Genomic DNA, 57,671 nt, shown 5'->3' on the forward strand with positions numbered 1-57,671 from the left:
CGGTGAGGGCTTGCCTGTACAGCGGAATCGCCCGCCCCAGATCCCCCGCCGACCTGTAGGCGTAGGCGAGGTTGTTGACCGAGGCCAGCGTATCGGGGTGGTCGTTGCCGAGCACCCGCCGTCGATCGGTGAGAGCTTGCTCGAACAGCGGAATCGCCCGCCCCAGATCCCCCGCCGACCTGTAGGCGCCGGCGAGGTTGTTGACCGAGGTCAGCGTGTCGGGGTGGTCGTTGCCGAGCACCCGCCGTCGATCGGTGAGGGCTTGCTTGAGGTAGGCGATGGCGTGAGGGAGGTTTCCCTGGTCGAGCAGGAACAGGCTGGTCGCGTTGAGCAGGTAGGCCTGGGCGACGCGGTCGCTGTCGGTGGCGTGTGCTCTGGTCTGGGAGACGAGCGCGTCGACGTGAGGCAACGAGGTGCGCCACGTCGGCCAGGTGGTGGGGTCGCGCCAGTCGTCGGGCAGCGCGGTGGTCAGGGCGGCGGTGGCGGTGGTCCGGGCGGTGGTGATGTCGTCGGGTTGGCGGCGCGGGTCATCGGGGTCGGGTGTGCGGGCGACGGCCTGGACGAGTCGGTGCACGGTGACGGCCCGGGTGGCGGGGTCGATGCTGAGCATGTTGTACGCGGCCAGCCGGCCGACCGCCCGCGTCACCGCCGGTTCCCCCGCACCGTCGCCGAGATGGTGCCACAGGCTGCGGGGGATGGCTTCCGGCGCGTACCAGGCCAGGGCCCGCAGCAGCCGTCCGGGCAGGGGATCGTCGGCGAAGGCGTCGAGGGTGACGTGCCAGACCCGGGCGATCGTCCGTTCGGCGGCCCTACCTTCCTCGCCGTCGCGGTACATGTCGGCGGGATGCTCGGCGAGCAGCCGCAGATAGTCACCGACGCTGGTCCGGGTCTGGGCCAGGTAGGCACCGGCCTGTTCCACCGCCAGCGGAAGATGGCCCAACTCGACGCACAGGGCGGCAGCGCCTACGGGGTCGATGACACCGCCGCCCTGGGACACGATCCCGGTGAGCAGGGCGACCGCCTGGTCGGGTTTGAGGACGTCCAGGTGCAGCGGGGTCACGATGTCGGGCCAGCCGGTGGCGCGGCGGCTGGTCATCAGGATCCGCCCCCGGGCCAACCGTCCCACCAGATCGGCGATGTGGGCGGGATCAGTGACGTTGTCCAGAATGAGCAGCCACCCGTCGTGGCAGGCCAGCCAGCGTACGGCCCATTCCCGCAGGGCCGGTGACGGCAAAGCCGCGAGGGCCGGTTGCAGCGCGACGGTCAGGGCGACCAGGCCGGCGTCGAGAGCAGCGGGACTGTCCGCGGTGATCCACCAGATCGGGCGATGGTCGTCGCGGTGGGTGGCCGCCCAGCGTGCGACCAGGGTGCTTTTACCGATACCGCCGAGACCGTGGACCGCCTGCACGACCACCACACCCGGATCCTGAGCCGCCGAGTCCAGCCAGCCCAGCGCATCCTCACGACCCACGAACAGCCGCAGCCGCACCGGCAGGTTCACCAGCCCGGCCGGGGCCGGCACGGCCTCCGGCGCGACCAACGCCGCCGCCGGCACCACCGTGACGTGCTGCGTATTGGTCGCATGAGGGCCCGTAGAGGCGATACCGGGAATGCTGCCCGCCGTGATCGAGCCCGACCCGCTCGGCGCAGCGGGATCACCCACCGGCGTCGGCGGCTCGGGATCAGCGGGCAAAGGGGCAACCCGGCCGCGTCGAAACCACCTCACCGGTGCTGGGTGTTCGTCGCGTTGTCGCCCGTCGAGGCGATCCCCGTGAGATCACCCTGCACGGTGATCGACCCCGGCCCCGCCGCCGGCGGTGTCACCGCAGCTGGCGGCATCGGTGTCGCAGCGGGGCCTCCCGAAGGGGCCAGAACGAGGGCGGCCACCGCGACTACGAAGCTCGCGGCCCCGGCCAGCCAACTGGCCACCTCCACCCCCTGCAAACCGAACACCACCGCCGCCAGTACCAACCCGGCAGCGACCACCCAACCTGCCCCGATGACCACCCAGCGTCGCGAACCCATGACCACATCATCAGCCACCATCGCCACCCGAGCCACATCGGACAGTCCAGGGTCTGAGGCAGACGTCGCACACCAGGCGCTGTCGGTCTAGCGGACCGTGCCGCACTGCCAGGCGTACGAGTGCCACGACGGCGCGGTGCCGTACGTCATACGCCGGACACTATCCGGGTCCGACAATTTCATGCCTCGATATGAACACTTATGGAGGCATCAACAGATGATCTTGCAAGATGGCTATTCCACGGAATCACCACCCGGCGCGGCTAGGGTGAGCGGCGACCCGCCGACGACCGGTCGGCGGGCCCCTGGTTCCCAATGACGGTCGCCGGCGGCGGCCGGATACATCACGCTGACCAGCGGGACCAACCGCCGTTTGAATCTGGTGACACGTTTCTTACCGGCAACCCCGCGTACAGCGTCCAGCGGCGGCCCTGGCCGTTGACGACGAACAGCAGCCCTCACTCGTCCGGCGCGAGTGCCTGCCAGCGCGCACAGTCGTCGGCGGGATCGTTCGGACAGGTCAGTGGCTCTCTATCGACGCCACCGTGACGGCGTCGACCACCGAGCAGCACCGCTCCGCCCGCTGGTCGGGCTCTTTTGCCAAGTCGGTCGTCCGGCAGGCGAACGCCGCAGACGGCGCGCCGTCAAGGTAGCGGCCGGGGTGTCTGGGCAGCCCCAGCGCGGTGGCCAGTGCCTACTTCACGAGAGGTGAGGGGACCGGCGCCGAGACGCCGGTCCCTGTTGGCGCACTAGGGACTCAGCTCCAAACAAAGCCGATCATGGCGAGGATGAGCAGCAGAGCACCACCGAACGCCGTTGCAGCAGTGATGACGGCCTTCGGGAAGTGGGCGCCAGCTAGTCGGGCAAGCACACCAGCTCCGGAAGCTACGATCACGGCAGCCAGGACCGAGATCGCCAGCCAAACAACGCGCAGAGCCTGGTCATCCATCACAACCCGCCGTTCTGGCGGGAGGATGCCACATGGAAGCTGGCCATGTTCGAGACACGCCGCAGGGCGGCAGCGTTGGCATGAGAGGGGTTCCTCCTCAGTCCCTGAGTGATCCGGATGAGACTTCTACCTGGAGAGAAGTAGATGTCGGTGGTTGCAGCCACCCGGTTGACATCAGTTGTCCTTCTCGGCCAGTGCTGCCCATTGTGATCCATACATCTCGGATGCGGAAGAGGGCTGAGGCTGACGACCATGAAAGCTCGACCAACAGGGCCTCGCAGCTAGAGCGCCTGCATGTCAGCAAGCGCCTGCAAGCAGGAGATATCTTCGACAAAGATCGTTCGATATCTGGTCACGATCAACCCACGCTCATGCAGCTCCCTTAGGATCCGGCCCGTTGTACCCGGGGATGCACCTATAGCCGATGCAAGATCATTCTGAGACAGGCCAACATCGATCGCTATGCCGTGCTCGGTGAGCCGACCGAATCGCTGTGCTAGATCGACAAGGAACAGGGCGAGCCGTTGCATGCTCGGCAGCATGGCGAGGAGTTGTTGTTCGTGGCTTCGCCTGAGCCTCCGGCCTGTGACGGACAGGAGGGCCATCACAGCGCTCGGTGTAGATGACAGGTACCGGCGAAACCTCTCCCCTGGAACTGCGACCGCAGTACAGTACACGAGCGCAGTGACCGTTGCAGCTTGCGGGCGACCATCGAGAATCGCGGAGTCCCCCACGAGATCTCCGGCGCTATAAAGCGCTAAGAGGCGAGTCTCGCCGCCGCCCCCTGTTCGAACTGCTACCACCCCGCTGACCAAGAGGTGAACATGCGTGTCATGGCTTCCTTGGCGATGAAGGTTTTCGCCTGGCCGATACCTCCTGAGTGTTCCGATGGAAACCAGTCGCGTGAGGTCTGAAGGCTTCAGGTCGTCGGCAAACGTCTCTGGAGGGATGCGGGATACGTCACCGCTGAGCCGAGGAACCATGTTGGCGTCGCCGGCAACCTCGGCGAGGTGACCGAGGCCCGCGGGTACGGCCTCAGAACCAGGTAGTACCTGATTGCTAGAGGTTGCCTTGCGCCGTCGAGTCGGCCTGGCACGAGGCAGCGCGGCTGGCTCCGCATTCCCCTCTTCGGTGCGGCACTCGATCCACAACTGCCGGTACTCGTCGAGATCACCAGCAAGAACTGTCACCACTGCTTCCAATGACGGCCAGGTTGGGACCTTCAGACAGCGGAGAACGCGATGGACCGTGTCGTGGCTGATATCCCTGACATCCATCCCTGCTTCGCGGATCTGGCGGGCCATGATGCGGGTAGTTGGCGCCCCTCTCTCGACATGGAGACTCGCCAGCGCCACACGTAAACGCGCCAGCGCGGAAGCGGGCTCTGAGCTGCTTGCTCCAGGGACACGCCTAGTCACGATCGTCCCTTCCCTCGTTCACCGCGAGCCGCGAGCCACCCTCAACCTTGTCAGATTTTGTCAGAATACAACGATCGACCTACAAGCGAATCGCCATCAAGGCCACGGTTTACAGACCGACCTCGACCTGTTGATCCGGATGAGCGTCGGAAACTGGCCTTCCGTTGCAGCGGAAGGCCGTTTCCGTTCCTGAAGCGCTACACGAGCTGGGTGCCAGCGTTCACCGTGGCCGGACATACCCCACGCTGGCTTGGGGCGGCGCTCCAGTGGTGCCGGCGGTCGTCGCGCAGCCGGACGGGCCATCAACACTCCTGCCCGAGGAAGTCCAGCGGCTCCGGAGTGGTGACCCCGTACCGACGCTGACCGCGGGGCCTTGGCGTCCTCCCAGATCCGGTCGACGTAGTCGTACAGCGCCTGCCGGGCCTGGACCTGCGCCGCCCGGCCAGCGGCGTCGAGCGCGGCCAGGCCCGCCGCGTCGCGTTCGGCGAAGGCGTCGATCAGCTCGATCGCCATGCCCTGGTGGTCCAGATCGTCGTCCACATCGACCACGCCGGTAACCCTATGGCATCGGATAATCACGCGGATGTGCGGCGATTGTGAGAGCCGCAACGCTCGGTAGCCGTGAGTGTCGAGCTGGGCGGCTCGGCGTCAGCGCCGTGAGCCGAACTCTTTTCACCCCTGCGCAGCGTAAGCGTTGCCCAGACCTGGCTGGTGCCGATTGGGTCGATCGCGCGCAGGTTCACCGGCACGTCGAGCACGACCACGTGCGCGCGCTCGTTCTTGCCCCGGCCGGGCGAGATCAGGCCGCGTACCGCGTGATCGCTCCGGCGCGGCCGGGCCCCAGACCGGACCCGGGCGCTGGCCCGGGAGGAGATCACCGCGCTGCTGGCCCGGGAGGACCTGCCGCTGCGGGAGCGGACGCTGTGGCGGCTGCCGACGACGTGGGCCCGATCGACCACCACTCGGTGACCGTCGCCATAGGCGTCCGCCCGTTTGGCCCACTCGTCGAGTGGCCAGCCCTTCGCCCGTGCCGAGAACCGCCGGGCGTTCGACGCCGTCTGCAGTACGGTGCCGGCGGCCAGCAGTTCGTCGCGCAGCCGCCACGGCCCCTGCATCACCATCCCGGCCGGCGCCCGGCTGTCGTCGAGCACGACGACGCCGTCGTCCTGCGACTGGCCGCCGCTGCTGATCTGCACCGTCCGGATGCCGGCCGCCTGGAGCTTCGGCAGCAGATACTCCTCCATCGCGGCGCGGGTCTCGTCGAACTCGTTCTTCTCTAGCCAACGCCATGTTGTGGTAGAGCTATGTTGTCGGACCGAGCGGTGGCGTGGGGTCGTGCCAGGGGGACCCGCTGACGGCCCGGACTATCGACTACTCGACCCGGGATGGAACGGCTACCGTCGTGTCGTGGAAATTCGGACCGAGCAACAGCTCAACCCGGTGGCGGACGAGGTCTCAGCGATCACAGCGGTGGTTCGTCCCATCTTGGTCGGCATTCTCTACTCCCTGAAGAGCGATGTTGTTGCCGAAGCTGGTGGCCGCAAGGGAGTGAAGCTGAAGATGCTTCCCCGACTCAGACGTCCTGGGGACGGGGACACGGGTATCTGCTTTGAGTACGCTGCGCACGATGCGGTCCGGCGAGGGGAGGCCAGTGTCGCCGAGCGCGTGTACGACGCGTTGGCGTTCTGCAAGGTTCCGGGCGAGGACGTTGGATCGATCCTCTTCGGCGCCGAGAAAGCGGGCTCGCAACAGCTCATCGACACGGCGGCGGACCTCCTGACCGATGACTCCTCGCTACTGTCAGGCTCTCGCGGGCGGCCGGTGAAGCTGAAGAAGCATCTCACTGCTGCAGCGGCGGCCTTCCGCCGGAAGGGCATCGTTTCGGCTCTTCCGCAGAGCATCAGTGGCCTGTGGCGAGCCGACCTCTTCCTCGGTTCCCCAAGCACCGACTACTGGGTCGGAACCACCGTGAAGATCAATCCAGCGACACTGCAGGGCGATCGGGGTCTCCGCATTGGAGTTATACCGGCAAGCCAGGGCAAGTCCGACAAGATCAGAAAGGACGAGAAACGCAACCTGATCTTGTGTCCCCTGCCCTACGACGGCAGCTTTGTTGAGACCTTCTACCTGGCTTGGGAGGTCGTGACCGCCTTTCTGGCGGCGGATGCCCAGGTTCCCAAGGAAGTGGCACTGCCGCGCCCGGCCGCTCGGACGGTGGCGCGGTATCTGGCGGATCGGCGAGAGTTTCCTGTCCTCGACGTCGTCGAGGCCCTGGACACCCTGGCTCAGCCCGAACTCCTCCAGACGGAAACCACCGCTGCCGGAGTGATCCTCTCCGGAGGAACATCATCGGTTGTCGAAACTACCTCAGTGCTGGCACCCGCGCCGACACTCTTCTGATCCCACGGGCGACGGACAACCTTGAGGCCCTCCCGGCGAGCATCAGCTCCTGATCGTCGCCGGCGGCGTCGACGAACGCGAGCGCGTCCTTGATCTGCAAGGCGGGCCTGTCCCGCTCACCATCCTGGTCCTCGCCCGGTGGGATCTGCCCGCTGCTGGCAAGCGCCGCGCCCCAAGATGCGGTGACTCCACGTCGGTCATTCTTTCTCGTCGGCGAACCGGGGGGCCCACCGTCGCAGGCGCTGGCGCAGGCGACGAGAACCGGGGCGACTCGCGTCAAGAAGGTCCGAGCGGTTAACCGCGGCTAATACAGGGACGCGCCCTGGGAGTGGGTGACTTCTCCGCAGGTCAGGGTCGGGCCTAGCATGTCGGACATCCGAAGTACCGCGGCTCGCAGTTCGGCGGCCCGGGAAGCACACGGAATGGAGCCAACATGACACAGGTCCATGTCGTCGCCAACCAGAAAGGCGGCGTCGGCAAGACGACCCTCGCCGTCAACCTCGGGGCGGTGACCTACGACGTCCTGGTCAACCCCGAGCCGATCCTCCAGTCGACCGCCGAAGCGATCGGCGACCCCGAGAGCCCGGTGATGGTCGCATCCACCGACCCTCAGGCCTCGTCGGTGTGGTGGTCACGAAGGGTCGAGCAGCATGGCGGGCTGCCCTTCGACTTCGCTCAGATCGACGACCCGCGGGACCTTCGCAAGCTGCGCAACCTGCACTACGAGCACATCTTCGTGGACACGCCAGGATCCCTTGAGGACGAGCGGATTCTTCAGGCCGCACTTGATGAGTGCGACGACGTGCTGGTGCCGATGGTGCCGGAGCCCCTCTGCTACGACCCAACGACCCGCACGATCGAAGCGGTCATCGCGCCCCGCAGCATCCCGTACCGGGTTGTGGTCAACAGCTGGGATCCCCGAGACGGGCTGCCCGATCTCCAGCAGACCGCGCAGTTCATTCAGCGCAAGGGATGGCCGATGTGCAACACGGTCATCCGGCGGTACAAGCTTCACTCGCGGGCGTCCGCCGAGGGCATGGTGGTGACGCAGTATCCCCGCAACCGCGTGGCTATGGAGGCCCGCGAGGACTTCTTTCGGCTGGCCTTGGAGATGGGGTACGGCGGGAGTGCGACTGTGCCGTCGCAGGCTGGATCGCCGAACCTGCAGGAGGTTTGACGATGGCAGGCAAGCGGATCAACCTCTCGGATCTCGCCACCGAGCCAGCGCTACCCGAGGCACGCCTGCCGGCCTTCGCCGAGGCAGCTCCTCGGACGGCACGGGTGCAACAGATCGCGCCCAACCCCCTCAACACCCGCGACCTTGAATCCGACCGCGCGAAGATTGAAAGCATCGCTGAGTCGATGCGGACGCACGGACAGCTCCAGCCGTGCGCGGTCGTGTCCAGGGAAGCCTTCCTGCACATCTACCCGGAGCACGAGGCCGCAATCGGGCGCGCTCTCTGGGTTCAGGTAACCGGAGGCAGACGTCGCGCCGCAGCCCTCGCGGCAGGTCTGCCGACACTGGACATCGTCGTCAAGAAGGAGCCGGCCGAAAGCCGTAAGGCATGGGTCAGCGCGACTGCTGCGGAGAACCTGGACCGGGAGAACCTCGACCCCATCGAGGAGGCCAGGGCCATCCAGCTCCTGGTGGAGGAATGCGGATCGGGCAAGGCGGCAGCGGAACAGATGTCCCGCACCCCAGCCTGGGTGACTCAGCGACTCAACCTGCTCAAGCTGGCACCGGAGGTGCAGGCGCTGGTACGCACTGGCGAGGTTCCGCTCCGCGAGGTCCGCGACCTTCACCAGGTCGCGCTTGAGAAGCAACTAGAAGAGTTGCGACTTCGCCGTGAGCCCCAGCCCCACCCCCCAGAGTTAACCGCGGTTAACTCGGATCCCGCAGGCCCGGTCGCGCCGACCAACGAGAAGACTGCACGTCCGCGTAGATCTGGGGTGACGTCGGCTATCAAGCGCCTGGGCGGCACCCCCGACAGGATCGCCGCATCTCTCCGGGAGGAGCTACCCGAAGAGGATCTCCAGGTACTGGCCCACCTGCTGCTCAACGGCACGGCCGCGCCCCCCAACCAGGGTGCGGGCTCTCGCGCGTAGAACCTTCCGCATCTGCTCGTAGTCCAGTGAGGGGCTCCCGTCGAGATCTCGACGGGAGCCCCTCACTTTCAGCTCGAACGCAGCTGATCCAGCTCGCCTTGGAGCTGATTGGCACGGTCAGTGGCGGCACGAGCGGCAGTTTCTTGCCGGACCGCCTCGACACGAGCTTCCTGTGCGGCATGCTCGGCGGTGCGCCGGCTGGTGTGCAGCTCGTCGATTTGGCGCCGCGCGTCGGTCAAGGCAGCTCGTTCGGTACGCAGATCGTCTGCGGCCTGGCGGCGCGCGGCCTCGGAATCCGCGAGAGCGGTACGGACGGCCTTCAACTCAGTGGCAAGACGGTCGATGTCGGCGCGGCCAGCATCACGTTCAGCAGTGACTGCGAGGACGGCGGCCTCGGCTCGATCTGCGCGCTGTTCGGCTGCTGCGCGCGCCTTGTTGGCATCGCGGGTCTCGGCCTGCGCGTCGGTCAGTTGGCGACGCAATGCCTTGAGTTGATCGGCGAGGTCGGCGGCGCGCGCCTCGGCGGCTTCGCGGCGTTGGGTCTCAGTGATGACGGCCTGGGCGCGTTCGGCGGCGGCGGCCTCGGCCCGGCCATGCGCACGTTCGGCGTCGACGACCCGCCGCCACGCCTCGGTGGTCTGCCGCTCGGCTTCCGCCTCGGCGTCGCGAGCCCGGCGTTCCGCAGCGCGGCGGGCCTCGGTGGCGGCGGCGGTTTCGGCCCGGGCGGTGCCAGCGTCGCGGACAGCCCGGTCGCGGTCGGCCTCGGCGGTCTGGGCGCGCTCGACGGCGGCCACGGCGGCGGCTTCGGCCTGCTCGATGCGGGCGAGCGCGGAACCGTCGATGGCGCGCATCGTCTCCACGACAGTAGACAGCTCGCTGGAGAGTGCCTCGACGGCCGGCAGGACCCGGTCGGTGGCCGCACGGTAGGCGGCCAGCGGCACGTCGAGTCCGGCGGCCAGCTCGGCCTGACGTTCTGCGGCGGCCATCTGCTTGCAGGTCCGCCCGCCGGGCTCCCACCGGCGGTCCGGGCAGTACTCCGGCGGCCGGCCTCGCCCGCTGTAGGCCAGCTCGGCGCCGCACACGCTGTACCGGCAGCGCAGCACCGACGCCACCCCCGGTTCCGTGATCGTCTCCGTCATGCACCCATCTTACACCATTATTATTTACGTAGAACTCAAAATACTTATCGTTTTTTCGTAGGGCGAAATTACTCGATCTTGATTGACTAAGATCACGTAAGATGACCCCTGAGATCGCCGTAGAGGCGATCTCAGGGGGAGGGCCGGTATGGAGGTACACCGATTGGGCTGGGCTAGGAACACCTAAAGGCCGGGCGCGAGGCCGGCGCCGGGTTGGGCAACGGCAGGCCACTCGCACTCGGCGGCTGGCACGTCGAGCGCGGCGCGGTCGGCGCGGCGCAACCGGCCAGATGTGCGGGCACGCACGGCCGCGAGGGCGGCCTCGACAGCGGGGCTGCGACCGCCGGGCCGGGTGGCGACCCGATCACGGTCGTCCTCGTCGGCGTGCGCCAGGGTGTGGCGCTCGTGCTGCTCGGCTGCCTGTGCGGCCACCAGTGCCCGACGATGCTCGGCGTGGCGGCGTGCCGGATACGGCGGCGCGGCCGGGCCGGTCAGCGCGTCTTCGAGTACGGCGCGCAGGTACGCGACCGGGCTGTCCGGCGTGGTCAACACCGGCCGGGATCGGCTGCGTCGTACCCAGGCGTCCAGCGCCTCGGCGGTCCAGTCGGGACCGAGGGTGGCGCCCAGCGTCGCCGCGACCCGGGGCAGGGGAGTGTGACGTAGCCATACCCACCGGTCCTGAACGGCCCGTGCGAGGGCGTACGCCCATCCCGACCACTCAGGACGTGCCCGGCGTGGCCGTGACGCGTCTCCGTGCCTCTGAGCCGGCCTAGGACGCTGTACAGACAATGGCCGGGCACACCCGCGATCAACTGCCGCTCTTGTCGATGAGCGCGAAGCGCCGTCCTTCCTCCGGCTTTGCCGGTCGTCCACCGACGGTATGGACGTGATCGGCGGTGAGATCGGCAGACCCCGAAACAAGCTGGAGTAAACGCTCATAGCTTGAGACACCGTGTGGGGGGTGCGGAAATTCGTGGCCTGGTCACGGGCGTGATCGCGGGCGGCGGCGACCGCGCGGCGCATCTGCTGGCGGCGGACCTGTTCGCGGTAGTCGACCCAGCCACCGGCGCGGGCGTCGAGGGCGTCGACGCGCTCCTGGGCGGCGGCCAGCAGGGTACGGGCGTGGTCGAGCAGGTCGGCCAGGACGTCCAGGGCGGCCGGGATCTGCGCGGCCTGGGCGGCCGGGTCGCCGTGGTGCAGCGGGGTGATGTCGAAGACGGCGCGGGCCTGGGACCGGCCGGTGGCGCACCGCTCGGCGTAGGTCAGCCGGCGGCCCTGCTCGACCCGTACGCACCAGCCCAGGGCCTCGGCGCGCCGCCAGGCGTCGGTGACCGGCCGGGTGTTGTCGCAGCCGGCCAGCTCGGCGGTGCCGGCCCGGCCGGGCATCGCCCGGCGACCGGAACGCCGGTCGGCGTTGACGGCCAGGACGCCGCACACCATGCCCAGCGCCGAGCGGCGACCACGGCGGCTGCTGCGGGTAGCGGCGTCCCGGGCCAGGAGATCGGCGAGCAGCCATACGGGGCGGCCCCAGCTGTCTCCAGCGTGGAACGCGGTCAGGGTTTCGGTGAGCCGCTCGATCCAGGCGGCCATCGTGCTGACGCGCTCGCGGGCTTCGTCCATCTCGGTGAGCTGCGCGAACCGCGTGGCCACGGCAGCGGCTTCGAGGGTCAGCAGGTGCTCGTGTTCGGCGCGGGCCTCGGCCAGCCACGAGTAGCCGCACAACCAGCATGTCGGCGTCGGCTCGGGTTCGCCGCACGCCGCGCACTCGGTCAGCTCGTCGATGTCCAGGCGCTCGCGCAGTTCGGTCACCAGTCGGCGCCGCTCCACCGCGTTCTGCCGGTCGGTCCGTCCGCGCCAGCACGGGATGCACAGCGGATCCGAGCCGGCACCGTCGCGGGGCAGCCCTTGCCGGTCGACGCCAGCTACGGCACAGGCCACGCACGGCGTCTGCACACCGGTGGGGTACACCGGCCGACGGCGACCACCGGCTGGCGCGGCCAGCCGGGCCTGACCGGTGGCGGTGGTCTCGACCAGCAGCCGCTGGTCGACCAGGTGCGCCCGGCACCGCCGCGTTCCCGGCGCGACGAGCGCAACTGTGCCGGTGGCGTAACAGTCGGGGCAGTACCCGAGCGCCACCACCCGGTCGGCAGACAGCGGCGTCCGCTGCACTGTCATGGTCATCGCGGCACCGTCGTCAGCGCCGCAGGTGTGGGGGATGAGGCTGGGCGCACGCAGGTGCCGCCACGACACGCCGAAAACGTGCCCGGAGACAAGAGCGCACCCAGCCCGGAGGTGGGTGCTATCGTGTCCTCCGAGCTTGTGTGAGCCTCAGACCCTGATCGCGGCCAAACGAATGGGGGTTTGGGGCTCTCTTGCTGTCTGCAGTTAGGGGTTGAGCGGAGGCGCTCCCTCAGGATCGAGTCAGACGGATGACCCGAGGATCTTACGGGCACTCTGTTTACCGCGGGGGTACCAACACGCGCGGTCCGTAACGATCCAGTGTGGACCGCCAGCCCAATTAGGTACATATAGGGATGAGCTGGACTGCCTTGCGTTACAACGGGTTTCAGGCTTTGAAGCGATGACGGGCGGCCAGGCAGACCGGGCCGCCCGTGCACGGTGTGGAGGACGGTCACGCGGGCAGGTGGATGGTGTCGCAGTGCACGGCGTTGCCGTCACCGTCGTGGGCGTACAGCTCGCCGTAGCGGTCGTCCGGGCCGGTGACGGCGGCGAGCAACCTTGCGGCCTGGTGGCAGGCGGCATCGACGTTGGCAGCGGTGAAGTAGACGACCGTCTGTGGGGTGTCGGGCTCGGGGTCGGTGACGACGTCCAAGCGATACTCGTCGGTAGTGCCGGCGACGACGGTGGCGAATGGGCGGCTGGTGGTGGTCATCGTGATCACCACGTACCGATCGCCAGGGCGGCGGTGAGGGCTGCTCCGGCGTACCCGGTGAGCAGCAGCGGCACGGCCCGGGAGATGGCAATGTACTTGGCGCGGACGGAGCGGCTCAGCCACCACAGTTCCCGCGCTTTGGCCAGGGGAGTCAACTGCGGACCCTGGTCGGCGTCGCCGGCGGCCACTCGGGCGAGGACGCCCTGGGCGTCGTCGGCGTCGGCGTAGGCGATGAAGCCGAAGTCGCCGCCGAGGCGGGGCCGGGAGGCGAGCAGGAGCAGCACCACGGCGGTCAGCACCACCACGGCGGTGACCGCTCCGGCGGCTAGGGCGGCGCGGGGCAGGTGGCCGCTGGCTCCGGCGCCGCCGAGTACGGCCAGGCCGGCGCCGAGCAGCACCCCGGCCATCTGGAGGTAGCCGGACGCCTTCGGGTCGATCCGGCCGAGTTCGGCGCGCACGGTGGCGATCTCGACGTCCAGTTCGGCCGTCACGGCGCCCCGACCGCACGCCGAGGCGTGCGCTCCGGCGCGGGCGAGGATCTCCAGCTCGGAGAAGTCGCGGTCGGTCGCGCCGCAGCCGGTGCAGCGGAAGGTGCTGTCGGCGAGGCTGGGAGAGATCTCGACCAGCACCGCGTAGGCACCGGCGGTGGGGATGGTGAAGTGGCGGCGCGGTCCCTGCGGGCCGCGCGGGTCGTAGCTGGTGGCGTACGCCGCGCCGAGGTAGGCGGGGTCACCCGGGTCAGGCACCATGGTGGTGCTCCTCTCGCTCTTGCGGGTTGGGGGAGTGGCGGGCGGCCCCGAGCTTGGGAAGGCAGGGGGGCCGCCCGCGTGGCGTCAGCGGCGGGTGCCGCTGCGCGGGAACTGGAGCACCGTGCCGCCTGTGGTGGCGGTGGTGCGGTCGACCTGGTCGGTGGGTGCCTGACCGCCGTGGAGAGTGGCGATCAGGTCGGGCAGTTCGTCGGGGGTCACGAGGACGTCGCGTGCTTTGGAGCCTTCGGACGGGCCGACCACCCGCAGGTCGTGCAGGGTGTCCATGAGTCGGCCGGCTTTGGCGAAGCCGATGCGCAGCTTGCGTTGCAGCATCGACGTGGACCCGAACTGGCTGGCCACGACAAGCTCGGCGGCCTCGGCCAGTAGCGTCCGCTCGTCGTCGCTGAGGGCGGCGACCACGCTGGTGTCCACCGGCGCACTGGTCGGCGTGGCCACGTCGACCGGCGCACTGGTCGGTGCGCTGCTCGGCATGGCGGGGGCGGTGGTGTCGGCTTGGCGGCGCCAGTGGTCGACGACGGCGGTGACCTCGGCGTCGGTGACCCAGGCGCCCTGGATCCGGGTCGGGGTGGCCGCACCCATCGGCAGGAACAGGCCGTCGCCCTTGCCGAGCAGTTTCTCGGCGCCGGGCTGGTCGATGATGACGCGGGAGTCGGTCAGGGAGCTGGTGGCGAACGCGAGCCGGGACGGCACGTTGGCCTTGATCAGCCCGGTCACCACGTCCACTGAGGGGCGTTGGGTGGCCAGGACGAGGTGGATGCCGGCGGCGCGGGCGAGCTGGGTGATCCGCACGACCGAGTCCTCGACGTCGCGGGGGGCGACCATCATCAGGTCGGCCAGCTCGTCGACCACCACGACCAGATACGGGTACGGGCGCAGCTCCCGCTCGCTGCCCGCCGGGGCGGTGATCTGCCCGGCGCGGACCTTACGGTTGAACTCGTCGACGTGCCGTACGCCGTGGGCGGCCATGTCGTCGTAGCGCATGTCCATCTCCCGCACGACCCATTCGAGGGCGTCGGCGGCCTTGCGGGCGTTGGTGATGATCGGCGTGACCAGGTGCGGGATGCCGGCGTAGGCGGTCAGCTCGACCCGCTTCGGGTCGATCAGCAGTAGCCGCACCTCGTCGGGCGTCGCACGAGTCAGCAGCGACACCAGCAGCGTGTTCAGGCAGCCGGACTTCCCAGAGCCCGTGGACCCGCCGATCAGGACGTGGGGCATAGTGGCCAGGTTCGCCGTGACCGCCTTGCCGTCGATGTCCTTGCCCAGGCCGACGAGCAGCCGGTGCCCGTCGCGGGCGGCCCGGGAGCGGATGACGTCGCCGAGGGTGACCACCTCGCGGTCGGCGTTGGGCACCTCGACCCCGACGGCGCTCTTGCCCGGCACCGGGGACAGCAGCCGCACCTCCGGCTGGCCGACGGTGTAGGCGAAATTCTTGGCCAGGCCGGTGACCTTCTCGACCTTCACGCCGGGCCCGAGGGTGATCTCGTAGCGGGTGACGGCCGGTCCGCGGTGCGCGTCGGTCACGCTCGCGTTGACCTTGAACTCGTCGAGCACGCCCTGCAACGCGACCCGGCCCGGGTCGGTCGCCCCTGGGCGCCGACGGGGCGGGTCACCGGCGGCGAGCAGACTCAGCGGCGGCAGCTGGTAGCCACCAACCGTCGCCGGCGTCGTCGACACCGACATGGACGCGGGCGCCGGGTCCGCCGTACGCGGCCGGGTCGACGGTGCCGACACCGGCCGGGCCGATTCCACGGAATCCACGGGGCTCGGGTGGGCCGGAGCTGGCACGGCCAGCGATGACGCCTCGGTCGGATCCTGGTGTCCGTCGACGTCGTTGAAGTCGTCCAGGTCGGTCAGGTCGAGGTCGCCCAGATCATCGACGTCGACGGGTGCCTTTCGGCGGCGGGCGGTGGCGAGGCTGGTCACCAGGGCGACGGGGGTGATGCGGGTGACGGCGGTGAGCCCGGCGGCGATGAGCCCGACCAGCAGCGGCACCGCGCCCCACACGCTCAGCGGTCCGTCGAGGGCGCCGGTGATCTGGCCGAGCAGCCCGCCCAGGCCGGGGGCGGCGAGGTCGAGCAGCCCGCCGACCCCGGCGGTGACCAGCACGATGCCGGCGGCCTGGGCGAGGATCCGCACGGTGTGCCGGCCGGCGGGGTGACGCATCGCTTCCACCGCGAGCCACAGCAGCGGCAGCGGGGCGAGCACGCTGAGCATGCCGAGCAGGCCGCCGGTGACGGCGGCCGGCACGTCGAGGATCCGGCCGGGCAGGCCGGCGGGGTTGGTCCACTCGGCGGCGGCGACGAGCAGGCCGGTCAGCAGCAGCACCAGGCCGGTGGTGTCGTGGCCGGGCTGGTCGACGCCCGGGGTGCGGTGCGGGCTGGGCAGGCGGCGGGCGAGCCGTCCGGCGCCGCGTGCGGTGCCGGTCCAGGCGACCCGGGTGGCCTCACCGGCGCGGCGGGCCAGCTCGGCGCCACGGTCGACCTCGGCCTCGGTCTTGCGCCGAGGACTGCGGCGGCGGGAGGTGTTGGCCATGGGCGGGGTCTCCTTGTCCGGGCAGGTGGTGCACGGCAGGTCAGGGGTGGAGGGCTTGGCGGCCACCGCGAGGGCCGGACCGCAAGGGGCCGGTCGTCACGGCGGCGGTCAGGCCGAGACGGTCCAGGGCCCGCCACGCTGGGCGGGAGCGACGATGCGGCCGGAGTCCTTGAGCCGGTTCAGCAGCGCGTAGAGCTGGGCCTGGTTGACCGGGCAGTCCGGCCGGTCCAGCAGGGCCTGCGCCGACGCGGGACCGCGACGCAGGCAGGCCAGGACCCACTCGGCGCTGGTCTGCGGCGTGCTCTGCTCCACCACCGCGGTGGTGGTCTTACGACCGATGCCGAACGCGGCGCGCAGCCTGTCCCCGGCGCTTCCGCCGGCCGCTGCCGGCGAGTTGCCGGTGGTGGTCGTCCTGGGGGCCTTGATCGGGGTGTTCGGGTCGATCGGCGGGACGTTCCAGCGGACCGGGACACGAGGGCTTGCGGCAGCGGCGGCCGTCTCGTCGAGGTGAGGTACGCGGCAGATCATGCCGACACGGTTGCTGTGCCGCAGGTAGCCCATGCCGGCGGTGCTCTTGCCGTCGATCTCCCGCTCGATGGCGAACGGGTCACCGACGAAGTCGTCCGGCAGGATCGTGGTACCGCTGCCCCGGTTGGACAGTCGCAGGATCAGGGCGTTGCCGGCGACCAGGGCGTCCCGCAGCCGCACCGATCCACCCAGGGAGCGCATCTGCGGTAGCTGGGTGGCGAGCACGAGACCGGCGCCGGTCTTGCGCATCGTCTCGGCGGCCTGCTCGACCAGCGGCACCAGCGGAGTGTTCGGGATCAGCACGAGCTGGCACTCGTCGACGACGACCATCAGCTTGCCCAGGCCCAGGGCCTGCACCCGAGGGTCGTTCTCGTCGTAGGTGTCGACGCCGGCGTCGGCGAGCAGCGCGGAGCGGCGCATCACCTCGGCGTGGAAACGGCGCAGCAGCAGGGTGGTCGCCTCGACACCGGCGTGGTACTCCACCGCGTCCTTCCACGCCGGCAGCGACTGGCCGTTCTGCGGGTCACCGACGACGACCTGGAAGCCGCCTTCGAGCAGGTTGGCGTTCAGCGCCCCCAGGGCACGGGTCTTGCCCGAGCCGGTGGACCCGACGACCAGGCCGCCGAGCACCCCGAAGTTCGGCCGGGAGAACACCCAGTGGCCGGGGGAGCCGTCGGTGAACCGGGCGATCTCGCAGCGCCCGTCCGCGTAGGTGGGGCCGTGCCACGGCACCCCGGCGGCGATGTAGGAACGCTCGACGATGACGACCCGCAACCAGGCGGTCTTGCCGGTGGAGCGCCACCCCACGGCGCCCTCATCGAGGTCCAGCGCGACCTCCACGTCCGTACCCGACTTGAGCAGCGGTCCGGGCTTGGTCTTGGGGGCCAGGCGGATCAGCGCCTCGGTGACACCGGGTCGGGGTTCGGTGGCCTTGATCAGGGTGGTGCCGGCGCACACGCCCTCGTCGACCACCTCGGTACGCCAGCGCCGCGACCACTGGTCGGTCAGCGGGTCGACCACCGTCGTCGGCACACCGACCGCGACCGGGACCGGCACGGGCTCGTCCTGCGGGGGCCGGCTCCGCAGGTGGTACCACCACGGCCAGCCGAGCAGCACACCGGCCAGGGTCGGCAGGGCAATCGTCGCGGTGGGGTGGGCGGCCATGGCGGCCGGGCCACCGGCGGCGACCGTGGCCACCGCGACGGTGCCGAGGACCACGACGATCGCGGCCCGCCACATCCGTACGGCGCGGCTGCGGGCCCGCCAGCCGGCGGCCGTGGCGGCGATCGCCAGCGTCAGCAGCGCCACGGTCTGCCACGACAGACCCAGCGGCCCGGCCAGCCACGCCACGGCCAGCTCGGCGGCGATCCAGTAGAACGGCAGCAGCCGTCGCCAGCTGCGGCGTACCAGCCAGCCGACTCCGTAGGCGACGGCGGCGAGCAGGGCGGTCAGGACGCGGCCGAACGCGGCCATGCGGTCCGCGCGAACCTCGGAGACGGTTCGGGTCGACATCGCTGGTCTCCTTCGAAGCTGGCAGGGGTTCGGGAGGGGAAGGGCCCCGGGGCGGTGGTCGCCCCGGGGCCGGGGGGTGGGTTGGTCAGCCGCCGACCAGGACTTCCTTGCTGGCGACGTTGCCGCCCGTCTCGGTGACCGTGTCGGCGACCTGGCCGTCCTTGGCGTTGAAGTCGGCCAAGGCGGCCTGCAGCTCCTCCTGCGCGGTGTTCAGCGCCGCCTGCGCCGAGGCGAACTGCTCGGCGGCGTCGCGCAGGTGCCCGACGGTGGAGGCCGCCATCTCCAGGGACTCGTACCGGTCGGCGGCCTCGGTCAGCACACCCGCGATACCGCCGAGCGTCTCGGCGTTCTCCCCGGCCGACTCGGCGGCCTGGGTGAAGGCGGCGCGGATCTCATCCGGACCAGTGGCTTCGAGGTTCACGTGCAACTCCTTGCTGTCGTTGGTGCTGGTGGTCGAACCGTCCGGCGCCATCGGGACGCCGGTCGGGTGGTGCTGGTCATCCCCGGCAGCGGTGCCGGAGTCCTGGTGACCGGTGCCCGGCGCCGGGTCGGTCGGGGTGGTGGGGCAGGTGTGCGCCCCGGCGGCGGCCTCAGCGGCCCCGAACGAGACGAAGCCCTCCTTACGGGCGCCGCAGTGGGGGCACCGCCAGCCGTAGCGGGCCAGCGACGGCAGCACGGCGGCCGGGGTCGTCACCGGTGCCGCGTCGGCGGGCTTCGGGTCCCCCGCCGGTCCGGCCGGCCGGGTCGGCGGGGTGTCCTGTGCCCCGCCAGGGATCACCCGCAGCGCCGGCCGGCCCGATTCCTCCGCGACGTCGATGTCGGCGGGGGCGGGGGCGGGGGATTCGGCGGAATCACCCTCGGCGGCCTCCGTGGCCTCGGCGGTCTTGGTGGCCTCGGTGGGCTCGGGTTGACCGGTGTACTGGTCGGGGTGCTCGGTGCGGGTGTGCGCCCGGCCGGCACCGAGAGCGTTGGCCTCGATCCGGTACGGACGGCTGTGCCAGCCGCACACGTCGCAGTCGGCATACCAGCGGCCCTGGTCGTCGACGTCGACGACGACGCCGTCGACGGCCTGGGCGCCGCGCTTGCGGGCAGCGGCGCGGCGGCGTCGGGCCCGCGCACGCTCGGTGGCGTCCTCGATCAGGCCGGCGAGGTAGCCGTCCGCCGCCCCCAGCGTGGTGCCCCCCGACCGGCGGCGACCGCCGGCCGGCCCGTCGGTGCTGGTGCCGCTGTCGCTGGTCTTCTGCTGGGCGGCCTGGTGGCGGGCGCGGGCCTGGCGGCGCGGGGACTGCTTGCCCCGCACCGCGTAGGCGGCGTCCTCCAGCAGCAGCACGGCGAACTTGGCCACCGCCAGCCACACGAGGATGTCAAAGAAGATCACTGGACCACGTCCCGGATCGTCTCGCCGAGACCACCGAGGACCATCGGCAGCAGCAGCGCGCAGGCCAACGCGATGTGCGGCAGGTGCTTCTTGAAGCCACCGCCACCACCGGCGGCGCCCTTGCCGCCGACGGCGCCCTTGCCCCCGATGGCGCTCTTACCGGTGCCCTTGCCGCGCAGGAACACCACCACGACGATCCCGAGCGCGAGCCCCAGCGCGCTGGGGATGGCCACGGCGACCTCCTTGGTGTCCTGACCGATCCAGTCGCCAATCGGCCCGGCGATCTTGCCGATGCCGCTAGCGAGCCACTTGTTGACCTGGCTGACGACGGCGCCGGCCATCAACCCGCCGACCATCAGGCCCACGAGGACCCGCAGGCGGGGGGTGAAGGCGAACACCACCGCGAGGACGATGTAGACAACGCCCAGAAGCACGAGGACTGAGCTGGTCATGACAGGTGCCTCCTCTCAGAGGGTTGCGACGAAGACCGCAGCCACCGCGGCGGCGGCCAGCGATCGGAGGGGATGAGCCAGAACCCACGAGGCCAGGTGCAGCAGCCCGCGCGGGATGAGCACAAGCACCGCCCAGCACGCCATGGCGATCGCCTGGGCGTCCTCGCCCTCACGGGCACGGGCGGCCTGGTCGACCAGGTCACGCAGCGGCTCCGGGGAGCCGGTCCACACCGCCGTGACGCTCTCCCAATCCCCCGAAATGTCACGCAGAGTAATTCTGGTGCCGGAGTTGGGGTTAGAAATGGGCTGGTCGATCTGTGCGGGTTCGTCCCGATCGGTTTCCGGTAGGGGAGGGGCTGGCTGGCCTTCTGGCCTGGGCGGAACGAGGGAAACGACGTCCGCCTCACGCCGGAATGGAACTCGCGGCACTGGTGACGGTCGGTAACTGTCCTCGGCGGGTTGAGCACTCACGGGATCACCTCCTTCAGGTGCGGTAGTGCAGGGTTCGCGGTCGGGTTCATCGGGTTCTTCCTCCTGCCGAGGGGTGGGGCCACGGCACTCGACCCGACGTCATCGGCGGATCGAGCACCGTGGTCTCATCTCCCGGCGCCGAAACGGCGTCAGGCGACGCGGCCGGCGGTGAGTTCGAGGACCTGGCCGACGATTTCCGCCGGCACGGCGTTGAGGACCTTGCGGATGGTGCGGTCGGAAATTCCGGTGATCGACGCCAGTTCGGTCTGGGTGGCGTTCGGGTTTTCCGCTCGGGCGATGAGGATCGCGGCGACCTTTTCCGGCTTCACCGTTTCCACCTCAGGCAGGTCTGCCGGCAACTCGGCCGGAACAGCGGCCAGGGTTTTCCGGGCGGCTGGGCGCAGGATTTCCGGCTGCCGCCCCCCGCTGATTTCCGCCTTCTCCTGCGCGCGGGCCAGTGCCCGGCGGGTGCGTTCCAACTCGTTGACGAGACCGTTGCGGGCGTCCTTGACCGCCTGGGCCTCCTGCTCGGCGTGGACCCGGGCGGCGGCCTGACGCTCGGCGAAGCGCTGCGCCTCGTCGAGCTGTGCCCGCACCACCCGGACCTCGTCGTCCAGTCGTGCGGCCTGCTCCTGGGCGGTACGGGCGTCGACGCGAGCCTCGGCCAGGGCGTCCTGGTGGTCACGTTCGGCCTGCTCAGCGGCGTCGGTGAGCGCCCGCACCTGCTCGGCGGCGGCCTGCTCGGCGATGACCCGGGCAGTGCCGGCACGGTCAGCGGCGTCGCGGGCCTCCGCGAGCCGACCCTCGGCCAGCCGCGCCGCCTCGATCGCGGCGGTCGCCCGCTGCTCGGCCAGCCGGGCGGCCTCGCGGGCCTCGGCGACGGCCCGGACGTGCTCGGCGATTTCCGCCTCCGTGGCCGCCTCGATTTCCGCCCGCGTTTCCGCCTGCGCCTGCGCCCGCGTTTCCGCCTCGACCGCGCGGGTTTCCGCCTCGGCGCGGGCGGCGGCTTCCGCCTCGGCACGAGCCTTTTCCGCCCGCGCTGCCGCCTCGGCTTCCGCCCGCGCCTGACGCGCGGCGGCGGTTTCCGCCCGCGCCGCCCGGAGTTCTTCCGCCCGCTGGGCCTCCTGCGCCGCCGCCGCGATTTCCGCTGCGGTGCGGCCGGTGAGCATCTTGACCCTGACGACCACGATCGGCGCGATACACGCGACCGCCACCACCAGCCCCCACGGCACCTCCTCACCGGCCTTGGTGTCGATGTAGACCGGCAGGAGATGCACCGCGATCTGGCAGAAGATCATCAGCAGCATGCCGACGACCATGTCCTTCCACCTGCGACGGTGGAACGCCGTGATCACGTAGACGTCCAACATCACCGGGAACATCCAGGCGATGTACGGGCTGAAGTGCGCGGCCACCGCCAGGTCGAACTCGCCCTTGGCCGTGAGGATCACCGCCGCCGCCATTGCGATCCACGGCCCCCACGCCACGTTGGCGAGCTTCTTGTCACTCACTGATGGCCTCCGTCAGCCAGCCGCGAGCCGCGCCGGAGTCGGCACCCGCTCGTCAGCGATCCGGGCCCGGCCGGTGCCGAGCAGCTCCCGGGCGATCTCGTCCTCGGCGCACGACTTGTGGCACGCGGCGCCCTGGCCGTCGCGCATCTTGGTGGGGGTGTCGCAGCACCGGCAGGGCAGCGCTCGGCCGGCGTCGTAGTGACCCGGGCCGGTCCAGTCCAGCTGCACGCGCACCACCAGTCGGCCTGCCATCACGACACCTCCCCCCGGACCTGCCGCGCGGCCCGAACCTGGGCCAGCAGGTGCCTGCCAAGCGGGTTCAGGTCGGCCTCAGCGATGTCCTCGGCGAGGGGGTGCCGGCGGTCGTCGAACCACCGCGCCAGCCGGCTACCGCCGGCCACCACGGCGACCAGGCCGACCGCGACGGCCGGGGAGTAGACCAGGGCCTGCGGCACCTGGTCGGCGTGCTCGGCCAACGCCCGGCCGGCGAACACCGCACCCACGGCCCCGGTACTCACCACCCCGGCAGCAGCGGCGGCCACCCGCGCCCGGTTCAGCACCGGGCCCGAGGGCGGCGAGATCGGCCGGCGCACGGCCTGCCGGTACTCCCGCTCCGCGTCGATCAGGTGCCGCAGCTCGGCGGCGAGCCGGCCGGGCAGGGCCGCCACCGTCGCGGCCCGACGCTCCAGCTCAACGTCCGGCACGTCCCGCAGGCCGGCCCGGTAGCGGTCCAGCACAGCGGCCGTGTCCAGCACGGTGGGGGTCGTCATGCCGTCACCCCCAGCGCGGTGGTGAGGTCGACCATCTCCCGCAGCCGCAGCAGCGGGCGCTGCTCCACCTCCGGCAGCTCGGTCAGCGGGCAGTGCTCCACCAGACCGTCACCGCCGCGCAGCTTCGCCTCGTAAGCGGCGGCGTCCGCTGCCGCCATCGCCCGCGCCGGGTCCTCACCCGCCGTGGCGTGGACCGCGCCCACACTCGCCGTCACCGTCACGGTCACCGCGTCGGCGACCTCGATCGGGGCACCGAGGGCCTGGATGACCTCCGCGCCCAGGTAGTGCGCCAGCGCCGCCGGCGACGGCGAGGCCAGCACGAACTCGTCGCCACCGATCCGGGCGACGACCGCCCCGTCGATGTCGTCCAGCACCGCCGCCAGCCGGCGGGCGATCTCGACCAGCAGCCGGTCCCCGGCCGCGTGGCCCCAGGTGTCGTTGACCGGCTTGAACTTGTCCAGGTCCACCAGGACCAGGTCGTAGGGCTCGCCGTCCAGCTCATCCAGCGCGGCAGCCAGGCCGGCCCGGTTCGCCAGGCCCGTCAACGGATCCGTGGTCGCCTCGCGGCGGGCCCGCCCCAGCTCGGTCTGCTGCGACCGCACCGCGTACGCCGCCCACACATGCCCGACCACCGACACCACAGCGGCAGCAGGCAGCAGCACCTTCGTCAACGCCTTCACCGGGCCACCTCCGACCCGGTCGCGGCGGCCCACGCCTGCACGACCTCGCGCGGGATCCGGCCGCGGTCCTTCACGTCGTAGCCGTTGGCTACGGCCCACTTGCGGATCGCTGCCCGCTGCTCGGCGCTCTGCCGATCGCGGGACGGCGATGCCGCGGAATCACGGCCGGTCGTGCGGAGCTTCTGCCGCACCTCGGCGAGCTGCCGCGCGAGAGCGGCCTCGGCCTCGGCGAGCTTGCGGCGCTGCTCCTCGGCGGCCTCCCGCTCCCGGCGCTGCGCCTCCTCCGCCTCCACCCGGCCGGTCAGTTCCTCGAGCAGCCCGCTGATCTTCTCGGCGAGTTGCCGGGTCCGCGCCGACTCGCTCGCAGCGGCCACGCTCAGCAGCTTCTCCACCGGCCGGCCGACGGTCTTGGTCGGCTGCGGCACGCTCGCGGCCGACGTGCCCGGGCCGGTGACGACCCGGATGCCCATAGGCACCCGCTGGGTGGGGGCTGTCTTGCCCTGGGCGGCCCGCACCAGGGCGGACCGGTCGGTGCCGTTGGCCGGTGTCATCGTCGCGGTCATGCCGGCATCACCACCGTCCCGCGCAGCAGCCCCCGCAGCGCCTTCAGCGCCTTGTGCTGCAGCCCCTTCACCGCGCTCGGGGTCTTGCCCAGCGCCTGGGCGGTCTCCTCGATCGACAGCTCCCGCAGGTACCGCAGCGTGATGCACTGCCGGTGCATCGGGCTGAGCTTCTCGATCCCCACGATCAGCGCCTCACGGGTCAGCCGCTCCACAGCAGCCGTCTCCGGGCTGGCCACGACATCGGTCGAGACCGGCTCGTAGACCTCGGCCACCGGACGCTCGCGCCGCTGGTGCGACTGCAGGTGGTTAATGGTCAGGTTGCGGGCGATCGTGGTCACCCAGGCGCTGAAGTCGCCGCCCGGCCGGCGGAACGCGGCCAGGTTGCGCAACGCCCGCAGGAACGTCTCCGAGGTCAGGTCCTCGGCCACCTGCCGGTCCAGAACCCGCCGGTAGATGAAGCGGAAGACCTGGTCGACGTACCGGTCGTAGACCTCGCCGAACGCCTCCGCGTCACCGGCCTGGGCCCGCGCCACCAGCACAGACACGTCGTCGGCCGTCGATTCGGGTCGGGTCTGCTCCGGACGAATCCGGGCAGCACGTACCCTCATTGCTGGCATCTGAGCCTCCTTGGGGTGGATGCCATTGGCCTCGGCGGGCCGCAATCCCGCCGGGGCCTTCCGTCTCTTTACCCCCCTCTAACCGTCTGGTTTAGGGGGGTGGACTTAGGACACCACAGCCCATACCTTTGGTCAAGCCCCCTGAATCGAACAATCTTGATAGGCCCCTGAATCGCCCGCCGATTGCCATTCGGGCTAACCGCCTAAGCTCTTGGTTAGCCCCCTCACCCGGAGTGGAGTAAGCCGTGCCAGACCCGCAGGAGGCGGCAACGCCTCAAGATCGCCTTGAACGAGCGCGCAAGATCAATGGCTTGATCGACGACCACCAGATGACGATCGCCGAGCTCTCCCGCGAGAGGCGCGAGATCTTCGAAGGGCTTCTACATGACGGCATGACGCAGCTGCAGATCGCAGAGGCGCTGGGCATGTCCCGGTCGCGGGTTTCCCAACTGCTGTCCGCTGGCCTACGACCCGAGCGAGCCCTGCTTGGGGCTGGAAGGCTGACGGTCGCCATCGGCGGTAAGCACGAGACAGGTCGAGCGGACGGCAAGCCACTCGCAGTGCTGTCCGCCGAGGCCCTAGCCGCCTACGACCGCATCGCCGAACTGGCCAGGTCCGTCGGGCTCAGCGCTGATCATGAGATCGTGCCCCCGCCGGGCATGGTCAACCTCAACCGGCCGAACTTGATCGTCCTTACAAGCCCTCGACTGCTGCCGTTCGTGGGCCAGGTCCTCGAAGCCGACGAGCACCTAGGGTTCGCCGTTGACGAGCGAGGCTGGTACCTGATCGACAAGAATGCTGGCAAGGAATACCGATCCCCCAGCGACAGTGGCGAGTCGATGGACTTTGCCTACATCGGCCGGCTTCCGCGGCCTGACGGCAAGGGAACCTTCTTGTACCTAGCTGGGATCCACGGTCCCGGAACCGCTGGGGCTGCCCACTATCTGGAGGGCCACCTGGCCGACATCTACCGCGAGGTGCGTGGACGGCGCTGGTCTGCCTTGGTCGGCTGTCGCTTCGACGCAACCAGCCGGCAAATCATCACCAGCGAGCTGCTGACTCCGATCTTTCGGCACGAAGGGGCATAGCCACATGCGGGTGCTGGTCGCCAGCGATCCAGGCAGCGTCGGCCGAGACAACGAAGACTGGGTCCACGCTGACGAACGCCTGGTGGCCGTGCTGGATGGCGCTACTGCCCGCACAGAGACAGGGTGCATTCATGGCGTGACCTGGTACGCCCACAGACTTGGCTCCACCGTCGTCGATCTGGCCCGTGACTGCTCAACACCGCTGCCGCAAGCGCTCGCTGAGGCGATCAGCCGAGTGGCCGCAGAGCACCAGGACACGTGCGACCTGGACCATCCAGGTACGCCGTCGGCCGGCATCGGCCTAGCTCGTTTCCGCCCCGGTGGCCTTGAGTACCTGGTCCTCGGAGATGTCTCGCTAGTGATTGATCAGGGCGGGAAACTGAACGTCGTGACGGACGACCGAGTGAGTCGTACGGCTGCTGCCGAACGCGCTGAGGCGGACCGGCACCCGATCGGATCACCGGGAAAGACGGCAGCCCTGCTCGCGATGAAGCACGCCGAGTTGGCCGCGCGCAACGTTCCCGGCGGATATTGGATAGCGGAGGCAGATCCCAAGGTCGTTGAACACGCCCTTACCGGCTCCTGCCAAGTCAGCGAGCAGACCAGGGTGGCGGTTCTCAGCGATGGGGCCGCACGGGCGGTCACTCTAGGGCTGCTCTCTTGGCCGAACGCCTTGGAGCTGCTGCGTGCCGATGGGCCGGCGGAGCTGATCGCGCTGGTCCGCGAGGCCGAGGCAGAGGATCCGCAGGCCACCAGGTGGCGGCGCAATAAGTGCTCCGACGACGCGACCGCCGTGTACGTCGACGGATTCAAGCCATGAGGCCGTGACCGAGTGGTGGTCGTTCCCCGGAGATCGCGTGACCGTAGTAGAATGACGGCGAACGCTCTGGGCGCCCTCGGGCCACCGGAGTTCTGGCTCTAACTTTGGATGGCGCTCACCGGTTCAGGTGGGCGCCATTCCAGTTTCTCCGCCTTCTCAGCACGTCCGGCATGGTGGCGGGTCGTCAGCGTCCTACGCTGTGCCCCGGCGCGCCAGGTGATCCGGGCGCTGGCCTCGGTCTGGGAGTTGGATGCGTGCCTGAAGCGACAGCACGGCTGCTGGAGCAGCGGTTTTCGCCTGAGCGGCTGGGCCCCTACCAGGCCGCTGTGGGCGGTGATCTGGACCAGGCTGTGGCGCTGTACGAGTGGAACGCCAAGATGAGCGGCGTCTTCTGGATCACGCTGGGGCATGTTGAGGTGCTGATCCGCAACGCGATGCACCGGCAGCTAACCGACTGGTCCACCCAGGCCCACGGGGAACCACGCTGGTACCTCGACCCTGGCCAGGTCCTCGCTCCCCGACGTCGGGAGGAGATAGCGGAAGCGCGCCGGCGGGCCACCCGCGACGGCCGGCAGGAAACACCCGGACGGGTCGTCGCCGAACTCACCTTCGGGTTCTGGCGTTACCTGCTCATCAGCTCCTACGACCGGTCCCTGTGGCCCCACCTGCGCAACGCCTGGCCGAGCAAGCAGCTACGTCGCGAGGTTCATAATCCGGTCGCTGACCTGCATGAGTTCCGCAACCGGATCGCCCATCATGAGCCGATCTACAATCGGCCGCTGAGGGAGTTGCACACGAAGGCGTTGGACCTCGCCTCGTGGACGTGCCCGGACACCGCGGCGTGGATCAGCTCCCGGTGCGATGTGCTTGCCGTTCTCGCGACACGGCCATGGACCGCACGCACCCCGAGCGCACCACCGCAGCGCCGCAACGCGCGCTACAACCCGGCCCGGCCCGCACCTCGGCGGTAGGAGCCGCCCGGGTTACCACCGGATCCGGGACGCGGCCTGCGGGCAGGCGTACCCGCGCATCACCATTGGGAAGCCGACGGCTTACGCCTGGTTGAGGTCGAGAATGCTCCAGCCGGCGGGCAGGACAGCGGCGGCCGGCGTGGGGGCGGTGGTGGCCAGGTGCGCCTGGTGGGCGATGGCGGTGCGGGCGGCGTGGCCGAGGGCGATGTCGCCGCCTGCCGCGCGGGCGAGGACGCCGACCTGGCGGGCGTCGTCGATGCCGGGCTCGACGCCGAGGGGCAGCACGGTGACGGCCGGGGTGGTGGTCAGGAGGGTGAGCAGGGCGGCGCTGACCTCGCTGCTGGTGGCGGCGTAGGCGGCGGCGAGGCAGGCGGCGGGCACGCCGATCGTGCGGCCTTCGTCGACGACCTCAGCGATCAGCTCACCGACGGCGACCTGCCCGTCGACGTACGCCACGAGTGCGGTGGCATCCAGGACGACGGCGACCTGGTCGCCGCTCACGCTGCCTCGTCGAGCATGCGCTGCCCCTCGGCCAAGGCCTCGTCAGGAATGGGGGTGGCAAGGCGATCACGCCAGCGGGCCTTGCCAGCGTCGGTGACCTCGATGCCCGCCCGGCGCAGCGCCTCGTCGAGCCGGGCGCCGGCCATCTGGGCGCGGACGGCCGCGGTGATGGCGGCGCTGACGTTGGGCTGGCCGTCGAGCCACTGCGCGACGTCGTCCGGGACGCTGATGGAACGCTTCGCGGTCATGACCCTAGCTTACCTCGCCGGTAGCACCAGCGGTGCTACCACGTTACCGGAGGTCAACGGCCTTCCGGCCGGACTCGAATCCGCAACCGGAACCCGGCCAGCGACGCCCTCATTCTGGAGAATCTGATCCAGCCAGCCCTCGGCCTGTTGAACACCCGATACCCGCCTGGCGCATAAGCCCCTCGCACGTCGGACGCGGGTCTTCGGTAGGTAGTAACCGCGGTATCCGGGTCCGGCTCCACGGCGGTTGCGAAGGAGGGCGAACAAGTGGTGGAGATCAGCTTCCGGCTGCGGCTTCCCCAGGCAGTGGTGATCAAGATCCTCGTGATCGTGCTGGTCGTGAGCCTCGGTCCCTGGGCAGCCTGACGCAAGTCCGCCGGCTGCTCGGCGAGCACCGCGGTGCTCGCCGAGCAGCACGAGACCACAGCCACTCGCCGCCCACCTGACCAGTGGCTTGAGGTGCCACCTCGGCTACGCGCACCGAGTCCTCTTATCTCACGATATGGGCGCTCCGAGGTGGGCATCAACGCCGGGGGCGCACCCTCCACGGGCGGGGATGGCGGTGTTTGGGCTGGTGACGGGCGGGACGCACAGGAGGTTTGGCACGTCGTTCTCGTCGCACGGTCAGCCGTGTCAGCAGACTGTTGATGGCGCCGGTCGCAGCTTGCTGACACCTCGCGTAGTAATGCATGTTGTCACCGCCCTCTCGCACAATGTAGAGATGGCGGGTGCCCCGCGCTGATCAGGCGGCCAACCGAGCTGCACGGAGCACCCTGACCGACCAGGCAGTCAGCACCGATCGGCACGGATAACTGTCCTCGACATCTCTCATGTCGGGATAGAGCTCCGGACAGACTCCCGACAGCATCGATCGCTGTCGGTTCAACCTCGTGCCTCAAGGACGATCGCATGAGCACCGGCCACCGCCGCGCCGTCACGCGCCGCAACACCCGCCCCTACGTGGTCGACGAGTCCACCATCCGTCAGCGATGCACCAACCCCGATGCCGCCGAGTACACCCTCTACGTGCGCAGCCTGATCGACGATTACCTTGGGGTAGGCGGCCAGGCGCAGGTCATCCGCATTGCGCGGATGCGCCGTCTGGACTTTCCCGGCTTGAGCCGACAGAAGTTGTCCGAGCAGCTCAGCCGTTACCGCCTCGGTCCGACGTGGGAGATGACGGAACTGATCATCGCGTGCCTCCCGGACACCTGCGACACCGACAGCATCCGGGCGTTGGCGGCGGGCTGGTACCAGTGCGCTCGCGGCAACCTGCCTGACGGTTACAAGGGGCCGGTCAGCCGGCCACCGGGCAAGCCTGGCATGCGTAACGTTCCCGAGAGCGAGCCGTCAGTCCAGGTCCTCCAACGCAAACTGGCCCGGCTACAGGAGCGGCTCAAGGACGAGACCGCACGCTACCTGAACAACCTCCGTGCCTCGGAGAACGGACGCAACCACGAGCTGCGGCGCGCCAACCAGCTCGAAGCCCAGTTCCACCAGACCAGGCAAGAGCTGTTCCAGGCCCGCGCCGTCGCCGCCGAGGTCGCGACAATCCGGGAGGAGTACGCCCGGCAGTGCGTCACGCTCGAACTGATCGCCGCACCAGGCTTGCGCTCCAAGCCGATCATCGACCTGCCGAAACCTTCTGCTGGACGGGATCGAATCCGGTTCGGGCTTCTGGTGGCCACCATCGACCCGCAGGCCCCCGCCGTCCGGCGGGCACTGGCCCGCTACCTCTGCGTCTACGCAGAGTTCGCCGGCGCTTCCCCCACCGAGCTGGCCAGTCGGGCGGACATCGCGGCCACGCTGATGATGGACATCCTCGCCGGTCGTCTCGTGCCCACCACCGATCACCGCACGCGTCTGAGCGCCGTGCTGGACTGCGACCCGGAGACCCTGCGGCATCTCACCACCGCAGCCAGCAGCGCCACCGCTCTCGACGAGTGCTTCTGGTCGATCGCCGGGACCGTCGACGCCCTGGTGACCCCAGACGCCTTGCACAGCGACAACGGAGTTGTCGGGTCGGATCCCGACAACCGTTTCAGTCACCCTCACACCGACCCGACAGCCGCTCCACCAGGCTCGGTGCCCGACCGGCTTCGGCAGCTGGCCACCGTTCACCGCGAAGGGTTGATCAGCGACGGCGAGTACGCCGAGCAACGCGCCCGCATCCTCGCCGAGCTGTAGAAGGTCGGGTGACCTGATCATCGGAGCCGCCAGCGCGATTCGCCACCCTGACCGATGCCACCATCCGGCGTTCGCACGCGGGCCGGCGGGTCCGCCCCACTTACCGCTCCTCGCCGTCCTGCGGTCTACTGCGGGCGAGCCGCAATGACCGGCGGGCGGGCGAGGTAGAGCGAGGCATGCGAAAGGGCCCCGTGGACGCCCACGGGGCCCTTCGACGGAAGCGAGACGCCTACCATGCGCCGCGGTCGCGGATACCCGAACGATTGGTCATCGCTTGGTAGAAGGGTCCGCAGTTACTCCCGTTGACCTCCGCCGGATCCTCCTGACATCCGTGCCCACCTACCGTGTGGAAACGGTTGCAGTTGTCCTCGGTTTCGATCTGGACAGACCGTAGCATCGACGCTGTCGCTTACGCAAACCATTCCAGGCCAATCTCAGGCCATGAACCCCGCCGGTTTCCTTTCAGCCATACGTTTACGACGGGCTTAGCTCTACTTGCGTAACGGCGGCATGACCCCTACCTTTAGACCTACAAGGAGGGTATTCCTCAAACTGGTAGAGCGGTGTGGGCGGTGAAAGTTGAACTCGGACGAGCTGAAGTTCCAGCGAGACCCTCGCCAGCTGGAGACGGCGCGCGAAGCGGCTCGCCACGCTGGCGCCGCTGGCGCCGCCGTACGGTGGCGCTTCATCGCCCGGACAGATCTGACCGAGCAGCCCCCGCCGATGGCGCGGATCCTGCGCGGTGGCGGCGGCCGCGGTGGAGCCACCCGGCTGAAGTTGTTCCTGTCGTTGCTCTGGTTGGCCCGCGGCCGCCCCGATCCGGTGTTCGGCTACCCCGCGCAGCAGCTAGCGTCGCTGCTCGGGTTGTCCAGCCCGTCCGCCGCCGGCGCCCGCCGCATCCACCAGGCGCTTAAGTGGCTACATGACGAGAACTTCCTCGCGTTGGAGCACCGGCCGGGTGAGGCTGCCCGGATCCACATGCTCGACGACGCGGGCTCAGGGGCGGCGTACCAGGCACCAGGCCCGCTCGTGTCCAGGAAACGCAAGCACTCGACCGACCGGGAGAAGCACTTCTACGTACAGCTCAAACGCGAACTCTGGACCGAAGGATGGATAAGCCACCTCTCCGGCGCGGCGATCGCCATGTACCTCGCTGCATTGCATGAGGAACGCGGCAAGACTGGCGAAGCTGTGTGGATCTCTCCCCGCATTGGGCGGGAACGCTACGACCTGAGCGACGAAACCCGCGGCAAGGGCTTCGCAGAGCTGGTCAACATGGGCCTGCTCAACCTGGCGAAACGCCCCGTTCCTCAGACCTCGTTCGACGAGCGATATCGCGCCCGCAACGTGTACCGGGTCGTCCCCAACGGTCTCGCCAGAGTCCACGGCAAAAGCCGCGACGTACTGACCTCCGGAGACTCGCTGGACCCCTTCGCAGCGACAGAAGACGTCAGCTCCTACTTCTAGCCCTGCATGATGTACACCGCCGCCGTCATGCTCGGCCCTTCGTTTACGGGTGGGTTCTCCTCGTGTCGGCCGATCTCCGATCGACCAGGTCGGAGTTGGGGTGGCCAGGCTCGGCGTAGCCGACCGCGAAGCGGCTTGGCCTGGCCGCCCCGGCTCCGACCTGGTAGCCCTCTGGGCGGCCGGCGCGGGGAGAACCCACCCCCGGTGACCACTCAACTACCTGGCACCGGTGGTCCCTGGCCGGATCTCCGAGTGAGGCCCCGCCGGAGGCGTCGATATTGGAGAGCCCGACCGACGTACGCCCCGGCAGCAGTCTGTGCACCCGGACCGATTCGCTGCCTCTGTCGATGGTTCCGCGGCATCCGGCATCGGAGCCGCCGCTGGCAATACAGGCGTCGATCCCGTTCGCCATCCTGACTAGGGTGGGTGATCAAGCGATCACATGGGGGAGCGATGGCTGACGACGCCGCTGTATCGATGGCCGCGCCGGACGCGGAGAGCCTGCCCGACGACGTCGCCGCCGGGCTGCAATCGCAGATCGATGATCTGACCGCTGTGCTGGAGCACCATCAACGCCTGTTCGAGTCGTTGCGGACGCGCGGGCTGCTGCCCACCGAACCCGACGACGGCCGGCCTTGATGCCGGCACCGCACCAGCCGGCGCGGGAGATCGTTGAGCGCGTCGCGGCCTCGGTCGACCGGACCGCCGCGTTGCGGGACCGCGCCGGGTCGCTGGCCGCTCAGGTCACCGGCCCGCCTCGCCTGTCGCCGGTGCCGGACGCGCGGCGACAACGCCTGCTGGCCGCTCAGCGCGTGGCCGCCGAGTTCTACCGCGCCCAACTCGACCGACCCGACGGCGCGTCGCCGGCCCGGTGGTTGGCCGCTCAAGGTGTGCCGGTCGACGGCCAGTGGACGGTCGGGTACGCGCCGGACCGGCCGGCGGCGCTGGTCAACGAGCTTCGGCGGCAGGGCTTCACCGATGTGGAGATCCGCGCGTCCGGGCTCGCCGCGACTGGCCGCAGCGGGCAACTGGTCGACCGGTTCCGCAACCGGGTGATGGTCGGTATCCGTGACCACCGCGATCCGGACCGGCCGGTGGTCGGCTTCACCGGCTACGCCCCACCCGGCGTGCCGGACGTGGTGCCGGTGCTGCACAGCCCGGCGACGGCGGTCTTCCGACCGGCCGAGGTGCTGTTCGGGCTCGCCGAGCAGCCCGACCAGACGGGCCGGCCCGTGGTCGCCCGGACCGCGTTGGAGGCCATCACCCTGGCCGAACGCGGGGGTGCGCCGCTGGCGGTGGCCGCGTGCGGGCCGGCGTTGACCGGGCCCCAGGTCGCGGCGCTCACCGCACGGGCGGATACGGCGGCCGGTGTCGCCGTGGTCGTCGACGAGGACGGCAGCGCCGACGGGCGACGCTCCGCGGCTCGGGCGTTTCATGTGCTCGATCCGGCGGTGGCCCGCCACCCGGACCGGCCGGGGCCGGTGCTGGCCATCGCGCCCGGCGGCGAGGACACGTGGCCGCTGGTGGAGGTCGTGGTCACGGGCCGGGTGGACTGGGCCGCGCGTACCTTCACCACGGCGGCGGGCCGGGAGGTCGCCGCCCAGTCGGTCCAGGCGATGCTGAGCGGGCAGCCGGACGAGATCGCTGAGCCGTTGGCCGCGTACGCCGCCGGCCGGCTCGGTGTGCCGGTCGATCCGACGCCAGCAGCGCCCCGACCGGCCGTGACCCCGCAGACGGCGGGCCCGGCACCGGTGCCGGCGGTTCTCGACGGCGCCGCGACCACGACCGGTCCGCCAGCTGGCCCTGACACCGAGCAGCCGACCACAGGGCCAGCAGAGACGGAGACAGAGGATGAACCGGTACGGAGCGCAAGCTCAGCGGCACTGGCAGACGTTCCTGCCGAACCGGTACGCGGCGCTGATAGCCGAGGGGACGGACCTGAACAGCTACTTCTCGACTTTGGGGGAGCAGGCGGCCCAACTGATCGAGGAGCTGGCGAGGGAACTGGCCGGCCCGGACCCGGCCGGCGAGGGATACCTGGACAAGCTGGGTCGGCTCAACGAGGCCCGGATGGCGGCCGAGGAGCAGGTGCTGCCGGAGCTGATCCTGATCGACCCGGAGACGAACGAGACCACCCCGACGGCGACACAGGGCGCGGCGGTGGAGACGCAGACGGCGCCGGACGATTGGATTCCGATGGTGGAGGACCCGACCGATCCGCGCTGGCAGGAGATCGCGGAGCAGGAAGCCGCGATGAACGACGACAGCGAACCGCCAGCCCGCAGCTAGCAGCCGACCCACCGGCCACCGAACCGGCCGAGCCGGCTCCACCAACCGATTCGGTGGAGCCGGTCGCACCGCCGGAGACGGCAGCGCCAACGCCGGCCTCCGATCCGGACCGGCCGCCATCGTTCCTGCCTCATGGGCAGGAGGATCTGGCGCCCCGGGGCGAGGTGGCCCGGCTCAACGCGAACCTGGCCGCGCTGCGTACCCTGCGCACCCTTCAAGCCGAGGACCGACCGGCGACCGCTGAGGAACAGGCGGTGCTGGCCCGCTGGTCGGGGTGGGGTGCGGTGCCCGGAGTGTTCGAGGGCCGCGCCGACCACCGCGACCACGCCCGGTTCGCGGCGGCCCGGGAGCAGCTCCGGCAGTTGCTCGACGAGCGGGAGTACGCGGCGGCCGAGCGCAACACCCTGAACGCGCACTACACCGACGCCGCGTACGTCAGGGCCATCTGGGACGCGGTCACCGGCCTCGGGTTCGAGGGCGGTGACGTGCTGGAACCCGGCTGCGGGTCGGGCACCTTCATCGGCCTGGCGCCCAACGGTGCCCGGCTGACGGGAGTCGAGGTGGAGCCGGTCACCGCCGGGATCGCCGCTGCGCTCTACCCGCACGCCACCATCCGCACGGAGTCGTTCGCGGACACCCGCGCGCCGGCCGGTGCCTTCGACCTGACGATCGGCAACGTACCGTTCGGCAAGTTCGTGCTGGCCGACCGGCGGCACAACCCGGGCAAGCACTCGATCCACAACCATTTCCTAATCAAGGGCCTGCATCTGACCCGGCCCGGTGGGCTGGTCGTGGCGTTGACCTCCCGCTACACGATGGACACCGCGAACCCGGCCGCCCGGCGGGAGATGGCCGCGCTGGCGGACCTGGTGGCTGCCGTACGGCTGCCGACCAGCGCGCACGAGGCCGCCGCCGGCACCAAGGTCGTCACCGACCTGCTCATCCTGCGCCGCCGTGAACCCGGCCGGGAGCCGGCAGGGGTGGCCTGGGAGCAGATCCAGGAGATCGACGTACCTGGCGGCGAGACCATCCACGTCAACGAGTTCTTCGCCCGCCGGCCGGACCGGATTCTCGGCGACCTGTCCGTCGGCCGGGGCGCCCACAACGCGGCCGACTTGGTCGTCACTGGCACCGGCGACACCGCCACCGATCTGGCCCGGGTCCTGGCCGACGTGGTCGATGAGGCTCGCCTCGCCGGGTTGACCCTGACCCCCCGCGTCGAGACCGGCCCGGCCGCGCCGATCGCGGTTCTTGCCGCCGTCGGCCGCGAAGAGGGCCACATCGAAGCGCTCGACGACGGCACGTTCACCACCGTCGTGGCCGGGCAGGTTGTCGAGCACAAGGTGCCTGCCACCCAAGCCGACGAGCTGCGGGCGCTGCTGCTGATGCGGGACACCGTGACGGCGCTGCTGCAAGCCGAGTCGTCCTCGCTCGACGACGGCGACGAGCACCCCGACGGTCCGCCGGCTGGCTCGGCGGCGTTCCTGCGGATCCGCCTCAACACCCTTTACGACGCCTACGTCGAGCAGTACGGCTTCCTCAACCGGTACGACACCTACACCCGACGCCAGCGCAACAAGGTCACCGGCGAGTTGGAAACCATCCTCGATGAGGAGACCGGCCAGCCGAAGCAGTACCGCAACTACCCCGATATGGGGAAGTTCCGCGCGACCGACCCGTACGCCGCCACGGTGTTCGCGTTGGAGAACTTCAACGACGACACCCGCACCGCCACCAAGGCGGACATCTTCAGCAAGCGGGTCATCCTGCCCCGGGCTCCCCGGCTGGGTGCCGACAGCCCTGAGGACGCGCTGGCGATCTGCCTCGACGAGCGCGGCGCCGTGGTCCTGCCGGAGATCGCCCGGCTGCTCGGCGTCGACGAGATCCAGGCTCGGGAAGCCCTCGGTGAGCTGGTGTACGACGATCCCGGCACTCGCCGGCTGGTCGAAGCCGCCGCGTACCTGTCCGACAACGTCCGCGCCAAGCTCGACCAGGCGCTGATCGCCGCCGAGGACGACCCGAGGTTCGAGGTCAACGTCCGTGCCCTGCAACGGGTGCTGCCCCGTGACGTCGGCCCCGGCGAGATCATGGTGTCTTTCGGCGCACCGTTCATCGACTACACCGAAGTCCAGGCCTTCCTTCAGGAGATCCTGCAGGATCCGCAGCTGAGGGTGTCGCATCCCGGCGGATCGGACTGGCAGGTCAAAGGCAGCCGGACCGGCGTCCTCGCCCGGTCGACCTGGGGCACCGCCGGCATGTCCGCCCCGGAGCTGGCGCAACGGCTGCTGACCAAGACCCCGATCCGGGTCTTCTACGAGGTCGAGAAGGGCAAGCGGGCACTCGACGTGGACGCGACCGCCGCCGCGCAGGCCAAGGCCGTCGAGCTGGAGGAGCGGTTCGAGTCCTGGGTCTGGGAGGAGCCGGAGCGAGCCGCCCGCATCGCGGCCACCTACAACCGGATGTTCAACGCCCACGTACCCCGCTCGTACGTCGGCGTGCAGCGCAGCCTGCCCGGCATCTCCGTGGAGTTCAAGCCTCGCCCGCACCAGATCGAGGCGGTCACCCGGATCATCAACGAGCCCGGAGTGGGCCTGTTCCACTGCGTCGGCGCCGGCAAGACCGCCGTGATGGCGATCGGCGCGATGGAGCTGAAACGGCTCGGGCTGGTCAACAAGCCCGCGATCGTCGTACCGACGCACCTGCTCGAACAGTTCTCCCGGGAGTTCCTCCAGATCTACCCGCAGGCCCGGGTCCTGGCCGCCGGGCAGGATGACACCAGCGCCGCCCGCCGGCAGCGGTTCGTGGCCCGCTGCGCCACCGGCAACTGGGACACCGTCATCATGGCCGCGTCGTTCTTCGAGACGCTACGGCTCTCCGACGACGAGCAGCGACGCTTCCTCGACGGCGAGCTGAAGGAACTCCGGAACAAGATCGAACGAGCCCACACGCAGGCCGTCGCCAACGGCGAAGACCCCGGCCGCAACGCGGCCGTCAAACGCCTGCAAGGCGCGCTGGTCCGCAAAGAGTCGAAGATCAAGGAGAAATTCGACAAGCCGACCGACCCCGGCGTGACGTTCGACCAGACCGGCATCGACTTCGTCTTCCGCGACGAGTGGCACGACCTGAAGAACGACACGATCACCTCCAGCATCGTCGACGCCAGCAACGACGGTTCGGACCGCGCGGTCGACTTCCGGGCCAAGCTCGACTACCTACGCCGCCGCTACGGGCCGCGGGTGGTGTGCGGAGCCACCGCCACCCCGATCGCCAACAGCGTGCGGGAACTGTACGTCGTCACCCGCCACCTACGGCCGGACCTGCTCGAAGCCACCGGCACCATGGACTTCGACACCTGGGCGTCGGTGTTCGGCAAGGTCGTCACGTCGGTGGAGATCTCGCCCACCGGCAGCGGCTTCCAGACCAAGTCACGGCTTGCGAAGTACACCAACGCGGCCGAGCTGTCGCTGATGCTGCGTAACTTCGGCGACATCCGCACCCCCGAGGACCTGCAACTGCCCACCCCGCAGCTGACCGTCAACGCCGATGGCCACCGGGCCCCGCACGTCATCACGATCGACCCGGCGCCCGAGCTGGTCGACTTCATCGCCACCCTCGACGACCGCGTCGAGTGGTGCCGCCAGCACCCCCGCGAGCGGGAAATCGACAACATCCTGAAGATTTCCGGGGAGGCGCGGGCGGCGTCTCTGGACCTGCGGCTGCTCGGCCTGGCCCAGAACACCCCAGGCAAGATCGACGTGGCGGCCCGCAACATCGCCGAGATCTGGCAGGCCCACCGCGAAACCCGCTACCTGGCCAACCCGGACGCCGACAACCCGGTCGAGCACGAGACGCCGGGCGCCCTGCAGATCGTCTTCTGCGACCTGGGCACCCCGAAGCCGAAGGATCCCGACCGGTGGACGGCGTACGAGGCGCTGCGGGAACGGCTGGTCGACCTGGGGATGCCCCGCGAGTCCGTGCGGTTCATCCACGAGGCAGACAGCGACAAGGAAAAGGCCAATCTCTTCGCCGCCTGCCGCAACGGCGACGTCTCGGTGCTCATCGGGTCGACGGGCCGGATGGGCACCGGCACCAACATCCAGAACCGGGCCGTCGCCCTGCATCACCTCGACTGCCCGTGGCGGCCAGCGGACATCACCCAACGAGATGGCCGGATCCTGCGTCAGGGCAACCAGAACGACGAGGTCAGCATCTACCGATACGTCGTCACCGGCTCCTTCGACGCCTTCAGTTGGCAGACCGTGGCCCGCAAGGGCGGCTTCATCGACCAAATGATGCGCGGCACGGAGGCCAGGGAGATCGAGGACGTCTCCGACGAGACCCTGCAGGCCCACCAGATCAAGGCGATCGCCACCGGCAACCCCCTGCTCATCGAGAAGGAAGAGCTGGGGATGGAGCTGGCCCGGCTGGAACGGGCCAACCGCTCCCACCACAACACCCATGCTGCCCTGGAAAAGCAGATCAGGGAGCTGCACCAGTGGATCACCGTCGACGAACGGCGCATCGAGGCCCTGGACCAGACGATCGCCCGGCGTCAAGACATCCGCAGCGACAAGTTCCGGATGACCGTCACCGGCCACCAGTTCGACAAGCGCCCCGACGCCGGCCGCGCGCTGCAACACGCCCTCACCGCCGCTGCCGCCGGCCTCGGCTCCACCGAGCAACGCGACCAGGTACCGCTGGCCGAGCTGGGCGGCTTCGCCGTCACCGTCACCGTCTGGAACGGCCGGGACGGGATCCTGGTATCCCTCATGGTCAACGACGACTCCGGCATGACCACCCAGATGTCGCTGACCGACGCCACCACTGGCGACGCCACCGGCCTGGTCCGCCGCCTCGAACACCACCTGGCCTCTCTGGAAACCCGGCGTGGCCAGCTCGTCGCCAACATCGCCCGCCAAAATGAGGAGATCGACCGCGCCCGTACGCAGCTCGGCCAGCCCTTCGCCCGCCACGACGAACTCGTTGACACCCGGCGCCGGATGCGCGCCGTGTCCGCCGCCGTCGACGCGATCGCCGACCTCGACTCCGTCCCGGTCAACGCCGCCGGCACCCCCGCCGTACCGGTCACGCTCGACGACGGTTGGATGCCCGACCAGATACGCAACAGCCTCACCGACGACGAACGCACCTGGCTGTCCAGTCGACTTCACCGCGTCGCCAACGCCGGCACGCTGCAAGCCGCCGCTCGCGCCCACGACGACATCGCCGCGTTCGCCGCCACCTTCGACAAGGCGCTCACCGCGATGCTCGGCGACCCCGACCAGCCCAACCTGTCCGTCGCGATCTTCCTCAAGTGCGACGACCCCGACTGGCGAGCCAACCTCTTCAACGCCGCCCGTCGGGCCGTCCACGACACCATCCGGGCCACGCCGGTGCCCGCGCCCGTCACGGGCACGACCGCTGCTGGACCCCACCGGCCCGGTCCGGACTCGGCCGCGACGCTGCGCGTCGTGCTCACCGAAGACGAGATCCGAACCCTGGTGCCGAAACTCGCGGCAGCCCTCACCCGCGACGAGCGGATCTGGCTCAACCAGGCCACCGCCCGCCTGTGCGCGCACCCCGACCTCCGTGCCATCGCGCAGGCTGACGACCCGGACCGCTTCGCGCAGGTCTTCGGCCCGGCCATCACGGCGCAACTCGCCGACGCCCCGGACCGGCTCGCCGAGCTGGCCGCCGGTGGCGACGGCCTGGTCGACGAGCTGCGCACCCTCATCCAGCACTACGTCTACACCAAGACCCGGACCGACCCCGAGCCGTCGACCGGAACCGCTCCGGCCAGCGATGCCGCGAAAGCCGCTGCGGTCGTGGCCACTGCGTTCCCCTCCGCCACCACCGCCACGCCCCCACCGACGACCGCCAGCGCGGCGGCTGCTCGTGGCACCGCGCCAGCTACCGAGCCTGAGCCCACCCGGTAGACGGGGATGGTGAGGTGTCTGTCGGATCCTGTCCACTTAACGGGAGCCGAAGCGGTGGAGGGGGCCCGGCAGCCGGAGCATGATGTGTCTCAGAAGGCAGCAAGTCCCGAGCTACTGTTACAAGCGGTGACACAGCACGTCAGGAGCGCCGGGACCCTAGCGCATAACACTTCGTTCTGGAAGTTGGGTAGCGGGGTTCCCTACTTCTAAAACGAGGTTTATGACAGACTGCGGATGCTCTCTACGCGACGCAGAAGTAGAGAACAACGAAGAACGCCCCGCCCTCTGGCCGTCCAACCTTCGAGCGGAGCGCCTTCGACCGGTCATGTGGCCCCGTCGTCAGGCGGGGCTACATCCCTTTCCAGGCCCGGTAGAGGTTCAGCACCTGGGCCGCGATCTGCATCGCAGGACCGACCCACTTGCTGATCTTCTTCCAGCTCCACCGGGGGGTGGGGCCGGGCCTGAGGCGGAGACACCGGCACACGTGCCGGCACCGCCGCCGGGAAGATCGGCTCGGCATGATGGACCTCTCTCCCCCGGGGTTACTCGGTTCGCACCCGGGGCCCCTGAGGACGACCCGAGTTGCTCCCGAGTCGGGGAGGAACATCAGCCGAAGCAACATCCTACTGGTCCGCTACTCCGTTACACCCCGCACTCTGGGCATCCCTGACGCCACGACCCTCCTCTCACGAGGTTTCCCCAGCTCAGGCCGCCCACTTGAATCCTGGGTGCTGTTTCCCGGTAGCGAAAAAAGTCCCATCTGCGCGTTCTACGGGGGTCACCGGCAGTAGGTTCACGCGATCAGGTTCACGCGATCAGCTTGACCTGGAGGGCCAGCTAGCGACTCGCGGTTTGGGGAGACGCCGCCGGTGCGGCTGATCGCGCCGGCCTCTGCTGCGCCCCGATCTGCGGGTGGGCGGCGACCGCGGTGTCCGCGACGGCGGACTTGGTCGACGTAGGAAACCCACGAGCGGCGAGCTGGGCAGCGCGTACGTCATGCGCAACAGCTCCGGTGGCGTCCGGCGCAGCGTCGGTGTGCGTCTCGGTGACTCCCGGGACGGTGCCAGCGGATTCCCTCCACTCACCTTGGATGGTCACTGGGGGGTGTTCCTGGTTTTGCTGTCCGTCGGTGGCGGCACGTTTCCCGGCCGCAGCTTGGTCGACGTCGGCGGCGTAGTCGACGACGACCCGGAACGCGTACGCGGCTGGCGTGTGGGCGCGGTCGACAAATCCGGGTACCCGCCGTAGAAGGTCGCGGACGTCGTGCCCCGCGCGCTCCAGTTGGTCAAGCTTGTACGCCAGGGCCAGCCACGCCGCCGACTGGATGACCCGTTCGGCGCGGTCCGGGGACCAGACCTGCCGGATATGGTCCGCCATCTCCTCCTGGCGCTGCCGCGCGGTACGGCGCGGCTCGCCGGTGGTCGCCGCACTATGCGCCGTGGCGGGCGCCGAGTCGGTGCTCTCCACGGCGGCGTGGTCGAGCTGGTCGGCCAGCCAGTCCTCGTTTGCCGGCTGCATGCCCGTCTCTGGGTCGACGTGGACGCCCCGGGCGGCCAGCCGCTCAACCATGACCCGCTGGGCATCACGGGCTCGGGGATCGACGGCGGACCAGGTGGCGCTGGCCCGCCAGGCGCGGGCGATATCGTCGGCGGAGGCCCGGCGCCACCATGATGCCCGGGTGGCCTGCCGCCACACCGCCGCGTCGGCCTGCTGCGCCGCGCGGGCCTGCGCACGAGCACGCCGGGCACGGTCCTCGCTGGCCCTGGCGGCCCGCTGAAGCTCGGCGATGCGGGCGTCGATGAGGAGCTGCGCGATCTGGCCGGCGGCCTGGATCGCGGCCGTGACCGCCGCAGTGGCCCGCTGCTGGAACTCGGCCATCTCGTTGTCAGCCACTACGTCTCCCGTCTCGTCATCGCTGCAACTCCCCGTCGCTCTCCCGACGCACGGAAGTCCGGGCCGGGGCCGGTGAGGGCAGTGTCGGTCGGTCCGCCGCGCCGGTCTGGGTCTGCGTGGGGACCTGGTTGACGTGCCGGCCGTCCTGCTGGAGCAGCGGCATCAGGTGAGCTGCGGCGGCGGCTGCCGCGCCGGCTGCGTGGGCCTGCCGCTCGGCGGCGCGCAGCTCGGCCAGGGCCACGACCAGTCGGGCGGCCTGCACGACCACGGCGAGCAGCACGGCCGCCTCGCCGCCGTCGCGGGCCCGACCGGCGATCAGCAGCGCGTGCGCGACCCGGCCCAGCTCGACGGCCACCGTCGACGCTGCCGAGGTACGCGTCGACCGCCGTGGTGCTGCCGCGCGGGCGAGGCTGTCGGCGGCCCGGGTGATCGGCCCCTGCCCAGACGGCTCGGTGGCGGCGGCCACCCCGGCGAGCAGCTCGACACTGGCGCGAGCGACCGCCGGCCACTGCGGGGAGCCTGGCGGCAGGCCCCTCAGCCGGCCGCTGATCGCCTCCAAGGCGGCAGCCGAGGACCGCCACACCGCAATCCGGTCCTCACCGCGCAGCCGTGGCGATTCCACGGAATGCGCGTCCGCCCACTGGCCGGCGGTGGCCCGCCCCTCGTCGCTCCAGCGGGCACGGATCCGGGGCAGGCTCAGATCCCCGTCCAAGCTGCGGCCGGCAAACCAGCGCGGTTTATTACCGCCGGCTGGCCGCAGGGCGACGGCGTACCCGGCCACCTGGTCGACGTCCTTCGCCGCCGTGCGGGCCGCCACGAGCAGTCCGGCACCCTTCATCCGCGCGACCCACTCGGCCTCGCTGCCGGCGCCGGCCAGCGCCGCCCGGACCTGCCGACGCAGCAGCTCCCGGTCCGGCGCCAGCCCGCTGCGCCGGGCCCGGTCGACCTCCGGCCGGGTCAGCTCGGGGCGGCGTGTCACACCGGCCCGGCCAGGTGTCCACTTGCCCAGCCCGAACTCGTCCTCCAGGAGGTCGGCGACCTGCTGGCTACGTCGCTTGTCCTGCCGCAGCCACACCGGCGCCCCGTCCTCGGTGGCCAGGGTGATGACCAGGTGCACATGGTCGTTGCCCTTCGCCGACAGCCCGTGCCGCATCGCGATCCACCGGCACCCGGGCCGGTCCGCGTCGCCGGTGAAGCCCATTTCCTGCACGAATCGGCCCGCGATCCGCCCCCAGGTGTCGTCGTCGAGCTGGCCTTCCTGGGCCGGCAGGCTCAGCGAGCACTGCCAGACGTACTGCTTCACCCCCCGCTCGCCCGCCGCGATCTGCGGCGCGTCCAAGCGGGCCGCCAGGTCGTCCAGTCCCCACCGGCCGCCGTCTCTCTCGTACCGCTCCGGCGCGAGCAGGGCGACGTCGTCGTACCCGGCAACGAGGTGGGGGTTGACGTGTTCCTCCGCCTTTCCAGGTCCCCACAGGTACTCCAGCAGTCCGCGCACCCGGCTGCCGTAGGTGACCTTCGGGATCATCGGCGGCCCGTCTGCGCGGCGGCGATCGCGGTCACCAGCTCGTCGACGCGGGCCGCGATCCGCGCCACGTACGCGGCCGACGCCGCCAGATCCCCGGCCGGCTCACCGGTGGCGTGAAGCCGGGCGACCGCCTGGTTCAGGTTGGTCGCCGCGCCCCGTACCTGCCGGTGCACTCCCATCAGTTCGACCAGCAACGCGGATGTCTCACCGGGCCCGTCCGGGGCGTTCGCGGCCGGCACCAGGGGCGCGGCGCCGGCCTCGGCCAGGTAGGCGGCGACGGCCATCCGGGCGGCGGCGGCGTTCGCCGTCACCGCCGCGAGTTCCTCGGTCGACAGGCGCACCGTCACCCGGTGCACGCGCGGATCAGCATCGTTGTGCCGGCGTCGCCTACGCTGCTGAGCACCGAACCGGACCACACCTACCTGAGCCGGCTCAGCCACGGCGAACACCTCCCTGGCGGGCGTCAACCGCCCGACCTGTACCGGCCGCGCGGCGGCCCGTCTGCCCAAAAGGCAGACTTTTACTCCAACTTGCTCCGACGAAGGAGGCGGGTCGCGTGCGCGCGACGTGGCTGGGCGGTCGCGCCGAACGCACCTGACGGTGCGTACCACGAGCCCACCCCGTGGGGGCCAGAGAGCGTAGCCGGTCGCCGCCCAGCATCAAGGGCGCTACGCGTCGCTGCGCGATGGTCCTACGGCCCACCCTTGACCCTGGTCGACGCCCTCGGCTGGCATTGATGGTGCCCCCACCGGCCCGGGGGAAGGGTGGAAAAGCGGGGCCGTGCCGATCGATCTTGGCCGCTAAGGTGGGCGTCCACAGACACCAGACCGGATCATCCTGGGGGAGGAACCCATGGCCGAACAGACCGCCAAGGCCGTCCGCGCCGAGACGGAACGGGCCGCATTGGGCCTGCTGCGCGAGCGCGCCAACCTGGTCGGTGAGGCGGCCACAGCCCGGCACGACCGCGACCAACTGGTTGAGGCCCTGCGTGCCGCCAACGCCCGCTACACCGAACGCTACGACGCAGCGGTACAAGGCGGATGGACTCCGGAAGACCTGGCCAAGCTCGGCCTGGACGCACCGGAGACCACCACCAGCAAGCGCCGCCGCTCGCGTCGACCGACCTCCCCCTCCGGCCCACAGCAGCATGACGACCAAGTCGTGCACGCCGACACCGGCGGGCAGGCGTAGCCGCGACCGACACGGCACGACGGCGGCCTGCCCCGCCGGGGTGGCCGCCGTGCTGTTGACCCTCATGGCCGTGCCCCCAACGGCGCACCCCGTGCCCGCATGAACGGCACCGGGTCGACCGCGTTGCTGGGGGTGACGTTGTACGGGCCTGCCGGGACGTTGACGTGCACCTCGAAGTGCAGATGCGGCCCGGAGCTGCCTCCGCTGTTGCCGACGAACCCGATCACCGCTCCGGCCGCCACCGAGTCGCCGATGGCCACCTCAGGGCGCTGGATCATGTGGCAGTAGCGAGTGACGATGTTTCCCGGGTGGCGGATGTCAACGAACCAGCCGCAGCCTCGGGCGCGGGTGTGCCCGTCCCGGTCGCACGTGGTGTACCAGTCGCACGTAACCCGCTCGACCACCCCGCCCGACGCGGCCCGAATCGGGTCACCCCGCACGTCGGTCTTCGACATGTCCACCCCGGCGTGCAGCCGGCCATTGCGGGGGCCGAACGGGCTGCCGACGAAGGCGTGCAGCGGCTGCACCCACCCGCCCGGCCCGACCGGCACCGGCCCGAACTCGCCGACGCCGCAGGGGGCCGTCGGCGCGCCGCCACCGATGTCGCGGATGTCCGGCACGCCAAGCACCGCGGCGGCGAGCAGCTCGGCGTCGTCCTCCCACTTCTGGTACTCCTCCGGGTAGGCGGAGCGCTGCACCGCCTGCGCGGCGTCCGTCAGCCGCATCCGCTCCCACCCGTCGACCCGCGCCAGGGCCTCGTAGAACCTGTCGGCGGCGTAGCTGGGCGTCATCCGCTCCCGCACCGTGCCCCACCCGGGCCGCTGCTGGAACAATCCGACCGAGTCGTGGTCGCGACCCACACCCTCGTGCGGCAGAGCCAGGGACTCGGGCACGTTGGCGTTAGCCAGGTTCCGCAGCGTGGACTCCTGCATCGCCGTCGCCAGCGCGATCACGTAGCCACGAGCAGGCACCTGCCGTTGCCGGCCGGCGGTGACGATCACGACCGCGTTGGCCACCTGGGCGCCGCTCCACCTGCCCACGTCAGGCGCCGCAGCATCCGGCAGCAACGGCACCTCGCACGCTGCGGCCTCTGCCTGCTCCTGGCCGAACATCAGCACCGGAAGCACCACCGTGCCGCCGCACAGCAGCACCACCACGGCCACCACCGCCACCGCCAACGCGATCGGCTTGCGGGTCATCCGATCGTCCGCCGGAAGTCGGCGCCGGTGACCAGCCAGCGCCCGGCCAAGGCCACCACCGTGACGGTCAAGGTACCGCTGTCCGTGGCGAACTCGTACTCCGCGGCGCCGCCCTTTGGTGGCTTCGAGGCCACCGGTTCGCCGTCCATCCGGGTCGCCGGCACCCGGCCCGGATCGACCGTCCGCAACTGCTCGGCGAACCCGTCGTCGCAGACCTCCGCGACCTGCCGCCACCACTCATCGGCCGGCAGGTCAGAGCGCACCCACGCCCGCGCGAACCGCGCCGCTATCCGGGACGCCTGCGCCGCTGGCGGCGGTGACGCGGTCAGCTCATCGTCCCCATGGTCGTCCCGGCCCGGAGACTCACCAGGCGGCGGCGACTCCACCACGTCGCCGGTGGTCGGGTACACCGGGCCACTGCGGTCCGGGGCCGGCACCGTCGGCGCGGCAGATCCAGCGCAGCCACCGACTCCCAGCAGGGCAGCCATGAGCGCCACTAGGCCAGCGCCACGCAGCCGAGCGGTACCGGTGACAGCGCGCGCTGCCCTTGCCATTCAACGCCCCCGTGGTGCCGATCATGTCCGATGTTGACCGAGCAATCACCATAGGACCAGCTACCTACGCGGTGCTACTGTCACGTACTCGTCGGTGACCTTGACACGCGGGGGAGGCATCAGGTGACGAGTGGCAACCGCGCGGCCGTGCGCGGGTCCAGGCGGTGAAGTCCCCCACAGTCGCGGCCCGCCGCACCCGCCCGACCGCCGTGCCGCAGCTCCCCCTCGCCGTGATTCCCGAGAATCACCACCGCGACGGGTGGCCTCCGGTGTGGTGGGTCGGCTGCCACGGCGGCGCCGGCACAAGCACCCTCGCCCGACTGGTCGGCATCGGCACCGACTTCGGCACCGCGTGGCCGGCACTCACCTCAGCGATGCCCGGCGCCCACGTCGTCCTCGTCTGCCGGGCATCGGCATCGGGCACCTGGTCCGCCACCGGCGCGGTCGAGCAGTGGCGCCGCCGCGCCGGAGTAGCCCGAATGACCTGGCTACTCGGCGTCGTCGCCGTCGCCGCGTCACCACGGCGGCCACCCCGCATCGCCACCGAACGCCTGCGGCTACTCGGCGGCTGGGCACCGCAGATCTGGCGCGTCGGCTGGATCGACGACCTGCTCGCCGTCGATGAGCCCACCGACATCGGCACCCCTCCCGACATCGAAGCGCTGCGCACCGCGATCTGGCACACGCTGCACGCGAAGCAGAAAGGACGACCATGACCCTGATCGGCGGCTTGGCGCACGCCGAAAGCATCCTGGCGCAGACCGTCCCCAACCCCGGCGGTGGCGTCGCACCTCCCGGTGTCGCCGGCAGCGGCGTTCTGCTCATCCTCCAGTGGATCGCGTGGCTGGCCGTGGCGGCCTGCGTCGCCGGGATGCTCTACACCGCCGCGAAGATGGCCATCTCCCACCGCCGAGGAGACGACACCAACGTCTCCCAACTCGGCTGGGTCTTCGCCGCCTGCGTCCTGATCGGCAGCGCCTCCGCGATCGTCGGCGCACTCATCGGCGGCGGGAACTAATGCCTAGCGGATCCAACACGCCGGACTTCGCCGAACGCCCGCCGTGGACTCGGCCCGGCTTCATCGCCGCCGCCGTGCTCGTGACGCTCATCGTCCTGGCCGGGCTGTTGATCGCCATCTTCGCTCCGGGCGGCGACGCCCCCGACACCTCCAACGGCACATCACCGCCTGGCCAGCCACCCGCCGCGGTAACCAACACACCGGATCAGGCCCTACCCACCGCCATCCCATCGGCCGCACCAGATGGCGTGCGGTGGGAACTGGTCGGGCCTCTCGCTGTGCCGGTAAGCGCCACCGCCGGCCCGAAGCAGGTCACTGGCACCACGGCATCTGGCTTCGCGCATACCCCCGAAGGCGCGCTAGTCGCCGCCGCGCAGCTTGCCCTGAGGTCCAGCTACTCCCTTGGGGAGGAGTACTGGAGGCCGACCATCGAACGGCAGTTCGTGCCCAGCGCTGATCGGGACAGGTTGCTGGCCGCGCTTGATGCCAGTGACAGCGCCCCAGCCGATCCAGGTGCACAGAGCCAGATCGCCGGGTTCAGCTACCAGTCCTACACACCCGACACCGCCGTAATCGGTCTCGTGCTCCGTGCACCGTCGGCCGGTGCCCCGCGTTACCACGTCCTGTCACTGACGCTGCTCTGGCGCGATGGCGACTGGCGGATGCAGGCACCCCCCGGCGGCGCATGGGTCTCCGTCAACCGGACGACAGACGACCTCACCGGCGTCGTCGAATGGGGAGCTCGGTAGATGACCCCGTGCCCTCCGATCGACCTCACCTGTATCCCGCGCCGGGCTGTCCGCCATGCGGCCGGCGGGTACCTCGATGAAATCGCCGAGGCGGCATCCGAGGCCGCTGCGGAGATGCTCACGACGTTGGTCGCCGGATGGCTCAGGGTAGATAGGCCAGCGATCTCCGAAACCGACGGCGTGGTGGCGAATCTCCGCAGCTACACCCACTGGGCAGTCCTAGCGGTCGCGGTGGGGGCGCTGCTGGTCGGGGCGATTCGACTGGCCATCGAGCGCAACGGGCGGGAGGCCGGTTCCATCGCCAAGGGGCTGGCCGCGCTGGTCGTGATCACCGGTGTTGGCGTACCGGCGGTGCAGGTACTCACCGTGGTCGGCGACGCATACTCGAACTGGATCCTCACCGAAGCAGCCAACAAAGATCTCGGCGCGCGGCTCCTGCAGCTCTCCCCGGCTGCGGGCGCGTCCACCCTGTCGCCGATCATGTTGATCGGCGTCTCGCTGTTCATATTCATGGCCGCGATGGTGCAGCTGATGATGCTGCTAGCCCAGAGCGCGGGCCTTGTTCTCCTGGCGGGTTTGCTGCCGCTGGTCGCTGCGGCCGGTATCTCCGGGTCGGGGCAAGCCGTACGAAACCGGTACCTGACATGGCTGATCGCCCTGATCCTCTACAAGCCGGCCGCTGCGACCATCTACGCGGCGGTGTTCTGGCTCGGCCAAGGAAAGACCCTTACCGACCTGCTCACCGGCCTGGTGATGTTCTGCATGGCCATCGTGGCGCTGCCGGCACTGCTGCGGCTGATCGCCCCGGCGGTGTCGGTGCTGTCCAGCGGTGGCGGCGCCAGTGGTGCCGGTGTGGCGGCCGTCTCTGCGGCCGGACAGATCGCGTCCGGCGCGGTGCGGTTGTCAAACAGCAGCGGTGGAAAGGGTAGCGGCGGCGGCTCTGGTAGCCGGACAGGCAATAGCACCGACCGGCCCGTTGGCGCATCGCCCCCGGTGCCGTCACAGCGACCATCCGACGGAGTTGCCGCAGGAACCAGTACCAGCGCCAGCCCGGGTGCGGCCGGTGGCGCCGCGGCCGGCTCTGGGGCAGCTGCGGGTACGAGCGCCGACACCAACTCCGCAGCCCCAGGCACAGCAGCGCGCACCGGTGCCGCAGCGGCGGCAGGTCCGGTCGGGCTTGCCGTGGCCGGCGGCCTCGCCGGCACGCAGGCCAGCCAGGCCCCGGTGCGCAAGGTCGGTGGCACGGCCTCCGGCGCGATGGACGGTGAGGGATCATGAGCGCCGGAGTACGCGACCGCCCAACTGAACAGCGCACATACGGCAACTGGCGACTCGGCCGGGGAGCCGGGCTGTTCGGACTTGGCCCGGCCGGCACCATCGCGGCATTCCTGGTCATGGTGCTCACCGCCGCCATGCTGCCGGTCTCCCCGCTGGCGTCCCTACTCACGGCGATCCTCGGCGTCCTGGTCCTCGCCCCGCTGGCGATCCGGGTCAACGGGCGCACCGGCTTCCAGGTCATCACCGCCCGCGTAGCGTGGTGGCTCACTCGGGCCCGCCGTCACCACATCTACGTCTCCGGCGTCGCCTCCCGGGTCGCCGCCGCCCACCAGCTACCCGGGGTGTTGGCCCGCTCGGAGGTGTACGAGGTCGAGACCGGCCGATCCGGGATGGTCGCCGTCGTGGTGGTGCCGCAGAGCCGCCACTACACCGTCACGTTGCGGTGCGCGCCAGAAGGACTGGACCTGGTCGACCAGTCGGTCATCGATGCTCGCGTGGCACACCTGGCCTCCTGGTTGTCGGCGCTGTCCCGTGAGCCGCAGCTCGTGCAGGCGCAGGTCACCGTCGAGACCACCCCTGATCCCGGTACACGACTGGCCGCCGAAGTCGCCGCCACGTCCCGGCCGGACGCTCCGGCGCTGGCCCTACAGGTCCTCAACGACGTCGTCGAGTCGTCCCCGGCCGGCTCGGCGACCGTCGACACCCGGGTCTCGCTCACTTATGCCGCCCCACCCGGCCGGGCGATGTCCCACGAGGATGTCTGCCGGGAGGTCGCCGGCCGGCTGCCGCACCTGCACGCCGGGCTGACCGGTGCGACCGGTGCTGGAATCACGCCCATGTCGGCGCGCAGCCTCGCCGCAGTGGTGCGAGCCGCGTACGACCCGGCCGTCGCCGTGGATCTCGCCCGGGATCCACAGCTGACCCCGGACTGGCCGCAGGCCGGCCCGGTGGCCACCCGGGAAGGCTGGGACTCATACCGGCACGACTCCGCATTCTCGCGCACCTGGTGCATGGTGGAGGCTCCCCGGGGCGTGGTGTACTCGCGGCTGTTCGCCCGGCTCACCGACCCCGATCCGCAGCTGCTGCGCAAGCGGGTGACGATGGTCTACCGGCCCTACTCCCCGGGCGACGCGGCCCGGCTGGTGGAGTCCGACAAACGCGACGCTCGGTTCCTGGCCAGCAAGAAGCATCGACCCAGCGCTCGGGACATGACCGATCTCGCCGCCGCCGAGCAGGCCGCAGAGGAGGAAGCGGCCGGTGCCGGTGTCGTCCGGTTCACCGTGCTGGTCACCGCCACCGTCGGCGAGGAAGAGCAACTCGACGAGGCCTCCGGCATCATCCGGGCCCGCGCCGGTGAGGCCCGCCTGGTACTGCGACCGATGTACGGCTGCCAAGCCGCCGGATTCGCCGCCGGCCTTCCCGCCGGCATCGTGCTGCCCACCCACGCCACGATCCCCTTCTAGGACGCCCGGCATGACCATCAGCACCCGGGACAACAGCACTCCACCGCCACCGCGTCGACCAGCCGCCCGCCGACCGGGCCGACTCGGCTATGCCGGGCCCGGCGGCGGCCGGTGGTCGTGGATCGAATCGCCCACGGAGTACCGGGGCACCACCGTCCAGGTGTGCGGGCTGTTCCCGTTCGGCACCGGCGCGTCGACCCCGATGATCGGCGTCCCGGTCGGCCGCCACCTCTACACCGGCTCGGCGGTCTGCTTCGACCCGATCTCCTGGTACACGAGAGCGAGGTTGATCAACAACCCGTCCGTGTGGATCGAGGGCGAACCCGGCATGGGCAAGTCCACGGCGGTGCGCCGGATGGTCCTCGGCCTCACCGCGCAGGGCGTGACCCCGCTGATCCTCGGCGACCTCAAACCCGACTATGCCGAGCTGGTCCGCGCGTTGGGCGGGCAGGTGCTGCGGGTCGGGCCGGGCCTGGACCGGATCAACCCCCTCGATGCCGGTCCGTGGCGGCAGGTCCTCGGCCGGGTCGACGAGCGCACCGCCGCCGTCGTCCGCGCGGCGGTCACCGACCGGCGGCTGAACATGCTGGTCGCCCTGGCCACCCTGGTCCGCCGGGGCCCGGTCAGCTCTGATGAGACCACCGTGCTGGCCGCCGCCCTGCGCTACCTCGCCGAACGCGAGACCAGCGACGCCCAGCCGGTACTCTCCGATGTCCTGGCCGTCATCCGCGACGCCCCGGCCGAGGTCCGCGCGGTCACCCTCTGGCAGGAAGAGGGAGATCTCCCCCGGTTCCGGGAGGACACCGCCGCGCTGCACCGCACCCTGCTGGCGCTGCTGCACGGCCCGCTCGGCGACACCTTCGAGGGCCAGACCACCACCGCCATCCGCCTCGACACCCCGGCCGTCTGCGTCGACATCTCCGGCATCGACGACACCGACGAGCTGCGCACCGCCGCGACCCTGCTGTCGACCTGGTCGTACGGCTTCGCCCAGGTGGAGGCCGCGCACCTGATGGCCGACCTCGGCCTCGCGCCCGCCCGCACCTTCTTCACCGTGCTCGACGAGCTGTGGCGGGCGCTGCGGGTCGGACACGGCCTGGTCGATCGCGCCGACGGACTCACCCGCCTCAACCGGCAGAAGGGCACCGGTACGGCCTTCATCACGCACTCCCTGGCCGACCTGGAAGCGCTGCCCACCGCGCACGACCGGGCCAAGGCGAGGGGCTTCGCCGAACGCAGCGCGGTGCTGATGATCGGCCCGTGTTCTGAGCAGGAGCTGGACGCTGTCGCCCGGGTACGGCCACTGTCGCAGGCCGAACGGCGTGAGGTGCTGTCCTGGTCGGCGCCACCGTCGTGGACCGCCACCGAGGGCGGCGAAACCGTCGGCCGGGGGCGCTTCCTGATCAAGGTCGGTTCCCGGCCGGGTATCCCGGTGCACCTGGAACCCACCGAGGTGGAGAAGCAACTCGGCAACACCGACTTCCGCTGGACGATGACATGAACCGCCGCCCTGCCGGGCCGCGTGGTGGCCACGACGACGCCGGCCTGATCGCCGGCGGGCTCGCCGCCCTGGTCCTGGTCGTCGCCGGCACGGTATGGCTGCCGGTCGTGCTCACCCGCCCACCCGGCTACACCGGCGGCCACCCGATCCAGGTGGCCCTCGCCGTGCTGCGCGGGGACATCACCTGGACCACCATGTGCACGCTCGTCGCGGTCGCCCAGCTCGCCGTACTGCTGCTGCTGATCGGGGCGGCGGTCGCGGTCAGGCGGTGGATCGGCCGGCGGCGGACCCGGGTCGACTCGGCCGCCCGCCGGATGGCCAGCCGCGCCGACCTGGCGCACCTCGGGCCCAAGGGTGTCGCCGACAGCGGCCGGCGACTGCGGCCCAGCCTCGCCGCCGTCGACCGGCCCGACCCCGACCAGCTCGGCGTGCTCATCGGCACCACCGTCGCCGGCGGGATGCCGCTACGCCAGTCCTGGGAGGACATGGCCGTCGACATCTGGGGCCCCCGCACCGGCAAGACCACCAGCCGGGCCATCCCCGCCATCGTCGCCGCACCTGGCCCGACCCTGGTCACCAGCGTCAAAGGCGACATCGTCGACGCCACCCGCGAGGTCCGGGCCGCCCGAGGATCGGTGTGGGCGTTCGACCCGCAACACATCCTCGGCGCCGAGCAGAGCATGTGGTGGAACCCGCTGCGCGCCGTGGCCACCATCACCGACGCCCGCCGCCTCGCCGAGCACTTCGCCGCCGCCGAACGCGAACCCGGTGTCAGCCGCGACGCCTTCTTCGACCCCAGCTCCGAAGAACTGGTGGCCAACCTGCTGCTGGCCGCCGCCGTGTCGGGGCGGGACATCCTCGCCGCGTATCGGTGGGCCGTCAGCCCTCGCGACGACGAACCTGCCCTCCTCCTGCGTGATTGCGGCTTCGACCTGCCCGCCGACGCGGTATCCGGCGTGGTCAACATGCCCGACAAGACCCGGGGCGGCATCTACGCCGGCGCCCAGAAGATGCTCATGTGCCTCACCGAGCCGGCCGTCACCGCCTGGGTCACCCCGCCCACCCGCGGCGGCGTACTCGAGTTCGACCCGGCCTCGTTCGTGGTAAGCACCGACGTGCTGTACCTGCTCTCCCAGGGCGGCCCCGGCTCCCCCGCCCCGCTGGTCGCCGCGCTCACCGACGCGGTCCTGCGCGCCGGCGAGCTGCGCGCCCGGGCCTCGACCGGCCGGCGCCTGGACCCGCCGCTGCTGAGCATCCTCGACGAGGCCGCCAACATCTGCCGGCTGCGGCAGCTCCCCAGCCTCTACTCCTATTACGGCTCGCACGGCCTGCCGATCATCACGATCCTGCAGTCCTACCCGCAGGGCGTCGACGTGTGGGGCCGCGAGGGCATGCGCAAGCTGTGGTCCGCGGCGAACGTCCGCACCTACGGCGGCGGCGTCGCCGACCCCGACTGGCTCGAAGAGCTGTCGAAGCTGATCGGCGAGCACGACGTGACGACCCGGTCGACCAGCAGCAGCGGGTCGGGGTGGGGCCAGCGGTCCGTCTCGCACGCCACCCGCCGCCAGCGCATCCTCGACGTGTCCGACCTGCACGCCCTCCCGCGTGGCCGGATGGTCGTCTACGCCTCCGGCGCCCCACCCGCGCTCGCCCGCACCGCCCCCTGGCAGGACGGCCCCTACGCAGCCGCGATCCGCGCCTCGATCGCCCGCTGGGACCCCACCGGCCGCACCGACTGGACCCTCACCCCCGACGCCCCACCGGAGCCCGTCGTATGACCACCCCCGCCACCGACCCGGCCGCCGAAGCTATCGCCGACCTCAGCGCGCTGCTCGGCCAGCTCGCCGGCGACCCGGCGCCACCCGCTCCCGAGCCTCCCGCTGACGAGCAGGCCGCCGCGGAGCCGGTGTACCGCAACGTGGAGGCATTCGTCGGGGACTACCTCGCTCACGTCGTCGAGCGGCGCCTCGCCTCCGGGCCGGACTCCGGGCTGAACTGGTGCCCCCGGTGGTGGGCGCATCCCGAGGCGATCTCCCGCTTGTACGCCCTGTGGCGGGCCTGGGAAACTCTGCGAGTCTCGGACCCGCAGACCGGCATGAGCATTTGGTGGCGCGACCACCTCGACCCGCACCTCGCTGCTCTGACCGCGGAGTACGGGCCATTCAACCGATGCAGCCCAAACAAGCACACCGAGCCCCGCCCGCTGCCGGTCAAACCGGCACCACCGGAAGTCCTCGCTCAGCTTCCCGACGCAGACGCCGTCTGATTCCGCAGCATCACCGACGCCGCCGGCTATTTGATCGACGGCGGTAAGATCGATCATGAGTGACGAGGAGGTACCACACGTGACCGAACAGTCTGTGCTGGCCAACCTGAGCCAGTTCGATTGGGACTCGGCCGAGTCCGTCTCCTACGAGGTCGCTATCGAGGCGATCAGCCAGGCCGTCGCCGCCATCACCCCACTGATCGCCGCCGCCCGGCAACGCGACGACGCCTCAGCGACGGCGGAACTGGTCGACCTACGCAAGCGGTGCATCGCCGAGCGCAACCAGTTGCAGGCCGAGGACCACACCGCCGTCACCGAAGTGACCCGCCGCTACCGCGCCCTGGCCGAGCAGCTCCAGCGCTAGGCCAGCTAAATGCCGATCGACCCGAGGCGCTACCTACTTCCCGAGCACGAATCCCAACGGATCTTTCACGACGAGATCGCTCCTGAAGAACTCGCCCACGGCGTACCCCAGGACCAGCCGGTGGTGGTGTTCGTCGCGGGTCAGCCCGGCGCCGGCAAGACCATGACCACCCTGTCGGTCAAGCGCGAGCTCGATCGGCGGGGCGGCGCGATTGTGGTGAACTCCGACTTCTACAAGCCCTACCACCCCGAGTACAGCCGGCTGCTCAGAGAAGACGACCGCAATGCCGCGCCGTACACCAGCATGGACGGTCGCCGGTGGATGGCCGCTGCGGAGCACTACCTCATCGAGCGGCGAGTCGACACGATCATCGAGACGACGATGCGTGACCCCGGAGACTTCCTCGAGCCCGCGGCCATGTTCCGGGCGGCCGGCTACCGAGCGGAGGCCGCGATCATGGCGGTCCCCGAGCCGCTCAGCCGACTCGGCATCGTCCACCGTTACCACGACCAGGTCCGAGACCTCGGCCATGGCAGGCTGACCGCCCGGGACAACCACGACGCCTCCTACCGGGGCGTCCTTCAGGCCGCTGAGGCGATCGACCGGGACCGCGTCGTTGACGTCGCCACCGTTTACCGGCGCGGCAACCATCAGCTGCACATGAACTACCTTGACGCTGCCGGCACGTGGCGCTGGCCGGCCGGCGCCGCCTCGGCCATCGACGCCGAGCGTCAGCGGCCGTGGAACCCGGACGAGACTAAAGCGTTCGCGGACACGGTCAGGCTGCTCGCCGACCAAATGGGCCGCGAGTGGCACAGCGAGTTCCAGGACATCGTCCGGCTGGCGGCACCGCTCGCCGACCCGTACACCCCGCTACCCGACATCACTCACGTCGCTTCCGGAATCACGGCGGCCGCGCGTGCCTTCCCAACCAGCACCCGTCAGTCTCTGCCGCTGCAGCCGGCAGAACGCACCGCCGTAGCCCCGCCGCCGAGGGCCAGCCAGGAGGAATCCAGAGGCGAGGAAGCTGGCCGCTGAGTCACATTAGTCAACCTGAGGTCTACGACTTCGCGACGAAAAAGTAGACCGCTACGGCGCGCGTCCCACAGGCACGTGCAATCGACGACGTCGTCTTGGTGGGCGTTGGTGTTGGCGCGGGCTGCCACGGTGTACGGCTCGCCGGTGGCCGCCATGCGGGCTCGGATGGCCCTGGTACGGGCGCGGATGCTGACAATCGTTCCTCCAGCGGATTCCCACGCCATCCACGGGTCGTGAACAACTAGGTTCTGCGGAAGGTCTCACACGCTGCGTCGGTGACGGCTTGTCCTCGGTGCCACCTGGCGGCGTGGGCGCGGGTGGCTCGGAGTCGGGCAGGCGTGTCTGCCGGTGTTCACCGTGCCGCGCGGCGGCGACGGTCGGTGGCTCGCACGTTCTTATGGGTTCGCACGTTCGGGCGTGGTGGGGGCAAGGCGGCCTTGCCCCCACCATGGTCAGCCGTTGAGGTAGCTGGGCCCGTCCGTAGTTTCCAGACCAAAAACAACGCTAAGCAGTTGATCTAGGTCCTGTGCTGGGGTGCTGCCTCAAGGCTGCGGGCTGTTGGGGGAGCCAATTCGCCGTTTCCCATGATCTCGGTACGTCGGATGCGAGGGCAGGGCCGTTACCGTCCGGGGCGGGAGTCCGGCTGCCGCTGGGCGAGGACGTCGTCCGGCCCGCCGCCGGCGCGCTTGGCGGCCTGTAGTTCGGGCAGCGCGGTGTAGAGGGTGCTGCGGGAGACGCCGAGCAACTTGGCGATCGAGGTCATGGTGCGGTCGGGCTCGCTGAGCAGTTGCAGCGCGTACGCGACCTTCTCCGGGGTCATTGCCGGCGGCCGGCCGAGGCGCTGGCCGGCGGCGCGGGCGGCGGCCAGGCCCTCGTTGGTGTTGGCCACGATGATGGTGCGGATGAACTCGGCCAGGGCGGCGAAGACGTGGAAGACGAACATCCCGCCGGGGGTGGTGGTGTCAAGCTTCTCGTGCAGGGACTGGAAGCCGACGCCATGGCGCTTGAGTCGGCCGACGATGCCGATCAGGTCTTCCAGGGAGCGGCCGAGCCGGTCGAGGGAGACGACGGTGAGCGCGTCGCCGGGTCGGATGTACTCGAACACCTTGGTCAGCTCGGGCCGGTCGGCGTTCTTGCCACTGGCCTTGTCGAAGAAGCACTTCGCGCAGCCGGCCGCAGTGAGCGCGGCTTGCTGCCGGGCGAGGTTCTGCTCGCGGGTAGAGACGCGGCCGTAGCCGACGAGCACGCCGGCGAGCGGGGTAGGCAGCAGTAGATCGCCTTCGGTGGGCGCGGGGGTGACGGTCACGCCGTCCATGGTGTGCGAGAAACCCCGTGGTCGCCTTGTTGGACGCGCCGACTTCTCAGACGGGTTTTTCAGACAGGGTTGACCGGCCTGGACATCACTTCTTGA

52 protein-coding genes and 2 pseudogenes are annotated in these 57,671 nt (G+C 70.3%); 23 read left to right on the top strand and 31 right to left on the bottom strand.

Features of this window, described 5'->3' with window-relative positions; translation table 11 throughout:
• Positions 1-37: 37 nt before the first annotated feature.
• From VAB18032_RS33405 to VAB18032_RS32215, 6 genes and pseudogenes are all read right to left on the bottom strand, one after another.
• Positions 38-1,096 (bottom strand): annotated as a pseudogene (locus VAB18032_RS33405) (tetratricopeptide repeat protein); the annotation flags it as partial.
• A 626-nt stretch (positions 1,097-1,722) separates the two neighbouring features.
• Entirely contained in the window at positions 1,723-2,046 is a 324-nt protein-coding gene (locus VAB18032_RS29565) for a hypothetical protein (RefSeq protein ID WP_244881211.1), read from the bottom strand.
• A gap of 736 nt (positions 2,047-2,782) precedes the next feature.
• Positions 2,783-2,974 carry a hypothetical protein gene (locus VAB18032_RS29570; RefSeq protein WP_148272431.1) on the bottom strand — a complete coding sequence of 64 codons (192 nt, stop codon included), beginning with the start codon at positions 2,972-2,974 and terminating at the stop codon, positions 2,783-2,785.
• 281 nt (positions 2,975-3,255) lie between these two features.
• Entirely contained in the window at positions 3,256-4,278 is a 1,023-nt protein-coding gene (locus VAB18032_RS31090) for a Crp/Fnr family transcriptional regulator (protein WP_081476330.1), read from the bottom strand.
• 210 nt (positions 4,279-4,488) lie between these two features.
• Positions 4,489-4,941: a hypothetical protein gene (locus VAB18032_RS31980; protein ID WP_148272432.1), complete on the bottom strand. Its 453-nt coding sequence runs from the start codon at positions 4,939-4,941 to the stop codon at positions 4,489-4,491.
• Between the two features lie 26 nt (positions 4,942-4,967).
• Positions 4,968-5,588 carry a hypothetical protein gene (locus VAB18032_RS32215; RefSeq protein ID WP_158309515.1) on the bottom strand — a complete coding sequence of 207 codons (621 nt, stop codon included), beginning with the start codon at positions 5,586-5,588 and terminating at the stop codon, positions 4,968-4,970.
• A gap of 211 nt (positions 5,589-5,799) precedes the next feature.
• On the opposite strand from VAB18032_RS32215, the gene VAB18032_RS29585 reads away from it, so the two are divergent.
• From VAB18032_RS29585 to VAB18032_RS29595, 3 genes are all read left to right on the top strand, one after another.
• Positions 5,800-6,792 (top strand): hypothetical protein, encoded by a 993-nt coding sequence (locus VAB18032_RS29585; RefSeq protein ID WP_013713109.1) that lies wholly within the window; start codon positions 5,800-5,802, stop codon positions 6,790-6,792.
• A 433-nt stretch (positions 6,793-7,225) separates the two neighbouring features.
• Entirely contained in the window at positions 7,226-7,969 is a 744-nt protein-coding gene (locus tag VAB18032_RS29590) for a ParA family protein (protein WP_013713110.1), read from the top strand.
• A 2-nt stretch (positions 7,970-7,971) separates the two neighbouring features.
• Entirely contained in the window at positions 7,972-8,898 is a 927-nt protein-coding gene (locus tag VAB18032_RS29595) for a ParB/RepB/Spo0J family partition protein (protein WP_013713111.1), read from the top strand.
• Positions 8,899-8,966: 68 nt separating this feature from the next.
• Here VAB18032_RS29595 and VAB18032_RS29600 read toward each other — a convergent pair whose 3' ends face one another.
• From VAB18032_RS29600 to VAB18032_RS29670, 15 genes are all read right to left on the bottom strand, one after another.
• Entirely contained in the window at positions 8,967-10,037 is a 1,071-nt protein-coding gene (locus VAB18032_RS29600) for a hypothetical protein (RefSeq protein ID WP_013713112.1), read from the bottom strand.
• A gap of 183 nt (positions 10,038-10,220) precedes the next feature.
• Positions 10,221-12,218, bottom strand: coding sequence for a hypothetical protein (locus tag VAB18032_RS32450; RefSeq protein ID WP_244881207.1), 1,998 nt, complete (start codon positions 12,216-12,218; stop codon positions 10,221-10,223).
• A 451-nt stretch (positions 12,219-12,669) separates the two neighbouring features.
• Positions 12,670-12,930, bottom strand: coding sequence for a hypothetical protein (locus VAB18032_RS29610; protein WP_043726553.1), 261 nt, complete (start codon positions 12,928-12,930; stop codon positions 12,670-12,672).
• A 5-nt stretch (positions 12,931-12,935) separates the two neighbouring features.
• Positions 12,936-13,679: a Pycsar system effector family protein gene (locus VAB18032_RS29615; protein WP_013713115.1), complete on the bottom strand. Its 744-nt coding sequence runs from the start codon at positions 13,677-13,679 to the stop codon at positions 12,936-12,938.
• 84 nt (positions 13,680-13,763) lie between these two features.
• A complete protein-coding gene (locus VAB18032_RS29620; protein ID WP_050814811.1) occupies positions 13,764-16,232 on the bottom strand; it encodes a DNA translocase FtsK in 2,469 nt (822 codons plus the stop codon).
• A gap of 108 nt (positions 16,233-16,340) precedes the next feature.
• On the bottom strand, positions 16,341-18,272 hold the full coding sequence (locus VAB18032_RS29625; RefSeq protein WP_013713117.1) for a type IV secretory system conjugative DNA transfer family protein: 1,932 nt from the start codon (positions 18,270-18,272) through the stop codon (positions 16,341-16,343).
• Positions 18,273-18,357: 85 nt separating this feature from the next.
• Entirely contained in the window at positions 18,358-19,650 is a 1,293-nt protein-coding gene (locus VAB18032_RS29630; protein WP_013713118.1) for a hypothetical protein, read from the bottom strand.
• The gene (locus VAB18032_RS29635) at positions 19,647-20,102 is read right to left on the bottom strand and encodes a hypothetical protein (protein WP_013713119.1); all 456 of its coding nucleotides are present in this window, start codon (positions 20,100-20,102) and stop codon (positions 19,647-19,649) included. The genes VAB18032_RS29630 and VAB18032_RS29635 overlap by 4 nt, the downstream gene beginning before the upstream one ends.
• A gap of 15 nt (positions 20,103-20,117) precedes the next feature.
• Positions 20,118-20,333: a hypothetical protein gene (locus VAB18032_RS29640; RefSeq protein ID WP_013713120.1), complete on the bottom strand. Its 216-nt coding sequence runs from the start codon at positions 20,331-20,333 to the stop codon at positions 20,118-20,120.
• A 389-nt stretch (positions 20,334-20,722) separates the two neighbouring features.
• On the bottom strand, positions 20,723-22,036 hold the full coding sequence (locus VAB18032_RS29645) for a coiled-coil domain-containing protein (protein WP_043726515.1): 1,314 nt from the start codon (positions 22,034-22,036) through the stop codon (positions 20,723-20,725).
• A 60-nt stretch (positions 22,037-22,096) separates the two neighbouring features.
• On the bottom strand, positions 22,097-22,336 hold the full coding sequence (locus tag VAB18032_RS29650) for a hypothetical protein (RefSeq protein ID WP_013713122.1): 240 nt from the start codon (positions 22,334-22,336) through the stop codon (positions 22,097-22,099).
• Complete coding sequence (locus VAB18032_RS29655) at positions 22,336-22,854, bottom strand: hypothetical protein (protein ID WP_043726518.1); 519 nt, start codon at positions 22,852-22,854, stop codon at positions 22,336-22,338. The genes VAB18032_RS29650 and VAB18032_RS29655 overlap by 1 nt, the downstream gene beginning before the upstream one ends.
• Positions 22,851-23,534, bottom strand: coding sequence for a GGDEF domain-containing protein (locus VAB18032_RS29660; protein WP_043726562.1), 684 nt, complete (start codon positions 23,532-23,534; stop codon positions 22,851-22,853). Before VAB18032_RS29660 ends, VAB18032_RS29655 begins: the two co-directional genes overlap by 4 nt.
• On the bottom strand, positions 23,531-24,097 hold the full coding sequence (locus VAB18032_RS29665) for an Lsr2 family DNA-binding protein (RefSeq protein WP_148272433.1): 567 nt from the start codon (positions 24,095-24,097) through the stop codon (positions 23,531-23,533). Before VAB18032_RS29665 ends, VAB18032_RS29660 begins: the two co-directional genes overlap by 4 nt.
• The gene (locus VAB18032_RS29670) at positions 24,094-24,714 is read right to left on the bottom strand and encodes an RNA polymerase sigma factor (protein ID WP_244881208.1); all 621 of its coding nucleotides are present in this window, start codon (positions 24,712-24,714) and stop codon (positions 24,094-24,096) included. The genes VAB18032_RS29665 and VAB18032_RS29670 overlap by 4 nt, the downstream gene beginning before the upstream one ends.
• A gap of 245 nt (positions 24,715-24,959) precedes the next feature.
• On the opposite strand from VAB18032_RS29670, the gene VAB18032_RS29675 reads away from it, so the two are divergent.
• The 3 genes from VAB18032_RS29675 (at position 24,960) to VAB18032_RS29685 (ending at position 27,593) form a co-directional block, all read left to right on the top strand.
• Positions 24,960-25,802 carry a sigma factor-like helix-turn-helix DNA-binding protein gene (locus tag VAB18032_RS29675; protein ID WP_043726521.1) on the top strand — a complete coding sequence of 281 codons (843 nt, stop codon included), beginning with the start codon at positions 24,960-24,962 and terminating at the stop codon, positions 25,800-25,802.
• Positions 25,803-25,806: 4 nt separating this feature from the next.
• A complete protein-coding gene (locus VAB18032_RS29680) occupies positions 25,807-26,622 on the top strand; it encodes a protein phosphatase 2C domain-containing protein (RefSeq protein ID WP_013713128.1) in 816 nt (271 codons plus the stop codon).
• Between the two features lie 254 nt (positions 26,623-26,876).
• Complete coding sequence (locus tag VAB18032_RS29685; protein ID WP_244881209.1) at positions 26,877-27,593, top strand: Abi family protein; 717 nt, start codon at positions 26,877-26,879, stop codon at positions 27,591-27,593.
• Between the two features lie 81 nt (positions 27,594-27,674).
• On the opposite strand, the gene VAB18032_RS29690 is transcribed toward VAB18032_RS29685, so the two are convergent.
• Both VAB18032_RS29690 and VAB18032_RS29695 read right to left on the bottom strand, forming a co-directional pair.
• Positions 27,675-28,094, bottom strand: a complete 420-nt coding sequence (locus VAB18032_RS29690) for a hypothetical protein (RefSeq protein WP_013713130.1) — start codon at positions 28,092-28,094, stop codon at positions 27,675-27,677.
• Positions 28,091-28,342, bottom strand: coding sequence for a hypothetical protein (locus VAB18032_RS29695; RefSeq protein WP_013713131.1), 252 nt, complete (start codon positions 28,340-28,342; stop codon positions 28,091-28,093). Before VAB18032_RS29695 ends, VAB18032_RS29690 begins: the two co-directional genes overlap by 4 nt.
• Positions 28,343-29,251: 909 nt before the next feature.
• Between VAB18032_RS29695 and VAB18032_RS30285 the strand changes: the two genes are divergently transcribed.
• From VAB18032_RS30285 to VAB18032_RS33630, 4 genes and pseudogenes are all read left to right on the top strand, one after another.
• Entirely contained in the window at positions 29,252-30,529 is a 1,278-nt protein-coding gene (locus VAB18032_RS30285) for a hypothetical protein (RefSeq protein ID WP_013713133.1), read from the top strand.
• 579 nt (positions 30,530-31,108) lie between these two features.
• Complete coding sequence (locus tag VAB18032_RS29705; protein WP_013713134.1) at positions 31,109-31,996, top strand: hypothetical protein; 888 nt, start codon at positions 31,109-31,111, stop codon at positions 31,994-31,996.
• Between the two features lie 453 nt (positions 31,997-32,449).
• A complete protein-coding gene (locus VAB18032_RS31995) occupies positions 32,450-32,635 on the top strand; it encodes a hypothetical protein (protein ID WP_148272434.1) in 186 nt (61 codons plus the stop codon).
• Positions 32,635-33,144: pseudogene (locus VAB18032_RS33630) on the top strand (hypothetical protein); the annotation flags it as partial. The gene VAB18032_RS31995 and the pseudogene VAB18032_RS33630, both read left to right, overlap by 1 nt.
• Here VAB18032_RS33630 and VAB18032_RS33105 read toward each other — a convergent pair.
• Both VAB18032_RS33105 and VAB18032_RS33110 read right to left on the bottom strand, forming a co-directional pair.
• A complete protein-coding gene (locus tag VAB18032_RS33105; protein WP_244881204.1) occupies positions 33,108-33,341 on the bottom strand; it encodes a hypothetical protein in 234 nt (77 codons plus the stop codon). The pseudogene VAB18032_RS33630 and the gene VAB18032_RS33105 sit on opposite strands and share 37 nt — an antisense overlap.
• A gap of 87 nt (positions 33,342-33,428) precedes the next feature.
• Entirely contained in the window at positions 33,429-33,779 is a 351-nt protein-coding gene (locus VAB18032_RS33110) for a hypothetical protein (RefSeq protein WP_013713138.1), read from the bottom strand.
• A 68-nt stretch (positions 33,780-33,847) separates the two neighbouring features.
• Here VAB18032_RS33110 and VAB18032_RS33115 point away from each other — a divergent pair, with 68 nt between their 5' ends.
• Together VAB18032_RS33115 and VAB18032_RS29725 are read left to right on the top strand one after the other, a co-directional pair.
• Positions 33,848-34,285, top strand: a complete 438-nt coding sequence (locus VAB18032_RS33115) for a TnpV protein (RefSeq protein WP_013713139.1) — start codon at positions 33,848-33,850, stop codon at positions 34,283-34,285.
• Between the two features lie 53 nt (positions 34,286-34,338).
• Positions 34,339-40,221, top strand: coding sequence for a DEAD/DEAH box helicase family protein (locus VAB18032_RS29725; RefSeq protein ID WP_244881205.1), 5,883 nt, complete (start codon positions 34,339-34,341; stop codon positions 40,219-40,221).
• Between the two features lie 837 nt (positions 40,222-41,058).
• On the opposite strand, the gene VAB18032_RS29730 is transcribed toward VAB18032_RS29725, so the two are convergent.
• Genes VAB18032_RS29730 through VAB18032_RS29740 form a run of 3 tightly spaced genes read right to left on the bottom strand, consistent with a single transcriptional unit; the run spans position 41,059 to position 44,079 of the window.
• A complete protein-coding gene (locus tag VAB18032_RS29730) occupies positions 41,059-42,114 on the bottom strand; it encodes a hypothetical protein (protein ID WP_013713141.1) in 1,056 nt (351 codons plus the stop codon).
• A gap of 16 nt (positions 42,115-42,130) precedes the next feature.
• Positions 42,131-43,639: a relaxase/mobilization nuclease domain-containing protein gene (locus VAB18032_RS29735; protein ID WP_013713142.1), complete on the bottom strand. Its 1,509-nt coding sequence runs from the start codon at positions 43,637-43,639 to the stop codon at positions 42,131-42,133.
• Positions 43,636-44,079, bottom strand: coding sequence for a MobC domain-containing protein (locus VAB18032_RS29740; RefSeq protein WP_043726579.1), 444 nt, complete (start codon positions 44,077-44,079; stop codon positions 43,636-43,638). The genes VAB18032_RS29735 and VAB18032_RS29740 overlap by 4 nt, the downstream gene beginning before the upstream one ends.
• Before the next feature lie 412 nt (positions 44,080-44,491).
• On the opposite strand from VAB18032_RS29740, the gene VAB18032_RS29745 reads away from it, so the two are divergent.
• A complete protein-coding gene (locus VAB18032_RS29745) occupies positions 44,492-44,830 on the top strand; it encodes a hypothetical protein (protein ID WP_013713144.1) in 339 nt (112 codons plus the stop codon).
• A 62-nt stretch (positions 44,831-44,892) separates the two neighbouring features.
• On the opposite strand, the gene VAB18032_RS29750 is transcribed toward VAB18032_RS29745, so the two are convergent.
• The gene (locus VAB18032_RS29750) at positions 44,893-46,029 is read right to left on the bottom strand and encodes a M23 family metallopeptidase (RefSeq protein WP_013713145.1); all 1,137 of its coding nucleotides are present in this window, start codon (positions 46,027-46,029) and stop codon (positions 44,893-44,895) included.
• Positions 46,026-46,517 carry a hypothetical protein gene (locus VAB18032_RS29755; RefSeq protein ID WP_193386342.1) on the bottom strand — a complete coding sequence of 164 codons (492 nt, stop codon included), beginning with the start codon at positions 46,515-46,517 and terminating at the stop codon, positions 46,026-46,028. Before VAB18032_RS29755 ends, VAB18032_RS29750 begins: the two co-directional genes overlap by 4 nt.
• Positions 46,518-46,747: 230 nt before the next feature.
• Between VAB18032_RS29755 and VAB18032_RS29760 the strand changes: the two genes are divergently transcribed.
• From VAB18032_RS29760 to VAB18032_RS29805, 10 genes are all read left to right on the top strand, one after another.
• On the top strand, positions 46,748-47,299 hold the full coding sequence (locus tag VAB18032_RS29760; protein WP_013713147.1) for a hypothetical protein: 552 nt from the start codon (positions 46,748-46,750) through the stop codon (positions 47,297-47,299).
• Positions 47,296-47,601, top strand: a complete 306-nt coding sequence (locus tag VAB18032_RS29765) for a hypothetical protein (protein ID WP_013713148.1) — start codon at positions 47,296-47,298, stop codon at positions 47,599-47,601. The genes VAB18032_RS29760 and VAB18032_RS29765 overlap by 4 nt, the downstream gene beginning before the upstream one ends.
• Positions 47,602-47,675: 74 nt before the next feature.
• Positions 47,676-48,350 (top strand): DUF8175 domain-containg protein, encoded by a 675-nt coding sequence (locus VAB18032_RS29770; protein ID WP_244881206.1) that lies wholly within the window; start codon positions 47,676-47,678, stop codon positions 48,348-48,350.
• A complete protein-coding gene (locus VAB18032_RS29775) occupies positions 48,351-49,628 on the top strand; it encodes a hypothetical protein (protein ID WP_043726530.1) in 1,278 nt (425 codons plus the stop codon).
• Positions 49,625-51,091, top strand: a complete 1,467-nt coding sequence (locus tag VAB18032_RS29780) for an SCO6880 family protein (protein WP_013713151.1) — start codon at positions 49,625-49,627, stop codon at positions 51,089-51,091. Before VAB18032_RS29775 ends, VAB18032_RS29780 begins: the two co-directional genes overlap by 4 nt.
• Positions 51,092-51,101: 10 nt before the next feature.
• The gene (locus tag VAB18032_RS29785; RefSeq protein ID WP_013713152.1) at positions 51,102-52,592 is read left to right on the top strand and encodes a hypothetical protein; all 1,491 of its coding nucleotides are present in this window, start codon (positions 51,102-51,104) and stop codon (positions 52,590-52,592) included.
• Positions 52,589-54,370 carry a type IV secretory system conjugative DNA transfer family protein gene (locus VAB18032_RS29790; protein WP_013713153.1) on the top strand — a complete coding sequence of 594 codons (1,782 nt, stop codon included), beginning with the start codon at positions 52,589-52,591 and terminating at the stop codon, positions 54,368-54,370. The genes VAB18032_RS29785 and VAB18032_RS29790 overlap by 4 nt, the downstream gene beginning before the upstream one ends.
• Entirely contained in the window at positions 54,367-54,858 is a 492-nt protein-coding gene (locus tag VAB18032_RS29795) for a DUF4913 domain-containing protein (protein ID WP_013713154.1), read from the top strand. The genes VAB18032_RS29790 and VAB18032_RS29795 overlap by 4 nt, the downstream gene beginning before the upstream one ends.
• A gap of 79 nt (positions 54,859-54,937) precedes the next feature.
• Positions 54,938-55,222: a hypothetical protein gene (locus VAB18032_RS29800; RefSeq protein ID WP_013713155.1), complete on the top strand. Its 285-nt coding sequence runs from the start codon at positions 54,938-54,940 to the stop codon at positions 55,220-55,222.
• A 9-nt stretch (positions 55,223-55,231) separates the two neighbouring features.
• Positions 55,232-56,260, top strand: a complete 1,029-nt coding sequence (locus VAB18032_RS29805) for a zeta toxin family protein (RefSeq protein ID WP_013713156.1) — start codon at positions 55,232-55,234, stop codon at positions 56,258-56,260.
• 619 nt (positions 56,261-56,879) lie between these two features.
• On the opposite strand, the gene VAB18032_RS29810 is transcribed toward VAB18032_RS29805, so the two are convergent.
• Positions 56,880-57,575, bottom strand: coding sequence for a recombinase family protein (locus tag VAB18032_RS29810; protein WP_013713157.1), 696 nt, complete (start codon positions 57,573-57,575; stop codon positions 56,880-56,882).
• Positions 57,576-57,671 lie beyond the last annotated feature (96 nt).

The organism is Micromonospora maris AB-18-032 (assembly GCF_000204155.1).
Classification (GTDB): Bacteria; Actinomycetota; Actinomycetes; order Mycobacteriales; family Micromonosporaceae; genus Micromonospora; species Micromonospora gifhornensis.

Excerpts from the sequence above, each read along its gene's own strand:
- VAB18032_RS29565 (WP_244881211.1), bottom strand. The coding sequence starts at position 2,046 with ATGGTGGCTGATGATGTGGTCATGGGTTCGCGACGCTGGGTGGTCATC.
- VAB18032_RS29570 (WP_148272431.1), bottom strand. The coding sequence starts at position 2,974 with ATGGATGACCAGGCTCTGCGCGTTGTTTGGCTGGCGATCTCGGTCCTG.
- VAB18032_RS31090 (WP_081476330.1), bottom strand. The coding sequence starts at position 4,278 with ATGGCCCGCCAGATCCGCGAAGCAGGGATGGATGTCAGGGATATCAGC.
- VAB18032_RS29590 (WP_013713110.1), top strand. The coding sequence starts at position 7,226 with ATGACACAGGTCCATGTCGTCGCCAACCAGAAAGGCGGCGTCGGCAAG.
- VAB18032_RS29595 (WP_013713111.1), top strand. The coding sequence starts at position 7,972 with ATGGCAGGCAAGCGGATCAACCTCTCGGATCTCGCCACCGAGCCAGCG.
- VAB18032_RS29600 (WP_013713112.1), bottom strand. The coding sequence starts at position 10,037 with ATGACGGAGACGATCACGGAACCGGGGGTGGCGTCGGTGCTGCGCTGC.
- VAB18032_RS32450 (WP_244881207.1), bottom strand. The coding sequence starts at position 12,218 with ATGACCATGACAGTGCAGCGGACGCCGCTGTCTGCCGACCGGGTGGTG.
- VAB18032_RS29610 (WP_043726553.1), bottom strand. The coding sequence starts at position 12,930 with ATGACCACCACCAGCCGCCCATTCGCCACCGTCGTCGCCGGCACTACC.
- VAB18032_RS29615 (WP_013713115.1), bottom strand. The coding sequence starts at position 13,679 with ATGGTGCCTGACCCGGGTGACCCCGCCTACCTCGGCGCGGCGTACGCC.
- VAB18032_RS29620 (WP_050814811.1), bottom strand. The coding sequence starts at position 16,232 with ATGGCCAACACCTCCCGCCGCCGCAGTCCTCGGCGCAAGACCGAGGCC.
- VAB18032_RS29625 (WP_013713117.1), bottom strand. The coding sequence starts at position 18,272 with ATGTCGACCCGAACCGTCTCCGAGGTTCGCGCGGACCGCATGGCCGCG.
- VAB18032_RS29635 (WP_013713119.1), bottom strand. The coding sequence starts at position 20,102 with ATGACCAGCTCAGTCCTCGTGCTTCTGGGCGTTGTCTACATCGTCCTC.
- VAB18032_RS29645 (WP_043726515.1), bottom strand. The coding sequence starts at position 22,036 with ATGGCGGCGGCGGTGATCCTCACGGCCAAGGGCGAGTTCGACCTGGCG.
- VAB18032_RS29650 (WP_013713122.1), bottom strand. The coding sequence starts at position 22,336 with ATGGCAGGCCGACTGGTGGTGCGCGTGCAGCTGGACTGGACCGGCCCG.
- VAB18032_RS29655 (WP_043726518.1), bottom strand. The coding sequence starts at position 22,854 with ATGACGACCCCCACCGTGCTGGACACGGCCGCTGTGCTGGACCGCTAC.
- VAB18032_RS29665 (WP_148272433.1), bottom strand. The coding sequence starts at position 24,097 with ATGACCGCGACGATGACACCGGCCAACGGCACCGACCGGTCCGCCCTG.
- VAB18032_RS29670 (WP_244881208.1), bottom strand. The coding sequence starts at position 24,714 with ATGCCAGCAATGAGGGTACGTGCTGCCCGGATTCGTCCGGAGCAGACC.
- VAB18032_RS29680 (WP_013713128.1), top strand. The coding sequence starts at position 25,807 with ATGCGGGTGCTGGTCGCCAGCGATCCAGGCAGCGTCGGCCGAGACAAC.
- VAB18032_RS29695 (WP_013713131.1), bottom strand. The coding sequence starts at position 28,342 with ATGACCGCGAAGCGTTCCATCAGCGTCCCGGACGACGTCGCGCAGTGG.
- VAB18032_RS30285 (WP_013713133.1), top strand. The coding sequence starts at position 29,252 with ATGAGCACCGGCCACCGCCGCGCCGTCACGCGCCGCAACACCCGCCCC.
- VAB18032_RS31995 (WP_148272434.1), top strand. The coding sequence starts at position 32,450 with ATGGCTGACGACGCCGCTGTATCGATGGCCGCGCCGGACGCGGAGAGC.
- VAB18032_RS33115 (WP_013713139.1), top strand. The coding sequence starts at position 33,848 with ATGAACCGGTACGGAGCGCAAGCTCAGCGGCACTGGCAGACGTTCCTG.
- VAB18032_RS29735 (WP_013713142.1), bottom strand. The coding sequence starts at position 43,639 with ATGATCCCGAAGGTCACCTACGGCAGCCGGGTGCGCGGACTGCTGGAG.
- VAB18032_RS29745 (WP_013713144.1), top strand. The coding sequence starts at position 44,492 with ATGGCCGAACAGACCGCCAAGGCCGTCCGCGCCGAGACGGAACGGGCC.
- VAB18032_RS29750 (WP_013713145.1), bottom strand. The coding sequence starts at position 46,029 with ATGACCCGCAAGCCGATCGCGTTGGCGGTGGCGGTGGTGGCCGTGGTG.
- VAB18032_RS29755 (WP_193386342.1), bottom strand. The coding sequence starts at position 46,517 with ATGGCTGCCCTGCTGGGAGTCGGTGGCTGCGCTGGATCTGCCGCGCCG.
- VAB18032_RS29765 (WP_013713148.1), top strand. The coding sequence starts at position 47,296 with ATGACCCTGATCGGCGGCTTGGCGCACGCCGAAAGCATCCTGGCGCAG.
- VAB18032_RS29775 (WP_043726530.1), top strand. The coding sequence starts at position 48,351 with ATGACCCCGTGCCCTCCGATCGACCTCACCTGTATCCCGCGCCGGGCT.
- VAB18032_RS29780 (WP_013713151.1), top strand. The coding sequence starts at position 49,625 with ATGAGCGCCGGAGTACGCGACCGCCCAACTGAACAGCGCACATACGGC.
- VAB18032_RS29785 (WP_013713152.1), top strand. The coding sequence starts at position 51,102 with ATGACCATCAGCACCCGGGACAACAGCACTCCACCGCCACCGCGTCGA.
- VAB18032_RS29790 (WP_013713153.1), top strand. The coding sequence starts at position 52,589 with ATGAACCGCCGCCCTGCCGGGCCGCGTGGTGGCCACGACGACGCCGGC.
- VAB18032_RS29795 (WP_013713154.1), top strand. The coding sequence starts at position 54,367 with ATGACCACCCCCGCCACCGACCCGGCCGCCGAAGCTATCGCCGACCTC.
- VAB18032_RS29805 (WP_013713156.1), top strand. The coding sequence starts at position 55,232 with ATGCCGATCGACCCGAGGCGCTACCTACTTCCCGAGCACGAATCCCAA.
- VAB18032_RS29810 (WP_013713157.1), bottom strand. The coding sequence starts at position 57,575 with ATGGACGGCGTGACCGTCACCCCCGCGCCCACCGAAGGCGATCTACTG.